The organism is Deinococcus sp. QL22 (genome assembly GCF_023370075.1).
In the GTDB taxonomy this organism is placed as follows: domain Bacteria; phylum Deinococcota; class Deinococci; order Deinococcales; family Deinococcaceae; genus Deinococcus.
This window is the reverse complement of record NZ_CP097149.1, coordinates 1,675,475-1,720,000: the sequence shown is the minus strand read 5'-3', so window position 1 is coordinate 1,720,000 and position 44,526 is coordinate 1,675,475. Positions and strand designations below refer to the sequence as shown.

48 protein-coding genes and 1 tRNA gene (2 of these 49 only partly in view) are annotated in these 44,526 nt (G+C 63.0%); 22 read left to right on the top strand and 27 right to left on the bottom strand.

Annotation, left to right across the window (positions count from 1 at the left end):
• Positions 1-266: the beginning of a menaquinone biosynthesis decarboxylase gene (locus M1R55_RS08545; protein ID WP_249391393.1), read on the bottom strand. It extends 1,588 nt beyond the left edge of the window; only the first 266 of its 1,854 coding nucleotides appear in the window; the start codon lies at positions 264-266; its stop codon lies beyond the left edge, outside the window.
• A 164-nt stretch (positions 267-430) separates the two neighbouring features.
• On the opposite strand from M1R55_RS08545, the gene M1R55_RS08540 reads away from it, so the two are divergent.
• Positions 431-1,993 carry a DUF4153 domain-containing protein gene (locus M1R55_RS08540; protein ID WP_249391392.1) on the top strand — a complete coding sequence of 521 codons (1,563 nt, stop codon included), beginning with the start codon at positions 431-433 and terminating at the stop codon, positions 1,991-1,993.
• Positions 1,994-2,062: 69 nt separating this feature from the next.
• Here the strand turns inward: M1R55_RS08540 and M1R55_RS08535 are convergent, their stop codons facing one another.
• Positions 2,063-2,935 (bottom strand): DUF1266 domain-containing protein, encoded by an 873-nt coding sequence (locus tag M1R55_RS08535; RefSeq protein WP_249391391.1) that lies wholly within the window; start codon positions 2,933-2,935, stop codon positions 2,063-2,065.
• 61 nt (positions 2,936-2,996) lie between these two features.
• On the opposite strand from M1R55_RS08535, the gene M1R55_RS08530 reads away from it, so the two are divergent.
• Positions 2,997-4,235 (top strand): Xaa-Pro peptidase family protein, encoded by a 1,239-nt coding sequence (locus tag M1R55_RS08530; RefSeq protein WP_249391390.1) that lies wholly within the window; start codon positions 2,997-2,999, stop codon positions 4,233-4,235.
• 184 nt (positions 4,236-4,419) lie between these two features.
• Positions 4,420-5,097 (top strand): SDR family oxidoreductase, encoded by a 678-nt coding sequence (locus M1R55_RS08525; protein WP_249391389.1) that lies wholly within the window; start codon positions 4,420-4,422, stop codon positions 5,095-5,097.
• A gap of 443 nt (positions 5,098-5,540) precedes the next feature.
• On the opposite strand, the gene M1R55_RS08520 is transcribed toward M1R55_RS08525, so the two are convergent.
• Positions 5,541-6,230, bottom strand: coding sequence for an HAD-IA family hydrolase (locus tag M1R55_RS08520; RefSeq protein WP_249391388.1), 690 nt, complete (start codon positions 6,228-6,230; stop codon positions 5,541-5,543).
• Positions 6,231-6,331: 101 nt separating this feature from the next.
• Between M1R55_RS08520 and M1R55_RS08515 the strand changes: the two genes are divergently transcribed.
• Positions 6,332-6,946, top strand: coding sequence for a DedA family protein (locus tag M1R55_RS08515; protein WP_249391387.1), 615 nt, complete (start codon positions 6,332-6,334; stop codon positions 6,944-6,946).
• A 210-nt stretch (positions 6,947-7,156) separates the two neighbouring features.
• Here the strand turns inward: M1R55_RS08515 and M1R55_RS08510 are convergent, their stop codons facing one another.
• The 5 genes from M1R55_RS08510 to M1R55_RS08490 all read right to left on the bottom strand — a co-directional run bounded on the left by M1R55_RS08510 (position 7,157) and on the right by M1R55_RS08490 (position 11,131).
• Positions 7,157-8,113: an asparaginase gene (locus tag M1R55_RS08510; protein WP_249394176.1), complete on the bottom strand. Its 957-nt coding sequence runs from the start codon at positions 8,111-8,113 to the stop codon at positions 7,157-7,159.
• Between the two features lie 23 nt (positions 8,114-8,136).
• Entirely contained in the window at positions 8,137-8,322 is a 186-nt protein-coding gene (locus M1R55_RS08505) for a hypothetical protein (RefSeq protein ID WP_249391386.1), read from the bottom strand.
• A gap of 42 nt (positions 8,323-8,364) precedes the next feature.
• Entirely contained in the window at positions 8,365-9,294 is a 930-nt protein-coding gene (hemC, locus tag M1R55_RS08500; protein WP_249391385.1) for a hydroxymethylbilane synthase, read from the bottom strand.
• A gap of 151 nt (positions 9,295-9,445) precedes the next feature.
• Positions 9,446-10,027 (bottom strand): DinB family protein, encoded by a 582-nt coding sequence (locus M1R55_RS08495; protein ID WP_249391384.1) that lies wholly within the window; start codon positions 10,025-10,027, stop codon positions 9,446-9,448.
• A 21-nt stretch (positions 10,028-10,048) separates the two neighbouring features.
• On the bottom strand, positions 10,049-11,131 hold the full coding sequence (locus M1R55_RS08490; RefSeq protein WP_249391383.1) for a tRNA-dihydrouridine synthase: 1,083 nt from the start codon (positions 11,129-11,131) through the stop codon (positions 10,049-10,051).
• Positions 11,132-11,319: 188 nt separating this feature from the next.
• Between M1R55_RS08490 and M1R55_RS08485 the strand changes: the two genes are divergently transcribed.
• A complete protein-coding gene (locus M1R55_RS08485; protein WP_249391382.1) occupies positions 11,320-11,826 on the top strand; it encodes a GNAT family N-acetyltransferase in 507 nt (168 codons plus the stop codon).
• 141 nt (positions 11,827-11,967) lie between these two features.
• Entirely contained in the window at positions 11,968-12,717 is a 750-nt protein-coding gene (gene argB / locus M1R55_RS08480; RefSeq protein ID WP_249394175.1) for an acetylglutamate kinase, read from the top strand.
• Positions 12,718-12,746: 29 nt separating this feature from the next.
• On the opposite strand, the gene M1R55_RS08475 is transcribed toward argB, so the two are convergent.
• Positions 12,747-13,349 carry a GNAT family N-acetyltransferase gene (locus M1R55_RS08475; protein WP_249391381.1) on the bottom strand — a complete coding sequence of 201 codons (603 nt, stop codon included), beginning with the start codon at positions 13,347-13,349 and terminating at the stop codon, positions 12,747-12,749.
• Positions 13,350-13,402: 53 nt separating this feature from the next.
• Entirely contained in the window at positions 13,403-14,209 is an 807-nt protein-coding gene (locus M1R55_RS08470) for a hypothetical protein (protein ID WP_249391380.1), read from the bottom strand.
• A 52-nt stretch (positions 14,210-14,261) separates the two neighbouring features.
• Between M1R55_RS08470 and murI the strand changes: the two genes are divergently transcribed.
• The 4 genes from murI to M1R55_RS08450 all read left to right on the top strand — a co-directional run bounded on the left by murI (position 14,262) and on the right by M1R55_RS08450 (position 16,669).
• Positions 14,262-15,146, top strand: a complete 885-nt coding sequence (gene murI, locus M1R55_RS08465; protein ID WP_249391379.1) for a glutamate racemase — start codon at positions 14,262-14,264, stop codon at positions 15,144-15,146.
• Positions 15,143-15,901, top strand: coding sequence for a ribonuclease PH (gene rph / locus M1R55_RS08460; protein WP_249391378.1), 759 nt, complete (start codon positions 15,143-15,145; stop codon positions 15,899-15,901). Before murI ends, rph begins: the two co-directional genes overlap by 4 nt.
• A 74-nt stretch (positions 15,902-15,975) precedes the next feature.
• On the top strand, positions 15,976-16,335 hold the full coding sequence (locus M1R55_RS08455) for a DoxX family protein (protein ID WP_064015548.1): 360 nt from the start codon (positions 15,976-15,978) through the stop codon (positions 16,333-16,335).
• 106 nt (positions 16,336-16,441) lie between these two features.
• Complete coding sequence (locus M1R55_RS08450; RefSeq protein WP_249391377.1) at positions 16,442-16,669, top strand: DUF4287 domain-containing protein; 228 nt, start codon at positions 16,442-16,444, stop codon at positions 16,667-16,669.
• Between the two features lie 80 nt (positions 16,670-16,749).
• On the opposite strand, the gene M1R55_RS08445 is transcribed toward M1R55_RS08450, so the two are convergent.
• Positions 16,750-17,961, bottom strand: a complete 1,212-nt coding sequence (locus tag M1R55_RS08445) for a VWA domain-containing protein (protein WP_249391376.1) — start codon at positions 17,959-17,961, stop codon at positions 16,750-16,752.
• A 209-nt stretch (positions 17,962-18,170) separates the two neighbouring features.
• On the opposite strand from M1R55_RS08445, the gene M1R55_RS08440 reads away from it, so the two are divergent.
• The 6 genes from M1R55_RS08440 to M1R55_RS08415 all read left to right on the top strand — a co-directional run bounded on the left by M1R55_RS08440 (position 18,171) and on the right by M1R55_RS08415 (position 25,579).
• Entirely contained in the window at positions 18,171-18,791 is a 621-nt protein-coding gene (locus M1R55_RS08440; protein WP_249391375.1) for a TetR/AcrR family transcriptional regulator, read from the top strand.
• A 120-nt stretch (positions 18,792-18,911) separates the two neighbouring features.
• Positions 18,912-20,411: a 2-phosphoglycerate kinase gene (locus tag M1R55_RS08435; RefSeq protein WP_249394174.1), complete on the top strand. Its 1,500-nt coding sequence runs from the start codon at positions 18,912-18,914 to the stop codon at positions 20,409-20,411.
• Between the two features lie 244 nt (positions 20,412-20,655).
• On the top strand, positions 20,656-21,672 hold the full coding sequence (locus M1R55_RS08430; protein ID WP_249391374.1) for a 4Fe-4S dicluster domain-containing protein: 1,017 nt from the start codon (positions 20,656-20,658) through the stop codon (positions 21,670-21,672).
• A 54-nt stretch (positions 21,673-21,726) separates the two neighbouring features.
• Positions 21,727-24,417 carry a DEAD/DEAH box helicase gene (locus tag M1R55_RS08425; RefSeq protein WP_249391373.1) on the top strand — a complete coding sequence of 897 codons (2,691 nt, stop codon included), beginning with the start codon at positions 21,727-21,729 and terminating at the stop codon, positions 24,415-24,417.
• A 159-nt stretch (positions 24,418-24,576) separates the two neighbouring features.
• Positions 24,577-24,650, top strand: a tRNA-Gln gene (locus tag M1R55_RS08420).
• 320 nt (positions 24,651-24,970) lie between these two features.
• Positions 24,971-25,579, top strand: a complete 609-nt coding sequence (locus M1R55_RS08415) for a DUF4384 domain-containing protein (protein ID WP_249391372.1) — start codon at positions 24,971-24,973, stop codon at positions 25,577-25,579.
• Positions 25,580-25,714: 135 nt separating this feature from the next.
• Here M1R55_RS08415 and M1R55_RS08410 read toward each other — a convergent pair whose 3' ends face one another.
• The 3 genes from M1R55_RS08410 to M1R55_RS08400 form a co-directional block, all read right to left on the bottom strand.
• Positions 25,715-26,455, bottom strand: a complete 741-nt coding sequence (locus M1R55_RS08410) for an acyl-CoA acyltransferase (protein WP_249394173.1) — start codon at positions 26,453-26,455, stop codon at positions 25,715-25,717.
• 110 nt (positions 26,456-26,565) lie between these two features.
• A complete protein-coding gene (gene menC, locus M1R55_RS08405) occupies positions 26,566-27,675 on the bottom strand; it encodes an o-succinylbenzoate synthase (RefSeq protein WP_249391371.1) in 1,110 nt (369 codons plus the stop codon).
• Positions 27,676-27,736: 61 nt separating this feature from the next.
• Positions 27,737-28,828: a M42 family metallopeptidase gene (locus tag M1R55_RS08400; protein WP_249391370.1), complete on the bottom strand. Its 1,092-nt coding sequence runs from the start codon at positions 28,826-28,828 to the stop codon at positions 27,737-27,739.
• 63 nt (positions 28,829-28,891) lie between these two features.
• Between M1R55_RS08400 and apaG the strand changes: the two genes are divergently transcribed.
• Positions 28,892-29,287 carry a Co2+/Mg2+ efflux protein ApaG gene (apaG, locus tag M1R55_RS08395; protein ID WP_249391369.1) on the top strand — a complete coding sequence of 132 codons (396 nt, stop codon included), beginning with the start codon at positions 28,892-28,894 and terminating at the stop codon, positions 29,285-29,287.
• A gap of 60 nt (positions 29,288-29,347) precedes the next feature.
• On the opposite strand, the gene M1R55_RS08390 is transcribed toward apaG, so the two are convergent.
• Positions 29,348-30,103 (bottom strand): PIG-L deacetylase family protein, encoded by a 756-nt coding sequence (locus M1R55_RS08390; RefSeq protein WP_249391368.1) that lies wholly within the window; start codon positions 30,101-30,103, stop codon positions 29,348-29,350.
• A 75-nt stretch (positions 30,104-30,178) separates the two neighbouring features.
• A complete protein-coding gene (locus M1R55_RS08385; protein ID WP_249391367.1) occupies positions 30,179-30,658 on the bottom strand; it encodes a DUF4870 domain-containing protein in 480 nt (159 codons plus the stop codon).
• 142 nt (positions 30,659-30,800) lie between these two features.
• On the opposite strand from M1R55_RS08385, the gene rnhA reads away from it, so the two are divergent.
• Positions 30,801-31,361 (top strand): ribonuclease HI, encoded by a 561-nt coding sequence (gene rnhA, locus M1R55_RS08380; protein WP_249391366.1) that lies wholly within the window; start codon positions 30,801-30,803, stop codon positions 31,359-31,361.
• An 11-nt stretch (positions 31,362-31,372) separates the two neighbouring features.
• On the opposite strand, the gene M1R55_RS08375 is transcribed toward rnhA, so the two are convergent.
• A complete protein-coding gene (locus tag M1R55_RS08375) occupies positions 31,373-31,777 on the bottom strand; it encodes a GNAT family N-acetyltransferase (protein WP_249391365.1) in 405 nt (134 codons plus the stop codon).
• A 78-nt stretch (positions 31,778-31,855) separates the two neighbouring features.
• Between M1R55_RS08375 and M1R55_RS08370 the strand changes: the two genes are divergently transcribed.
• A complete protein-coding gene (locus M1R55_RS08370; protein ID WP_249391364.1) occupies positions 31,856-33,244 on the top strand; it encodes an MFS transporter in 1,389 nt (462 codons plus the stop codon).
• A gap of 152 nt (positions 33,245-33,396) precedes the next feature.
• Positions 33,397-34,770 carry an MFS transporter gene (locus tag M1R55_RS08365; protein WP_249391363.1) on the top strand — a complete coding sequence of 458 codons (1,374 nt, stop codon included), beginning with the start codon at positions 33,397-33,399 and terminating at the stop codon, positions 34,768-34,770.
• A gap of 130 nt (positions 34,771-34,900) precedes the next feature.
• On the opposite strand, the gene M1R55_RS08360 is transcribed toward M1R55_RS08365, so the two are convergent.
• A complete protein-coding gene (locus tag M1R55_RS08360) occupies positions 34,901-35,647 on the bottom strand; it encodes an SDR family oxidoreductase (protein ID WP_249391362.1) in 747 nt (248 codons plus the stop codon).
• Positions 35,648-35,738: 91 nt separating this feature from the next.
• On the opposite strand from M1R55_RS08360, the gene M1R55_RS08355 reads away from it, so the two are divergent.
• Positions 35,739-36,176 (top strand): helix-turn-helix domain-containing protein, encoded by a 438-nt coding sequence (locus M1R55_RS08355; RefSeq protein WP_249391361.1) that lies wholly within the window; start codon positions 35,739-35,741, stop codon positions 36,174-36,176.
• Positions 36,177-36,345: 169 nt separating this feature from the next.
• Here the strand turns inward: M1R55_RS08355 and glmU are convergent, their stop codons facing one another.
• From glmU to M1R55_RS08310, 9 genes are all read right to left on the bottom strand, one after another.
• Positions 36,346-37,806, bottom strand: a complete 1,461-nt coding sequence (gene glmU / locus M1R55_RS08350) for a bifunctional UDP-N-acetylglucosamine diphosphorylase/glucosamine-1-phosphate N-acetyltransferase GlmU (RefSeq protein ID WP_249391360.1) — start codon at positions 37,804-37,806, stop codon at positions 36,346-36,348.
• Positions 37,807-37,941: 135 nt separating this feature from the next.
• Positions 37,942-38,874, bottom strand: coding sequence for a prolipoprotein diacylglyceryl transferase (gene lgt, locus M1R55_RS08345; RefSeq protein ID WP_249391359.1), 933 nt, complete (start codon positions 38,872-38,874; stop codon positions 37,942-37,944).
• A 144-nt stretch (positions 38,875-39,018) separates the two neighbouring features.
• Entirely contained in the window at positions 39,019-39,786 is a 768-nt protein-coding gene (tatC, locus tag M1R55_RS08340; RefSeq protein ID WP_249391358.1) for a twin-arginine translocase subunit TatC, read from the bottom strand.
• Between the two features lie 18 nt (positions 39,787-39,804).
• Positions 39,805-40,044: a twin-arginine translocase TatA/TatE family subunit gene (locus M1R55_RS08335; RefSeq protein ID WP_249391357.1), complete on the bottom strand. Its 240-nt coding sequence runs from the start codon at positions 40,042-40,044 to the stop codon at positions 39,805-39,807.
• A 366-nt stretch (positions 40,045-40,410) separates the two neighbouring features.
• A complete protein-coding gene (locus tag M1R55_RS08330; protein WP_249391356.1) occupies positions 40,411-41,139 on the bottom strand; it encodes an SDR family oxidoreductase in 729 nt (242 codons plus the stop codon).
• 220 nt (positions 41,140-41,359) lie between these two features.
• Positions 41,360-41,776, bottom strand: a complete 417-nt coding sequence (locus tag M1R55_RS08325) for an organic hydroperoxide resistance protein (protein ID WP_249391355.1) — start codon at positions 41,774-41,776, stop codon at positions 41,360-41,362.
• Between the two features lie 64 nt (positions 41,777-41,840).
• Positions 41,841-42,719 (bottom strand): hypothetical protein, encoded by an 879-nt coding sequence (locus M1R55_RS08320; protein WP_249391354.1) that lies wholly within the window; start codon positions 42,717-42,719, stop codon positions 41,841-41,843.
• A gap of 110 nt (positions 42,720-42,829) precedes the next feature.
• Complete coding sequence (gene pdxH / locus M1R55_RS08315) at positions 42,830-43,489, bottom strand: pyridoxamine 5'-phosphate oxidase (RefSeq protein WP_249391353.1); 660 nt, start codon at positions 43,487-43,489, stop codon at positions 42,830-42,832.
• Entirely contained in the window at positions 43,486-44,331 is an 846-nt protein-coding gene (locus M1R55_RS08310; protein ID WP_249394172.1) for a DNA-formamidopyrimidine glycosylase, read from the bottom strand. Before M1R55_RS08310 ends, pdxH begins: the two co-directional genes overlap by 4 nt.
• A 156-nt stretch (positions 44,332-44,487) precedes the next feature.
• Here M1R55_RS08310 and M1R55_RS08305 point away from each other — a divergent pair, with 156 nt between their 5' ends.
• Positions 44,488-44,526 carry the 5' portion of a pyroglutamyl-peptidase I gene (locus tag M1R55_RS08305; protein ID WP_249391352.1) on the top strand. The gene runs 600 nt beyond the window's last position, so 39 of the gene's 639 nt are visible here — the first part of the coding sequence; its start codon is at positions 44,488-44,490; its stop codon lies beyond the right edge, outside the window.

Genomic DNA, 44,526 nt, shown 5'->3' with positions numbered 1-44,526 from the left:
AGGGCGCGGACTTTGGCAGCCAGATCAGCCAGATCAGATACACCCAGCGACAGGGCCGTGCGTTCCCGCGTTCCCATCAGCCCGATTACCAGCGGAAAAGGGCTGCCTTTGACATTTTCGAACAGTACGGCGGGGCCGCCTGCCTTGACCAAACGGTCTGCGATTTCAGTGATTTCCAGTTCTCGGTCTACCGGAAAAGGCACGCGCACGAGTTCGCCCCGGTCTTCGAGCAGCCGCATAAAGGTTCTCAGGTCAGGAAATGCCATGACGCGAGTGTAGAGGCCAGGGGCCGGGTCAACCGTACCGGAGAAGGCAAAACTGGGCAGATTGGTTAAAGCGGCTCATCCCACTTTTGGCCGACGCCCCGCGCCTACTGCGCCGCTACGGTACGGGCATGACACAACCAGAGCCAGCGCCGCACCCTCCATCTGTGTCCACTGAGCTGCATCCCCTGACTCCCGCGCCGACCTGGGACGCGACATCCCGGCCCCGGCCAGAGCGGGCGGCGTGGCCTCTGGGGGTGGCGGCAGTGGCTGGGATAGCGGCCTACGTTTTGACCATTAGCACGGACGGACAATCGGGCCTGAATGTAGCGATCTGGGTGGCGATCTGGGTCGGTTTGCTGCTGTGGAGTACGCGGCGGCGCAGCCAAACTCCGACCCGTGAAGGACTGACGCTGCTGGGCGTGGCGCTGGCCTTTGCCCTGACCTTTGCTCTGTGGGACGCTCCGGGCGAGTTCCAATTTTTGAACGCGCTGGCCTTAGTACTGGCGCTGGTGCTGGGGGCGGCGGTCTGGCGGCACGCGGGGCTGGCAACCACCGCCACTGGGCGCATGACAGGCATGATCTTCACGGGCGGATCGCGGCTGTTCTACGGCCCCTTTGCCTTGCTGGAACGCTTTCCGTGGGGGAAATTGCGCGGAGCCAAGGCCGGACGGGCCACGCCTTGGCTGACTGGCCTGCTGCTGACCGTGCCGGTGCTGCTGGTCTTCGGCGGGCTGCTGGCCGGGGCCGACAGCGGTTTTGCCGACCTGATTTCGGGCCTGTGGCGCTGGAATCCAGAGAACCTGATTCAAAGCTCGTTTACGGTGCTGCTGTGGGTGGCCTTCGCGGGCGGCCTCGCGTACCCGGCGCTGATGGCGCTCTCCCCTACCCTGCTGGGAACCGCCACCGACACGCCAGAAGAACGCGGCGGGCGCTTGGGTCTGATCGAAACAGGAATGCCTCTGCTGGCGCTGGGAGCTTTATTTCTGGTTTTCCTGTTTACACAACTGCCCTATTTCCTCAGCGGCATCACACTGCCCGACGGCTTTACTTTTGCCGAATACGTGCGGCGCGGCTTTTCGGAGTTGCTGTGGGTGGCGTTCCTGACGCTGGGGCTGCTGCTGGCTGCCTACGGCCTGACCCGGCCCAATGTGCGGGCACAGGCCACTTACCGCCTACTGAATTTGGCCGTGTTGCTGCCGCTGGCGCTGGTGCTGGTCAGTGCGGCCAACCGTTGGCGACTGTACACGCTGGCTTACGGCCTGAGTGAAATCCGCGTGCTGGGGGCGGCCCTGTTGGTGTGGCTGGTGCTGGCACTGGCATGGCTCGGCGTATGTCTTTGGCGCGGCACGTTGCGGCGCTTTGCTTATCCGGCGTTGCTGGCAGGCTTTGGCACGTTGCTCCTCGCCACCCTGATCAATCCCGGCGCACTCATTGCCCGCGTAAATGTGGGGCGTGAACTCGCCGCCGTGACCAACGTGACCCGCAGCACGCCGCAACAGGCCGATTTGTGGAGCTTGATCCAATTGGGAGCCGACGCTGTGCCCACGGTGGTAGCAAATCTGGACACCCTCACCCGTGATTGCCCGCCTGGTGAATGCGGCTACATGGATCACCGGGAGTATGTGATTTTAAAACTCAAAGAGGAATTCGGCGCGGCGCGTGATCCGCGAGTTTGGAATCTCAGTCAGGAGCGGGCGCGGCGGGCGGTGCTTGGGCTTCGGGAGTGATGGCGGGGCCGTCAAGGGTCTAAGAAAAGCTATTGCGGGCGCTGAGTTTATGGCCCAGTCCCCAGCGCTTCAGTTCATCGCCTTCAACCGTTCCTGACGTTCCAGCGACACGGGCCACGGATCGCGCAGCCACGGACTCTGCGGGTCTTCCCGTAGCCAGCGAATGCTCCCCGCGTAGCGTTTGTTGCGTGTGCCGTCCATCAAGCCGCCCGATTTCCAGAACTCTGCGCCTGCCAAAAAGCTTTGACCGTATGTGTCCCAACTGTCGAACAAGTCCTGGGCAATGATCCGGCACTGACGCAGAATCCGCCCGCATTCGGCTTCCGAGAGGTAGCCCAGCGCGTGGGCCATAGCCGCCACATCCACGGCGCGGGCCAGATCGAAGGCCGCGCCGCCCGCCTCTCCTACTTGGTCTTCCCATTTTTTCACCACGCCCGCCTCACGCGCCCTGCCCTTCGTGTCCTCACCCTCAGCGACGGCTTGGCGCACCTGCGCGTAGGGCAAGCGGTGGCCGCTGTCTATCAGCCACGCGAGGCTGTGCAGGGCCGATGTGTGGTCAGTGATGTCCCAGCCCTCTTCCAGCACCTTTCGCAACTCGTCTTCCTGACCGGGCGGCGGCGTCAGGCGGTAGAAGTATTCCAACTCGCGGGCACCTTCCTCGTGCGGAAAGATTTCCAGCCAGATTTCGGTAAACGGGGCGCGGAGGTTGAGGGCGAAACGGTCAGCGGGAGAAAGTGCGGCGGCAGCGGCTTCAAACCGCGCTAAGCGGGCCTTGGCCTTGGCCTGCTTCTCGGCGGTCTGCACAGCTTTGGCTGCCACTTTTTCCTCTTTGGCTTCTGCTATGCCTTCGCGTGCGCCTTCCAACATGGCCCGCCCTGCCCAAATGAGGAGCATGACCACCAACACCACAGCAACAGGCACCAGCAACCGAAAAACGTCCATAAGCCCCAAGCTATCCCAGCCAATAGAACGGCCCCTACACGTTTCCGATAGTCTTTGGGGTATGACCGCCAATGCTGCTGCCAACCCGATTGACGCTAATCCGATTGAACAGATGCGGGCCGCCCTGCAAGCCACCGACCTCGACGGCTGGCTGATCTACGACTTTCAGGGCCTGAATCCGCACGCGGCGAAAGTGCTGGGATTGCCCAAAGAGGCTTTCCTGACGCGCCGATTTTTTGTGTGGGTGCCGCGTGAAGGGCAGGCGGTGCTGCTGCACAACCACATCGAGGGCGGCACCTGGGCCAACCTGTCGGCGGGCTGGGGCGTGGAGCGGCGGGCCTTCGGATCGCATGACCAACTGGACAGTGCCCTGCGCGACATGGTGGCCGGAAAGCGCGTGGCGATGGAATACAGCTCACTGGGGGCCGTGCCGTATGTAAGCCGCGTGGACGCCGGAACCGTGGAGCGCGTGCGAGCGGCGGGGGCAGAAATAGTATCGAGCGCCGATCTGTTGCAAGCCTTCCTGACGTGGAGCACCGAAGATTTGGCCGCCCACGAGCGGGCTGTAGCTGTGCTGATGCAGGCCAAAGACGACGCCTACCGCCTGATTCACGAGCGGCTGAAGGCAGGCCAACCCGTGACCGAACTGGACGCGCAGGCCGTCATCGGGCGGGCGATAGAGGCGGCGGGCATGGTCAGCGGCCACGCAGTAAATGTGAGTTTTGGCGTGAATGCCGCCGATTCCCACTACGAACCCAGCCCTGAACAGCACGCGACGCTGGACTGGGGCCAGTGCGTGCTGATCGACCTGTGGGCACAGGAACCGGGCCGCCCGTTTGCCGATGTGACTTGGGTAGGCTACGCGGGCCAACCGTCTGACACATATTTGGATGCGTGGCGGGCAGTGGCGGGGGCGCGGGATGCGGGCATAGCGCAACTGCTGGCGGGCGGCGACCTGAGCGGCTGGCAGATAGACCGCACCGTGCGCGACACGATGGGCGCACCCTGGAGCGAATTCTTCTTTCACCGCACCGGGCATGACCTCGGCGTGCAGATTCACGGCAGCGGCGCAAACTTAGATGACTACGAAACCCGCGATACCCGCCGCCTGACCCCCGGCCTGTGCGTGACCGTGGAACCCGGCACCTATCCGGCAGCTCAGGGGTTCGGCATCAGGACAGAGGTGGACGTGTACCTAGACCCGGCGGGCGCACGAGTGACGACTGATATTCAGCGGCAGCCCTTTGTACTGGGTGCGGGCGACTGGGAAGCGGTGCGGGCGGCGGCTTACGGGGAATAAGGGCGGAGTGTGAGGGCAACCGCTTGAGCTTGAGCTGAAAGCCGTTCTCAGACCCTTCGACCCTAGACCCTTAGACGCCCTTCCCTCCCGCCTGAGCGCAGGCCCTCACCCCAAAGCCCAACATTACGGCAGGCTTCATCCGACTCACCCGGTCAGTTTGCGGCAAATGCTCTAGGCTAGGCGCATGGCGAATCTCGGCTCCTCCACGGTCATGCTTACGGGCGCGGGCGGCGCACTCGCCACCGCGATAGCTCAGGAATTAGAAGATGCAGGCGCACAAATTGTGCTGGTGGGGCGCGGTGAAGCGTTGGCGAAGGCCGCCGACCGCTTTCCCGCCACCGAAGTCATAGATGTAGACCTGACCGACCCAGCCAGCATTGATCTACTCCGCAAGGTCAAGGTAGACACACTGGTGCATACAGCGGGCGCATTTTCTATGCAGGACGCGCAGAAGGCCACCACCACCGATCTGAACGCGATGTTCGGGGCCAATATGCTGACCCTCTTTCATGCCGTACAGGGCGTATTGCCCAGCATGCTGAAACAAAAAGACGGCCTCATCATGGGCGTCAGCGCAGGCCAAGCCGCTCGGCTGAGTGGCCCCCGCGCCGCGCTGTATACAGCCAGCAAAGCCGCTGTCAGCGCCTACATTCTGAGTCTGCACGACGAACTTAAAGCCAAAGGCGTGCGCGGCTGTGTGCTGTACCCGATGGGGGCCATCGACACGCCCACCAACCGGGATGCGGGCATGAGTTGGGACAGCCTGATCGACCCGCGTGGACTGGCAAAAAGTGTGGCCCACGCGCTGACAAGGCCAGACCGCGCGCACGTGACGGAATTGAAGGTGTATCCGGACGTTTGAGGGCAGGAATTTAGAAGGCAAGGTTGAAAGGGGGCCTGGTCTAAGGGTCTAGGGTCTAAGAAGGGCAATCGCTGGCGCTCACTCACCCCCTTTGTTTCGCAGCGATCAGGCGTCTGTTTTGACCAAGAAGCTCTGCGAGTCCCCAACTCTCCCGCCCTCAAGGGAGAGGGAGCGAAAATCCACCACACCGCCACCCCACACCGTTCCCGCCCAATTCAGTGTGAGGCCCCAAGGTGCGTGCAACGCGCGGGCCAATTCCAGTACCAAAGACGACTGGCAATTCCGCTTCAAGTGGGGGACTCAGCCGACTCAAAACGCGACAAGATCAATCCTCCTCAGCGGACTTGTAGAGCTGCGAAGCAAAGTGGCAAAGTCCCCTGACCCCTTTGGGGGCGCAGGTTGGCGTGGGGGAGCCCAACGTGCGGGAAGCCCTGAAATCATTCTTACCCCCCAACTGCCACCCGAATTACCTCTGCCAACCCGCCCTCGTACCCGCCGATACGAGGCCAGGTCGCGGGAAACGGCTGAGTGCGCGTCACATCGTTGGGCACGACCAGCACGCGGGTTCCGGCGGCGACGGCAGCGGTGGCCCCGTTCAGGCTATCTTCCACAGCAATGCATTCTTCAGGCCTTAGCCCCAGCCGTTGTGCGGCCAGCAGGTACAGTTCTGGATCGGGTTTGACGCGGGCCACATCATCGCGGGTGGCGAGGACTTCAAACAGGTGAATCATGCCGTGATGCTCCAGCCAGCGCGTGACCCAGGCCCGGTCACTGCTGGTGGCGAGGGCCAGGTGTAATCCGGCAGGCCGCACCGCTTCCAGCACCGCCCGCACACCAGGGCGCACATCCTGTTCCTGTATGTCGGCCAGGATTCGTCCGTGCAGCGCGGCATGTACCTGCTCCCGGTCGGCCCGCACCGCATCGGGCAACCCCGCCCAGGGGTCGAAGGCATCCCAGGTACCAATACCGCGCTGCCAGTCGGTGAGGGCCAATTCGCGGCCATGCGTGCGGTACAACTCCTGCCAGTGCCAGAATTCTCGGCTCTCGGTGTCCAGAATCGTGCCGTCAAAGTCAAAAATCAGAGCGCGAACGCCGTGCGCCTGGGCGTCCAGCAGAGGTTCGGGGGCAGTCATGGACGCAGTTTAGGCGGGCCGCCGCCGCAACATGACAAGCAGTCCTCGCCAAGCCTTTAGGTGGACGTGTGCCCAGTCCAGAGCCGCTATGCTGGCCCTCTATGGCCGAATGGGTGCAAAACGTGATGGACACTTTGGGTTACGCAGGCATTTTGCTGCTGATGATCGTGGAAAACCTCTTTCCACCTATTCCCAGTGAGGTGATATTGCCCTCTGCGGGATTCGCAGCCTCTCGCGGGAGCCTGAATGTCGCGCTGGTGGTTGTCGTGGCGACCATCGGCAGCGTGCTGGGGACTTTGCCGCTGTATTACATCGGGCGGGCATTTGGCGAAGAAAAGCTGGTGGCGTGGGCCGACAAGCACGGCAAATGGCTGACCCTGCGCGGTAAGGACATTCGCAAGGCCGACGATTGGTTCGACAAGCACGGAACCAAAGCCGTCCTGTTTGGCCGCATGATTCCCGGCATCCGCAGCCTGCTGAGCCTGCCTGCGGGCATGAGCGAAATGCCGCTGCCCAAATTCCTAATTTACAGTGCCATCGGCTCGGCACTCTGGGCCTCGCTGTTGGTGGGCGCTGGCTACGTGCTGGGCGAAAATTACGACCGAGTAGAGCAGTACATCAGCCCCGTTTCGCGCATCATTTTGGTGCTGCTGGTGCTGGGCGCGGCGGTGTGGTTCATGCGGCGCAAGCAGGCGCAGAGGGCCGAAACGACGTAGAGCATTTGTCATAATACTGACCGAGCGGAGCGAGTGAATTTTATCGAGCAGGACGGAGAATGGAGCCGCTGAAAGTCTCTTTTCTCGGTGGCGTAATTCGGAGAACTGCTTTAAGTGGCGAGTAGTCAGTGTTGAATAGGGAAAGAGCGGGCCTGTCAGCGAATTTCGTTGAAGGCCCGCTCTTTTGTCTGGTTCCACTCCCCACCACCCTTAAAACACTCCGCCCTCGAACACTCCCCGAATCTCTGCCCTCTTCATGCCCAGGCTCAGCAGAACCATCAGCAGCAGGCGGGCTTTGTGGGCGTTGAGGAAACTGGCCGGAATAGCCCCAGCGGCCACCAACGTCGCGCCGCCGCCCGCGTAGCCGTACACCGGAATAACGGGGCCAGCGTGCGTTCGGGTGGCGATAATCACGGGTGTGGTGGTCGCGGCAATCAGCGGCAGGAGTTCGGCGGGCAGGTTGCCTGTACCCAGCGCGGCAATGACCAATCCATCGGCGCGGGCCTGCGCTTCGGCGTAGCCTTCGCCCGTCCAGCCAGCGGCGGCATACAGAATTTCCACGCGGGCGGTCAGGGCAACAGGGGCGTAGGTGGGACGCGGTTCGGGGGTGGCAAAGTAGCGCAAATGCGCCCCATCTGCCGCCCGGTCTATCCGTCCAATCGGGCCGGGATAGCCACCAAAGGCGTCTACGGCGGTGGTATGCACCTTGGTCACAGTGCGGGCATCAAAAATATCTCCGCTGAATACCGCCAACGGGCCACGTCCAGTGGTCTGAGGGTGCAGCGCCGTATAAGCCGCGTCCAGCACGTTGCCGGGGCCGTCCCAGGAGACTTCTTCGGCGTGCCTCATGCTGCCCGTCAGTACCACCGGCGTCCGGGCCGACAGCGTGAGATGCAGCAAGAAGGCCGTTTCTTCCAGCGTATCGGTGCCGTGCGTGACCACGATGCCGTCAGCGTCGGGGGCCAGCCGCTCTATCAGGTGCGCCAGCTGCAACATATGCGCGGGCGTGACATGCGGGCTGGGCAGGTTGAAGGGTTGGTGGTGCGTGACCTGCACCCCCGGCAACCCCGGCACACTGGGCGGCGTCTGGGGCGTGACTCCGCGTCCATCGGGGCTGGGGCGGCTGGCAATGGTGCCCCCGGTATGAATGACGGCGAGGCGTTTCAGAGGGGGCCCCACCTGTTGCGGCCTCATTTGCCCCGACTCTGACGAAGAAGTGTCCAGATGACGGCGATGCCGAATACCGCCAAGGTGAGGGGCAATTCGGCCAGCGCCGCGTCAGCCAAGGCCGCGCCTCCACGGGTGCGCTGCACGAGGCCGATAACGAACCAGAGGGCCGCAGCCAGAGCCGCGAGGCCCCAGACTCTAGCCGTCATTTCCACACATCAACCTGACATCTCCGAATCTGACGGGCGGGCCTACTCGTGGGCCGCGTCTATGAGGGCCTGTGCGCCCCGGTCGAGCAAGTCGGCGGCCAATTCAGCGCCTATATCGGCGCATTCGCCCGCGTCACCGATGCTGGTGGCCCGAATGACTTTGGTGCCGTCCAGCGCAGCGACCCAGCCCTCCAGGGTCAGCACGCCACCCTTGATGGTGGCGTGTGCGCCCACCGGGGCCATGCACCCAGCCCCCAATCCCGCCAAAAACTCGCGTTCGGCGGTAATGCGGTCATCGGTGGTGTGGTCGTGAATGGCGTAGGCGACTTCTACGTTCAGGTCGTCGTCGGCGCGGGTCTCCAGGGCCAATGCGCCCTGACCGGGGGCGGGGAGCATGATGTCGGGTTCCAGAAACTCATCGATACGGTTGCGCATTTCGGTGCGAATCAGGCCCGCTGCAGCCAGAATAATGGCATCGTAGTCGGGCGTCGCCAGTACCCCAAGGCGCGTGTCGATGTTGCCCCGCAGATCGATGACCTGAAGATCGGGGCGGTACGCCATCAGGAAGGCTTTGCGCCGCACACTGCTCGTGCCGATGCGTGCGCCTTTGGGCAAATCGGCCAACTTTTTCATGCCTTCCTTGCCGATCAGCACGTCGCGTGCATCGACCCGCTTGGGAATAGAAGACACTTCTAGACCTTCGGGCTGCACGGTGGGCAAATCCTTGAGGGAATGCACCGCGATGTCGATCCGCTTGGCTATCAAAGCGTCTTCGATTTCCTTGACCCAAAAGCCTTTATCGCCTTTCTGAGCCATCTCTGAAAGGCTTCCCCGGTTCTTGTCGCCGCCCGTAGAAATGGTTTGAATCCGGAAATCCGTTTCAGGCCATTCTTCCTTGAGCCGGGCGACTACCCACCGGGTTTGCGCGAGTGCAAGCGTGCTCCCACGCGTCCCTACCGTGACCGTCCGCATAACCCTCTCAGTATAGACGGCTTTTGGCATGGGCGCGGCTTATGGGCCGCAAGTGCAAAGGCTTGATGCACGCTCGCCGTAAAGAAGATGGCAACAACGCCGCCGAATCCAGTACATTTGGCGGCGTTGCAAAGGAGTGGGTGGGACGGGGTTAGAGGTCGTCTTCCAGATCGGTATCGGTGTCTGCTTCTTGATCTGCGCCGCTGTTCTGGGCCGCCGTGACCTGCGGGCGCACAAAGCGCATGTAATCCAGCCAAGGGGCCACGTGCCCGAGTTGACGGATCAGCAGCGCAATCTGGGCAGTGTGGCGCACCTCGTGGGTCATCACATGCCACATCAACTGATCGAGCGTGACCGTATCGCTGGCGGGGTCGTCTTGCACCAGTTTGACGCTCTGGTTCAGGTCAGGTTCGCTGTCGAGGAACGCCTGCGTCTGCTGACTGACCTCACGGCCATATTCGATGATCCAGCCGAGTTCGTACTGTGCGGCGTCAGGTTTAATCCAGTCGTGGCGGTAGTTGCCCGACTGCTGCACGCCCCCTCCGCGTGCAATGGCATGAACCCAATGATCCTCCACGTCAGTGACGTGTAACAGCAGGTCTTTGATGGTGTGAAAGCGATCCCCATTTTCGATCAAGTTGCGGTTAAGTTCCTCTGCAGGCAAAGCACGGAGGAAATTCCACAACTGCTCGCGGGCAGCGGACAGGTAGGTGTAATACTCGCGAACATTCATGGTCGGTTCACAGCATACCCTTTAAGGAGCCCCTGTGGTGTTGACCCTGGCAGCCACAACCCTGTAATCTCCTGCCCGGTCAGTCATTAAAGAGCTTTCTAAATACGGCATCAGGCAATCCCTAAGCTGCTCTAATGTTTCGATCTTTACCAGAGCGCCGCGCAAATCCGGCACATCGGGCAGATATTGGGGCAAGACTTTCCGCAGTGGCAACAGGCTAACGCGGCCTGTGCCGAGTGGCCCCGCGTAAAATTGGATGTGTAGCTCGGCGTGCCGGAGCGCAGTGGCAGCGCGGCCAGACAGGCTGGGCCAAGCATCGTCGCCTGTGGCCAGAGCGCGGAAAATCCACGGATTGCCCACCGCGCCACGCCCGATCATGACGGCGGATACCCCCGATTGGCGGCGTTGGCGGGCCTGCGCGACGCTGCGAATATCGCCGCTGCCGATCACAGGCACGTTTACACTGGCCGCGACCGCTGCAATAGCGTCCCAGTCGGCTTCCCCGGTATACCGCTGGGCACTGGTGCGCCCGTGTACCGTGACAATTGCTGCGCCCGCCTCGGCCAGGCCCTGAGCCACTTCCAGGCTGCGGTTGCTGTCCCAACCGAGGCGAATTTTGGCGCTCACGTCTAATTTGGTCGCGCCGCGCATGGCCCGGATCAGCTCGAAGGCCAGTTCAGGTGTTTGCAGCAGGCACGCCCCGCCTTTGCCGCGCACTTTGGGCACCGGGCAGCCCATATTCAGGTCGATGGCCGCCGGAGCAAACCAACCCTCTGCTTTGGCTACCGCTGCGGCCAACACGTCCGGCTCTGCGCCAAAGAGTTGCACCACGCGCCCAACTTCGCCTGCGTAGGGACGGCCCAGGTTCAGGCTTTCAGTGTCGCTGCCCAAGGCCAGACCCCGTGAACTGATCATCTCGCTGACCGTCCAGAGTGCGCCCTGTTCGGCGGCCAGTTGGCGCATAGGAGCGTCACTGTAACCTGCCATCGGTGCCAACACTGCTCCGCCCTGCCGTGCCGCCGGGGAAGCCAGCCGCGCGGCATAAAAGCCCGGTTGTGCGGCGGGGGGCAGAGAAGTGGAGGCGGAGGCGGGCGCGAACATCATCCCGGCAGGGTAGCGCACCTCCCCCCACCAGACGGTGAATCCAAGATCAACTCAGCCGTTTGCCGAATTCATGTTGTATCTGGCGGTGCGGGGGGTATGCTCTGGGCAGTCCGGCAACCCACCGACCTTCCTCTGGACTTCCCTTGGAATTTCATCTGTACCATGCTGCCGGATCGGAGGCTCTGACCTTGAACGCGACCCGCCTGGCGCTGCATCACGCGCCACTGCTTCACAGCCTATACACCGCCGCCCCCGGCTACTTTGCCTTGCTCGGCAGCCGTGTTCCCAGCCTGACCGAAGTCGAGCGCGACGTAGAATTCGCCCTGCTCGACCCGCGCCGACGCCTGGAACTGCTGCACGACGACGAAGGCAACTTGGTGGGCAGCCTGGACTGCAAACACGATTACCCCCAACCGGGTGACCTGACCATCAATCTGCTCCTCATCCGTGAAGACCGCCAATCCCAACGTCTGGGCGAGCAGGCAATTCGGCATTTAGAGGCCCGTGTACCGAGGGGGACGACCCGTATTCTGGCGAGTGTCTTGGGCGAAAACCCACGCGGCGCACGCTTCTGGGAGCGGCTGGGCTACACCTTTGCCCTTGACGCCCGCCCGGTGATGACGTGGTATGCCAAAGCGTTGGGTGTGCCTGCGAACGCGGGGAAACGTGCGGTGCAGGGTGTCAGAGCGGACTAAGGAAAACCCTGTTCCACAAGCAAATCGTGTCTGGGAAAGGCGTGACTGTGCCGGGCACTTTGGTCACGCCCCAGATCTTTGCCACAATCCACGATCTACCCTCCACAATCTTTGCCTAAACCCATGCCATCATCAGCACCTATGATCGTGAAATACGGCGGCAATGCCATGAAAAGTCTGGAACTTCGCCGCGCGGTGGCGGCTGAAATCGCGGCGCTTCGGGCGCAGATGCCTGTGGTGGTGGTTCATGGCGGCGGCCCGGTCATAGAGCGCGAACTGGCGGCCAGGGGCATGGCCAGCGAGTTCCGGGGCGGGCTGCGCGTGACCTCGCCGGGGGCAATGGATGTGGTGGAAATGGCCCTGTGCCAACTGAACAAGCAACTGGCGCAGGACATCGGCGGCGCGGTGGGCCTGATGGGGCGGGATTGCCAATTGCTGAGGGCCGAACCCTTTGACCCGGAGTTGGGGCGGGTCGGCCGAGTAACCGGAGTGAATGCCAACCTGCTGCGAACCCTGCTGGGGGCCGGAATCACGCCTGTGGTGGGCTGCGTGGCGGTGGGGCCAGACGGCGACGCCCTGAACATCAACGCCGACACTGCCGCCGGAGCCGTGGCCGGGGCGCTGAATGAGGGCATCATCTTCCTGACCGATGTAGACGGCGTGTACCGCAATTACCCCGACCCCGCCAGCCGCACCCCAGCCCTGACCCGCGCAGAGGTCGAGGAAGGCATAGGCGCAGGCTGGATCGCGGGCGGCATGATTCCCAAAGTCCGGGCCGCGCTGGACGCCCTAGATCGGGGCGCACCCCACGCCACGATTGCCAGCGGAATGGTCGCCGGGGTGCTGGGGGCGGCGACGCGGGGGGAAGCGGGAACGGTGATCACGGGGTGAATGAGCGCAGCGATTACCCTTCCATCCTCTCAACAAATCCGGCTAAAAATCAGCGTATCCCGCAGTTGGCCCGGATCGTTGGCCGCCACTGTGTCATTCACCAGATGGGCGTCCAGCCTGTAGCCTAACGCGGGCGGAATGCGGGCGCTGCGGTGGTTGGTGGGATCGCAGCGAATCTCCAGGCGGCGAAAGCCGAGGCCGCCGTCTGCTGCCGGAGTCAGGGCCAATTCGGTCAGGGCGTGCGTGACTTCGGTGGCGTACCCCTGTCCCGCGTGGGCTGTGGCAATCCAGTAGCCGATTTCACCCTTAGGCACGCGCCAATCAAGGGAGTGATAGCCGCTGCTGCCGATCAGTTCCAGTGGTTCCCCCGCCTGCTCCGGCACGCGCCAGACGTGATACCGCAGATTCTCGCGGGCATCGAACTTGGCCGTCACGTCCTGCAAGTTGTCACGCGTGGCGATCAGATCAGGCGGCGTTTGCGCCCAAATCATCCATGGCTGAAGCTCCGGCAGTGAGGCCTGAACAGCGGCACATAGGGCTTCGGCGTCGGCAGGCTGGGGCCGCCGCAACAGCAGGCGCGGGGTGCGGACTTCCTGGGGAATAGCGGGGGGAATCGGGGGCGGCGTGGGCATAAGCAAGAGTAGCGGTCAGCAACAAGGATCGGCCAAGAGTCCTGGCAGAAGGCTCAGGGAGAAGACAACCGAATGGCCAGATTGACGGCGCTTTGGTAGGGATCATCCGCCGTTTTCGCGTATCTGGGCGGCGTGGGCAGCAGTTCCTCAACAATCCTGCGAAAAATCAGGGCACGCAGAAGATATTGCGGGAAGTCCGTCACCTCCCTGACAGCCTCTAGTAAGCCCTCGTCTGCTTCCTCCCAGACCAACGCGTCTGCAACGACGATGGCCAGAGACAGCCCGGCAGGCCGCCAGTACGCAGAGAAATCGATGACAGCAGGCGCGTCCGACTCCGAAAACAGGACATTGCCCGTCAGGTCACCGTGAATGAGTTGCGAGGACGCCTCCACAGGCCGGAGCCGCTGGGCCAGCCGCCCGATGTGCGGGGCCGTCAACAGGTTATCCAGCGGCAGTTCGCCCCAGGCCATGCGGTCTGCAGCGGCCCAAGGGTCTGTGCGGGCCTCCAGAAACGCGGGGCGGGGGACTGCGGCAAGAGCTTGGTGGAAGTGCTGCCCCACCTGCAAAATCTCTGTCCAGCGGCCTGGTTCATGGCGACCCTTCAGGTATGCCCACGCCGACCAACCTTCGACCAATACTGCGCCGTTATGGGCATGTAGCAGCCGGGATACCCGCAGCGCAGTCCCACCAACTTGCCCCAGCACCCGCGCTTGCCATTCCAGTTCTTGAGCCGTGTGAGTCTCCGGCTTCAGCACCGCCTCACCCACGCGCCACACCGTCGCCTGCCCACCCGCCAGTGGTTCGGGCGTTCCAGACAGGCCAAACGCCTCCAAAACGCTCACCGGGGGTGGAGGATTCACAGGGCGAGTCTAGGCGCTTGCCCCACTTGCCGCCTCCGCTATCATCCGGGGCGTGAAGCACGCCGACCCATCACATCGTCCTCTGGGCATCTTCGACAGCGGTGTAGGCGGCCTCAGCGTGCTGGCCGAACTTCGCCGCGTGCTGCCGCAGGAATACATCGTCTATCTGGCCGATACCGCGCACCTGCCCTACGGCGCACGCGGCGACGACGACCTGCGCGACCTGACGGCGCGGGCCGTGGCCGCCCTGCACGCACGCGGCGTCAAGGGTGTAGTGGTGGCCTGCAACACGGCCAGCGCCTTCAGCCTGACCCATCTGCGCGAGAGGTACGGCCCCCAGTTTCCGGTCATCGGGCTGGTTCCGGCGGTCAAACCGGCCATTCAGGCGACCCGTTCGGGCGTGGTGGGCGTGCTAGCGACTCCGGGGACATTGCGCGGCACGCTCCTGCAAGACGTGATTCGGCAGTGGGCCGTGCCAGCGGGCGTGCAAGTGCTGATGGCAGTCAGCGCCGCATTGGTGCCGCTGGTAGAAGCAGGCCAGCAGGACAGCCCCGAAACGCGGGCCGAACTGCGGCGGGTGCTGGAGCCTTTGCGCGCTGCGGGCGCTGATCAGCTGGTGCTGGGCTGCACGCATTATCCGTTTTTGGCCCCCGCCATTCGCGCCGAATTTGGCGACACCTTCGCACTGGTAGACAGCGGCGCGGCGGTGGCCCGGCATACCCGCAGCACGCTGGAACGTCTCGGCTTATTGCGGCCAGAAGGTGTGCCGCATACGCCCGAAATCAGCTACTTCGTTACGGGGTCGGTGGAGGCGGCGCGGCCCGTTATGGCGACCCTGCTGGCCGGGGCCATGCACAATACAGATCAGAGTTCAGTTCTCCCCCTTCCTTCTCCCCCCAGAGCCGACGCGCTCCGAATCGAGCCGATACACACATGACTGCACCCAAAATGAATCACCAGACCCGCCTGCCCATCCGCGAGGGCCGCGACAGCCTGACGCCCCGCCCGCTGACCGTGCGCCGCAGCGTGAACCCGCACGCCCCCGGCAGCGCTCACCTGACGATGGGCCGCACCGAAATCTTGGCAACCGTGAGTATTGAAGACAAGGCCGCGCCGCATATGCGCGGGCTGAAAGAAGGCTGGCTGACTGCCGAATACGCGATGTTGCCGCGTGCCACCACAGACCGGCAGGCCCGCGAACGCAGCCTGCAAAATGGCCGCCGCCATGAGATTCAGCGCCTGTTGGGGCGGGCGATGCGGGCCAGCATGGACTTGCGCCCCTTTCGGAACCAGACGCTGTACATAGACTGCGACGTGTTGGTGGCCGATGGCGGAACCCGCGTGGCGAGTATTCTGGCCGCGCACGCTGCCCTGCACGATCTGTGTGACCGGATGGTGCGGGCCGGAAAACTGAGTGAGTGGCCCCTGCTGCACAACGTGGGCGCGATCAGCGTGGGGTTTGTAGGCGATGAACTGCGCGTGGATCTGGACTACGCCGAAGACAAGGTGGCCCGCGCCGACCTGAACGTGGTGGCGACCAGCACCGGCCTCTTGATAGAAACCCAGGGCGGAGCCGAAGCTGGCCCCATGACCACTGAAGAATTCACGCGCCTGATGACCACCGGGGTGACGGCGGTGCAGGGATTGATGGTGGACCTGGGCCAGCAATTGGCGGTGCGTCCGGGCGTCTAGCCTACGGCCTGCCCGCTTCCGGGCCAAACGTCCCGGCCTGCGCTACACTTTTGGGCATCTCAAGGAGGCTTCACATGGGCGTAACAGGATTTATCGGGCGGGCACTGCTCGCAAGCATTTTTATCAAGAATGGCCTGGATCACCTGCAAAACCCTGAGCCTATCGTGCGGGCGGCCAAGGGTGCAGAGGTGCCAGAACCTGAAATTGCTGTGCGGGCCAACAGCGCCGTGATGCTGGGCGCAGGCGCGATGCTGGCCCTCGGCGTGGCTCCCCGCTTTGCCACCACCGCGCTGGCCGCCAGCCTGATTCCCACCACCGTTATCGGCCACCCCTTCTGGGACAAGAGCGGCAAAGAGCGGATGCACCAGCAATCGCAATTTTTGAAGAATCTGGCGTTGTTCGGGGCTTTGTTGGCTGTGGGCAGCAGAAAGTAAGCAGTCAGTCGTAAGTAGGGAAGGATAGAAGAGCGGGCCTGCCAGAGAATTCTCTACGCAAGCCCGCTCTTTTTCTACTGCAGAAACGGTGAATTGGGGGTTCCGAATGGCAAAAACACCCGAACAAATTAAGCAGAGCTATTACACCAACATTGAAGCCAAGACCGGCGTTCTGATTCCGGAGTGGCTGACCCGCATTCGGGCCAAGCTGCAAGCTGGAGAATTGGCCCGCCACAGTGACATCGTGAACTGGCTGAAAACCGAACACACTTTGGGGCACGGCTACGCCACGTTGTTAGCACACGACGCGATGAAGGCGGAGCAGGGAGGCTGAAGTTTCAGCAGGAAAAGTGGATCGTGGTTTACCTTCCCCACGATCTACACTCTTTCCTTCATTACGCCGTCCCGATTTCCCTAGTTCACCATCTTGGTCTTGTTGGTCACAAAATCCATCAGTACATACTGGCCGATATTCTGCGGCGTGGTGAAGTAGGCCTTGCCGCGTGTCATTTCGCTGACGCGGCGCACGAAGCCCACCAGATCGGGGTCGCGGGCCAGCATGAAGGTATTGACCTGAATCCCGCTGCGGCGGCAGTTGGCGACCTCGCGCAGGGTCGCGCCCAGCACGTAGGGATCGAGGCCATACGCATTTTTGTAAATCCGGCCATCGGGCAGCGTGAGGGCACTGGGCTTGCCGTCCGTGATCATCACGATCTGCTTCATGTCCTTGTTTTCGCGCTTCAGCAGTTGCTGGGCCAAACGCAGCCCGCCCGCCGTATTGGTGTGGTACGGCCCGATCTGCGCCTGTGCCAGCTTGCTCACTGTGACTTCTTCAGCACTGTCGTGAAACAACACGAATTTCACAGTATCGCCGGGGTACTGGGTGCGGATCAGGTGGGCCAACGCCAACGCCACCTGCTTGGCGGGTGTAAAGCGGTCTTCGCCATACAGGATCATCGAGTGAGAGCAGTCCAGCAGCACGATGGTGGCTGCGCTGGAGTTGTATTCGGCCTGCCGGATCACCAGATCCGACTCCTCCAGATTCTCCACACCTTTGCCCATCACGTTGCCCAGCGTGGCAGTGGTGTCGAGGTTCAGCGTGTCGCCAAACTCGTAGCTCTTCAGCTCGCCGGTCATTTCTACACCCGACGCATACTCGCGGGTATCGTGTGCGCCCGCGCTGCTGCGGCCCAGCCCGCCCATCAGGTCACGCAGCGACTTGTAACCCAAAAAGTCGATGCTTTTATCCGTCAGTTGAAATTTGGACTCGCCGGACTGACCCTGCCCGCCCTGCCCATCTTCATCGTCAAATTCCTTGCGGATAAAGCCGTCTTGTTGCAGCCTGTCCATCAAGGTCTGAATCTGCTCGCCCAACTTGGTTTCGCGCACGTCCTCAGACTGCATGGCTTCCATCAGCAGGTCTTCGGGAATCATGTTGCGCTCGGCCAGCGCCTCTAAAATGGCGTCGAACAGGTCGTCCATGCTGGGCCGCGTGTTGGGATCGGGGTCGTAGGGATCGTTCATGCCCTGCCCCAACAGCGCTTCCTGAATCATCTGCATCAGTTCCGAAGAATCGAGCTGATCCAGTTCACCCTCAAACTTGCTGTACCGCGTCAGGCGTGCCATACCACAGCATGGCGCTTGTGGGAGGCGGCATTTGTAACGGTAGGGCAGGTTGTTGAGAAGACGTGAGTAGAGAGCGGTGAGTGGGGAGTGGGAAAAGATAACAACCATTGTTGGCTTTTTTGCCTTTCCCACTCACTCCTACCCACTTCCCACTCCCCGTTTTTGTACAGGGTGCAATTTTGAACTCAGGACGCGCTATCTTGCCCGGTATGGATTCGTCGTCGCTGAGGGAGCGCCAGAAGGAACGTCGCCGCGCCCGCATTTACAGCGTGGCTATTGATTTGTTTAAACGGGGCGGTTTTCAAACCACCACGGCCACCGATATTGCCAAAGCCAGCAATGTTTCTCGCGGCACTTTCTTTAACTACTATCCTTACAAAGAAGCCGTGTTGCTAGATTACGGCAGCGAAGTGATGACCCGCCTGCGTGACCATGCCGAGGCACGCCTGAAGGAACATGTGCCGCCCCTGACTGTGCTGTACGAGGTCTGGGATCTGCTGGCCGAGGAGAACTCCCGCGAGCGTGACCTGTTTCCACCGCTGGCCTACGAGGTCATGAACCCCAACCCCGAACGCGCCCGCACCGCGTATCAGGCATTGCCGCTCAGCAAGGTCATCGAACTGATCCTGCGCCCACTGCATCAGGCGGGGCAGATGCGAACCGACCTGAGCCTGCAACGCATCAGCAACCTGATTGCCGATACCTACCTGATGGTGGCCCTGCGCTGGAGTGCCTACGGCACCGAGCGCACCCTGCAAGAAGAAATGCGGCTGGCGCTGACGCTGCTGCTGGAAGGCGCTCTGCGGCGGGAGCCGGTGGCGCGCAACTAGGACACCGGGAACTGCGCCCAACTCCCAACAATGTAGGCATCTTGAAAGACCGGGGCGGGTAGACTGCCCCGGTTGGCCCGTGCCCCTCCCGCTGCTCCTCTCCCTCCGAGGTATTCGCCCTTGACCCTGCCTGAATTGACCGTCGGAACTTCCCGTCACTCCTGGCCCTTTAGCCGGGGGTTGGTGGTGGAATCGCTGATCAATGCGGGGGCGTCGGGCGTGGTGGCGGCAGCAGTGGCGCGGCGGGTCGAGCAGCAACTCCGGGCCGCGCGGCGAATTCTGGTCGGTCCGGATGAATTGCAGGCTCTGGTGGTCGAGGTGGCGCGGGATGTGGCGGGCGAAACTGTGGCAGAAGCTGCCCGGCAGCAGACCCCAGCCTTTGTGGACATCATGGTGATCGCCAAAAAGGGTGAATTGCCTTTTAGCCGGGGCGTGTTGGCCCGCACGCTGGAAGACGCGGGGCTGTCTCAGCGCGACGCCTATGCCACCGCCAGCGCCGTGGACGTGCAGATGCGGCAATCGGGCCTGCGCTCGCTGAGTGCCGACGCCATAGACGACCTGACCGAACGCACCCTGGAAAGGCAATACGGCGCACACATGCGGCTGACCTACCGTTTTTTGCGCCACAACCGGGGCAAATTGGGTGTGGTCAGCGAGGACGGCAGTGCTCCCAGTCCGTTTTCCAAGGGGTTGCTGGTGCAGTCGCTGCTGGCCGCAGGCGTGGCACCCGACGTGGCCCGCAAGGTGGCCCGCATTACCCAGCGCGATTTGCGCGGGGCCGATGACCGGGTAGTGCGCCGCCACGCCATCCGCGAAAAGGTGGAGATGCTGCTGCGCGACGAGGTAGGCCCGGATGTCAGCGCCCGCTACCGCCTGCTGCGCGTAATTCGGCAACCACCACGCCCGCTGGTGGTACTGCTGGGCGGAGTCAGTGGCACGGGCAAAAGCTTTCTGGCCGCTGAAATTGCTTACCGCTTGGGCATTGCGCGGGTCGTCAGCACCGATTCCATCCGGCAGGTCATGCGGGCCATGGTGTCTCCGGCGCTGGTGCCCACGCTGCACGCCAGTACCTTTAATGCCTGGGAAGCCCTGGTGCCGCCCGGACACACGCCGCCCCAGCACCCCACCCGCGACGCACTCCTGGCCGGATTCCGCGAGCAGGTACAGCAGGTTAGCGTGGGCCTGTCGGCGGTGGTGCGCCGAAGCATAGAAGAAGGCACGAGCGTGGTGCTGGAGGGCGTGCATCTGGTGCCCGGCTACCTGCGGGCCGACGCTTTTGCCGGGGCTTTGGTGGTGCCCATGTTGGTCACGCTGCCCAGCGAATCTGAACACCGCCGCCACTTCGAGAGCCGCGATGAGGAAACCGCCGCAAGCCGCCCACTGCACCGCTACATGCGCTACTTTGGCGAGATTCGTACCATGCAGGACTACCTGGAAGGACTGGCCCGCGACCTAGACGTGCCTCTGCTGGACGGTCTGACGCTGGATGAGAGCGCGGAACAGGCTGTAGACGTGGTGCTGAGCCGGGTGATGGTGGCCCTGACGCCGGACGAACGCACGGTGTTGCTGGGAGAATCTGGGCTGGGGGAATCAGGCTTGGGCGAGACTGGGCTAGCTTAGGACTGGACTAGCTTAGTCTGCGCTGGCTGAATCTGGGCGGGCTGAGTCTGGATCAGAATTGACCGTGCTGGACGGCAGGGCAGCCAATCCGTCGGACGAATCCAGCTAGAGCCGTAGCCTCACGCTACTGACCTTCGCAGGTGACGTCCAGGGCAGATGGAGGCGCAAGCTCTCGTCTCTCCCCCATCAGTCCACCCCCACCAACCTCGCAGACTTCCCGCTGGCTGCCCGCTAGACTCCGGCTATGTTGCAAGGGGTACTGTCCCGCCTGGGGGACATGGGAAATTTGACGCCGCGCTATACCGGGCCACGCTGCCTGCTGGAGCGGCAAGCGGTGGGCGGCTGCGACGCGTGCCACACCACCTGCCCGCACGAGGCGATTGCGGTGGGGATGCTGGGCAACTCGATTACCGTGCTGCCCGACCTGTGTACCGGGTGCGGATTGTGCGTGCAGGTGTGCCCGTCCGGGGCGCTGGAATACGACCTTCAGGGGCCGCTGCAAGCCGTGAGCGACCAACGCAGCAGCGTGACAGGCAGGCCGCAGGAAGACGCCACCCTGACCTGCTCGCAAAGTGGGGCGGGCGGGCCACAGCTTCCGTGCCTGGGCCGGGTCACGCCAGCACTGGTGGCGGCGTCGGGCGTGTGGGACTTGCCTCTGCACCTGATTCACGGCGACTGTGCGGCCTGCCCCGTCGGTGCGCCCGATGTGCCCGAACGCCTGAATCGCGTGGTAGACGAGGCGCAACGCCTGCGGGCAAGCACGGGACAGCCTGCCCGCGTGACGGTGCGGCCCGCCACCGAAGACGACAAGGGCCGCGACGTGCAGATGTCGCGCCGGGGTGCCTTTGCCAGCCTGTTCCGGGCCGGAAAGCAGCAACTGGTGCAGGCCATTCCCGACCAACCCCTGCCCTTTGTGGACTGGAGCGTGCCCGCCGAACGCACTCCAGAAGAGTGGCGCTGGCGAGAGCGCACGCTGAAACCTGCCCCACCCGAAGACGCGGGCGTGTACTGGCCTGCCCCGCTGGTGGACGACAAGTGCATCAACTGCCCGGTGTGCGCCAACGTATGCCCCACGAGCGCCATTACCCGCGAGCTTCAGCCTGAAGGTGGCGTGCAATTGCTGCTGAACCTGAGCGCCTGCACCGGCTGTATGGCCTGCGTGCATTCCTGCCCGCCCGACGCCATGCAGCCGCAGGAAGAATGGCTGCCTGCCGCCTTCCGTGCGCCGATTTTGCTGCGTGAGAGCGAGGGGATGCTGTAACCACCGTAACCCGTCCCCCTGCGCCCTGCTGACCCTTCGGCCTACACTGATGGGGTGCTGTCTGCCCGCTCCCTTCTCGATCAGCTTGGGCCTGATCCTTTTGCCACACAGTCCACGCGCTACGCCCGCCTAGAGGGCTTCCTGCGCGAGATTCTGGGCGGGGGCGTGGCCTTGTTGCATGAGGATGAGGCCGTACCTGCCAACACGGTGAAAGCTGCCGATCTGGGCTGGACAGAAGCCGTGCGGCGCGGCTTCGGCTTTGCTGACGTGTACCGCCATCAGGCCGACACCTACCGCCTGATGCACGCAGGCGAGCATGTGATCGTGACCACACCCACCGCCAGCGGCAAAACGGGCGCGTTTTTCCCGGCGGTGTTCGAGCGGCTAGAGGCCAATCCAGAGGCCACTGCACTGTTCATCTATCCACTGGTGGCCTTGGGCCAGGATCAGCGCGACAAGCTGAACGCCTTCCGCGATGGGGGAAAGTTCGATTGGCAGATTGAGGCGTTTCAGGGAGGCGCACAGCCCGCCGACGTGTTTAAGGACGGCGTGCGGATGGTCACGGCCACGCCCGACAAGCTGCATTGGTCGCTGACGCATCCCAAAGTGCGGGCCTTCCTGTCCAAACTGGCTTTCGTGGTGCTGGACGAGGCTCACACCTACCGGGGCGGCTTTGGCTCCGAGGTAGCCGGGATGCTGCGCCGCCTGCTGGATTTGGCGCGGGCGCTGGGAGCTACTCCGCAGGTCATTCTGAGCACCGCCACCATCGGCAACCCCGCCGAATTTGCCCGCGAATTAGTGGGCATAGACGCCGTGGAGGTCTGCGAATCGGGCGCGGCGCGGCACGGCAAACGCTACTATCTGGCCGACCACAGAGGGCAGCCGCGCCGCTTCTGGGACGCTGTGATGAATGCCAGTACGGCGCACGGCCTGAAGGTGCTGGCCTTTTTTCGGGGCCGTTCCCGCGCCGCACGGCTCTATTCTACCTACCGCGCCCAACCGCGCTACGCCCGCGCCGCGCACCTGTATATGGCGGGCACCAGCGACCGCGAAGGCCGCCTGTCAGAGTTCCGGCGGGCCTCCAGCGGCGTCATGTTTGCCACCAACGCGCTCGAAGCAGGCGTGGACATCGGGGATCTGGAAATCGTGATCATCGACGGCTACCCCGGCTCACGCATGGCCTTTCGGCAGATGGCGGGCCGGGCCGGGCGGGTAGCTCCGGGGCTGGTGCTGTACCTCCCCGCGCTGAACGATCAGGGCGTGCCGCAGCCTGTAGACGCCTTTTACAGCAACACTGGTAACTTTCATGAACTGGTGAAGGGCCAGATTGAAAAGGCTGTGGTGGAGGCAGGCAATCCTTATCTGTCGCCTCGGCATCGGCAGCGTGGGCAGGAGGAATTCCGGGCGGCGGGCCTGCCCTCCGAGAACCTGCCCTCGCCGCGCTACTGGAACCTGCGCGGCGAGGGCAGTGCCAAATTTGCCGTCATAGAGGTCGCCGATTGGGCCACGCGGGGCATGCGCTGCTTCGACTCGCCGCTGGAATCGCCCAGCCAGCACTACGCGCTCACCGAAAAGCATGAGGGGGCGGTGTTTTCGCTGGACGGGCAGGGCTACAAGGTGCTGCGCTGGGAGGAACATTCGCCCGGAACGGCCATCATCGTCGAAAAGTTCGAGGCGGCCAATCTGTTCACGCGGGGGCTGTACAGCATAGACGTGCAGCCCGCCAAAATGGGCGATTGGGTGCGGCGCGGGCCGCTGGCCTACCGACACGGAGAGGTCATTATTCGCCGCCGCTACACCGGATTTTCCATGATGCGCCAGGTCTTCGAGCGCGTGTGCAGCGGGTGTGACCGCGATCCCGGCCCCAGCGAACGCACCTGCCGCGCCTGTGGGGGCCGCATTCAGGACCGCATGCAGGATCACAAACTCAGCGAACACCTGTACGACAAACCGCTGGAACTCCCGCCCTTCCGTACCAGTGCGCTGGAAGTGGGGCTAGATCCGGCAGCCACCGAGCGCCCCACCGCCGTAGCCCATACGCTGAAGCACCTGCTGCAAAAAGTGACGCCGGAGCGGGTGGCCTGCGATGAGGGCGACCTCGCCGGGGCTTTCCGTGAGGGCCGGGATACCTACTTTTTCCTCTACGACGATTGGTTGGGGGGCCTAGGCGTGTCGCGCCGCGCCTTTGAGGGCATGGATGATCTGCTGGCCCGCGCCTACCAACTGACCGCCAAAACCTGTTGCACTGGCCCCAAAGGGTGCTACGAGTGCATCGCGGTCAGCCGTTGTTTCGCGCCCTTTTTGCCCAGCGGGGAGCGCCGCCCCACCGACAAGGCCGCCACCCACGCGCTGCTGCAAGGATTGTTTGGCCTGGAATCCACCGCACACGTGCAGGACGCCGCCCCCCTACCTGACACCGCGCCCGCTCTGCCCGCCGCCTGGCCCCTGCAAGCCCGCGAATTGCTGGATCTGCACGGCCTATCTCTGCCCGAAGTCAGCGCCCGTCTCGGCATTCCCAGCCGCGAATTGCAGCGGGCCGTCAGCAGCACCGATCCGTTGCGGGTGAATCATCCCAAGTTCGGTGAGGGCGTGTTTATGGGCGGCTCGCATGCGGGAGACCGGCGCGAAGTCTTGATCTATTTTCCCGGCGTGGGCCAAAAACGCCTGCTGCTGGCCTACGCAGGGCTGACGGTGGTGCCGGGGCCAGCAGCGCGTGCAGGACGGGGCGGACGAACTTCTCAATAACTCCCACAGGGCAGAAACCGGGCAGATGTGCGCTCCCCTGTTGACCCCCTGCGCCTTTCATGTCTATACTCTGGTTCGCCGTTCGGTTTAAGGCGGCGTGGGTCATGTGTTTCGGGGTGGCGACATCCCTAAAAACCAGACACAGGGCAGTTAAGGTTTAGGGATATGGTGTAATGGCAGCACAACAGATTTTGGATCTGTTAGTTTAGGTTCGAATCCTAGTATCCCTGCCACAAACAGGCGGCTCTCCAAGTGGGGGCCGCCTCTTCTCATGCCTGATTGCTCCCTTGTCTTTGTTCGGCATGCACCCACCGTACGTACCCATTGTGCCGCCACGATCATTAACTCGGTCACATTTCTGACGCGGCCTTTAGTGTTAGGCGGTTTGCACTCTTACATGAGACCGAATGCGCTGCGTCTCATCTTGAGTCAGCGTGGCTTCACGGTGAGTCAGGTATGCGGGCCTACTGTAAGGGCACAAAGAACGCACCGAAAAGACGCGCTGGGACAGACCCGACGCTAAAGGTGCACCCCCAACCCCGGAGGTTGCCTCATGTCTACCCTCAAAACCTTATCCAAAAAAATTGCCCTGCTGACTGCCGTGAGCGCCCTCGCCCTGAGCAGCGTGTCAGCCCCCGCCTTTGCTACGCCGCGCCTGAGCGCCCAGAGCATCATCGTGAACCCGGTGCAGACCAACCTGACGGCCCGCGTGTGGGTAGACCGCGACACCAGCGGCACCCGCGTGCCCAACTACAGCGTCGGTGACCGCATTACGCTGTACACCACCGTTAACGAAAACGCCTACGTGTACCTGTTCAACGTGAACCCCGACGGCACCACCGACCAGATTTTGCCCAACCGCATCAGCGCCAGCAACTATGTGCGGGCCGGAACCACCCGCGCTTTCCCGGCCACAGGCGACCAGTTTACTTTTGATATCACTGGCCCCAGCGGACAAAACCGGGTGCTGGTCATTGCCAGCCGCCGCGCCCTGAACCTCTCGGAACTGAGCAGCTACCAGCAGGGTCAGAGCTTTGCCACCGTGAAGCCCCAGACCCCCGAACGCCTGGCGCAGGCGCTGAGCATCGTGGTCAATCCCATTGCCCAGCCCGTCCCTCAGCAGGATTGGGTCAGCGATACGGCGTTTTACAACGTCTACTGAGCCGCTTTGCGTCCTGTGTAGGTTGTAGGACGTGGAAACTGAGGGAAGGAACGCCATTTAAGCTGCGTTCCTTCCCTTTTGGTTTCTTCTTTTAACCTTTCCACTGACAACTCATCACTTCCGATGGCTCAGCGCCTATTCCTTGCTCAGAACGTAATAGGCCCTATGCCCCGACCGTGCCAAATCCGTGACTGTGTAGCCGCGTGCAAGGTAGGAACTGAGCACGTCCCTGAGTGCGTGCCGCCACATCAGGCGCACGGGTTCAGGTAGGGTTTCGGCGCGTGTAGGGACCTCGGCCAGCAGACGGTTTCCGGCCAAATACAGCCGGGTTGCGCCGGGTTCCTGGCTGTGCTCGCGTGCTTCGAGCGCCACTTGCCCGCGTGCTGGCGGAGCGGGACGGTCGGCGTGGGGCTGTGTCAAGTCCCATTCGGCCATCAGGCGGTCGGCGGGAAAAGCCGCAGCACGGTCATCTTCCAGGGCGTACCAGTCAGCGTGGTAACTGGTCACAGTTGCGCCCAACTTGCCCAAATTCAGGCGGGCGTTGCGGGCCACCAACGGGTCGAATGTCCAGGTCATACGGGTTAATCCTTGCCGCACAGCGCGTTCTCGCTGGGCCAGTTTCAGGGCCACTGCCATGCCAGAGCCGCGCCACTCAGGGTGCACGGCCAGCAGATGCGAATGGTGCCAGATGCGCTCGCCCGACAACGCCGGAAAACCGAACGCAAAGCCCACTGGGGCGGGGTTGCCTTCGTCTACCGGGTAAGCGGCCACTACGATTCCGCCTGTCATGGCACTGATTCGGAACAGGGTTCCCGGTGTCAACTCGCGGTCAGAGTAGCCCCAAGCGTCCACCTGCACGTCTTCTAGCGCACGCATAGCCCAGGGATCGGTCACGTCGCGGATGGCGTAGGGGCGCGTGGGGGTGCGCGGCTCAGTGTTGGTGTGGGCAGTGTTGCTGACATCAGTGGTGAGGGGCGATTCCTGGGTCAAGCGGTGCGCTCCTCATGCAGTTCCGCGATGCTGGCGACGAATTCGCGGTTCAGGGTCACGCCGATGCCGGGGCCAGTAGGCACAGGCATCAGGCCGTCCACCGCTTCCAGCGGTTCATTGATCACGTCGGTGGCCCAGTAGCGGCTGGCACTGCTGGTATCGCCGGGCAGGGTGAAATTGGGGAGGGTAGACAGGTGGATGTTGTGGGCGCGGCCCACGCCACTTTCCAGCATGCCGCCGCACCACACGGGCGCACCGAACGCCTGCGAGATGTCGTGAACGCGCCGCGCTTCGGCATGTCCACCCACCCGCGCTACCTTTACATTAATCACGCCGCCCGCCCCCAGCGCGAGGCCTTTGCGGGCGTCCTGCGCGGTGGTAATGGATTCATCCAGGCACAGCGGCGTGGTCAGGCGGGCCTGCAAGGTGGCGTGGTCGATCAGGTCATCCCACGCCAACGGCTGCTCGATATAGGTCAGGCCGAATTCATCCAGCGCCCTTAGGCGGCCCGTATCTGCCAGCGTGTAGGCGCTGTTGGCGTCCACCGTCAGGCGAATGTCGGGGAAGGCTTCGCGGGTGGCCCGTACCGGCTGAATGTCCCAGCCTGGCTTGATCTTGAGCTTGATGCGGCGGTAGCCCTGCTCCACATGCCGCCGCACCACGTCCACCGTCGCGGCTTCATCGGGCTGAATGCCGAGGCTGACGCCCACTTCGACCTCTGTTTTGCGGCCCCCGAGCAGCGTGCCCAGCGGCACGTCCAGCATGCGTGCCCACAAGTCCCACGCGGCCATTTCCACCATCGCCCGCGCCATCTTGTTGCCCCGGAACCCGCCCAGCGCGGCCTCCAAGTCTTCCGGGTTGGCAAAGGTTTTGCCCAGAATGCGCGGCAGGAACACTTCTTTGAGCAGATGAAGGCCGCCCGCAATGGTTTCTTCGCGGTACATGGGCGCAAATTCCATCGTGCCTTCCGACAATCCTTGCAGGCCGCCGCCATGCAACACCAACAGCGGCACCACTTTTTCCGTTTGCACCCCAAAACTCGTTTCGAACCGGAATTTCAGGGGCAAACGTACAACGATGATTTCGGCGGCCTCGATACGCAGCATAGATATCAGTATGCCCGCTCAGCGGCGCTTGATAGCCTTAACTCCTGAGTGGGGGCAGCCATTACCGCCCCCAGTTCTCGTCGGTGCCCACACGCCGCAGCCACGCCGCAATGATGTCGGTGCAGGCTTTCACGTCGCGGGCGTCTACCATTTCGCTGGGCGAATGCATGTAGCGGTTGGGAATACTGACCACCGCCGTCGGCACGCCCGAACGCACCAACGTCAGGGTATCGGCGTCGGTGCCGCTGTAGCGTCCAGCGGCGCTGAGAGTGTAGGGGATATGTTCCGCGCCCGCCGCGTCAATCAGGGCGCGGTTCAGGGCCGGGCTGCTGAGGGGATTGACACTCAGGTTTGCCCCCGATCCGAACGGCACCACGCCGTATTTCTTCTCGCTGACGCCGGGCTGCTTGGTTTCGTGGGTCACGTCTACGGCGATGCCCGCCACCGGGTTCAGCAGGTAGCCGCCCACCTGTGCCCCAAACGCGCCGATCTCTTCCTGACTGGTTCCTACGGCCACCACGCGGTGCTTCAGGTCGTGGCCCGCCACCGCCCGCAGCGCCTCCAGCACGATGAATGCGCCCACGCGGTTATCGAGTGCGCGGCTCACGATCTTGTCTCCGATCATCACGGGCATCTGCTCGATCACGGCCACCGTACCAATCGGAATGCGGGCCTTCACGGTGTCTTTGTCCAGGCCCACATCGATCCAGAGGTCTTCCAGCTTGCTGGCTTTGGTGCGTTCCTCGGCCTCCATGACATGAATGGCCTTTTTGCCGATGACGCCCAGCAGGTCCCCGCCCGGCGCAAGCAGACGCACCCGCTGGCCCACCAACACTTGCGGATCCCAGCCGCCCACACCCAGCACGCTCAGGAAGCCCTCGTCGCTGACGTGCGACACGATCAGGCCGATTTCGTCCAAGTGCCCCATCAGCGCAATCGTGGGCGCACCTTCCGGCCCGACTTCGGCGTACACGTTGCCGAAATGGTCTTCGGAGACGCGGGCAAAGGCGGTGGCCTCACGCTTCCACACGTCGGCGGCGCGGCGCTCGGAACCGCTGGGGGCAGCTACAGACAGCAGCTTGAACAGGAACTCCAGGTTGATGATCGGGCCGGACTGCTGATCTGCGGACTGTCCATCTGCGGGTTGACTCATGCGCCTGAGTCTAAACGTGTTTGTGCATTCTTCGTCCAGGCTGTGGCCCGGTATTCTGGCCGGATGACCGACTCCCCGCTCCTTCCAGCCGACCCAGACGTCCGCGTGCGCGTGGAAGTCCAGTATCTGGCCGCGCACAGCCAACCCGGACGGCACGCCTTTTCGTATGTCATTACCATAGAGAATCACTCTGATCAGACGTGGCAACTGCTGACCCGGCACTGGAAAATAGTGGATGCAGGCGGGCGTGAAACCACCGTGGACGGCGACGGCGTGGTCGGACAGCAACCTCACCTGGCCCCCGGAGCCGTGTATGTCTACGATTCCTTCGTGACCGTGCAGGACACCCCCGGCGTCATGCAGGGCCATTACGGACTGCGGGACGCCTGGGGTGCGGCGGGCAAGGCTATTATTCCGCCGTTCGTGCTGGATGTGCCGGGGCAGCGGGTGCTGAACTAGGGTGCTTCGTTGCCTGGTGCTTTGTTTAAGGCTCGGAGGAAGGGCTAAGAGCAACCCCCGCTAATCCAGATAGGGCCGCGCCCGCAAATGCGACGCCCGCAGATTGAAGCGCTCGGCGTACTTGACGCCTGCCATGCGGCCCAACTGGGCGCGGCCTTCGCGGAACTGCTCTGCTGTCCAGGCCCACTTGTAAAAGTCGTGGTAGAAGGACATCACTTCGGCGGCCACTTCTATGCTGTCGCTGACATCGGTCAGGACTTCGGGGTAGGGGCTGGCAGGCGCGTAGTACTGGTAAAACCGGATGGGATCGCGCCACGCCTGCAACCGCGACACATCCTCGCCGCTTTCTATGCTGCCGCCGCCCCCGCCCAGATGGGGAGCCGGTGGGCTGGACGCGCCGCCTGCCCCGGTCACGATTTTGGGAATGCGGGCCAGCGTAATGGCGTCGAAGGCGATTTTGGCGGTCATACGGTGGTCGGGGTGCGGGTGGTCGTCGCTCCAGGTAATCACCGCATTGGGCCGGAAACGGGCGTACAGGCGGGCCAGTTGCAGGGCTTCGGCGCGGTTTCCGGTCATGCGGCTGTCGCCCATATCGAAAAAGTGGTGCTGCGCCCCGATGCGCCCGGCCACCCAAGCGCCGTGTTCGCGCCGAATCCGCGTCACCTCCTCGTGCGAGGCGTCGCCAAATTGCGAGGCCAACTCACCCAGGGTCGTCCAGACCAACATGACTTCATCGCCCCGCGCCGCGTGCTGTGCCAACGTGCCCATGCAGCCGATCTCGTCATCCGGGTGGGCAAAAACCGCCATGATTCGCATGAGGTAAGGATAGGGCAGTGGTGGGCAGGAAGGAGAGAATGGGGCGTTGGCTGAGGCATTGGCGCTCCTTGCCGACTACCGAATAAACCGAATCGTCAGCGGATACCTATAAGCCCGCCCACTGCTGACGCGCACCACCGCGACCAGCATCAGCACCAGTGGCAGCAAAAACAACACCAACATGATGGGCAGATAGAAGGCGAAAAACCCGGCGAAGGCCCCGAAAAAGGCAAAAGCTCCGGCGTCAGGGCTGCCCACCGCCGCGCCGACTGCGCCGCCCACCAGACCCACACTGAACAGGCCGAACGCCAGCACGGTAATGATGACGCCGTATAGCCACAGACTCAGTTGAAAATTCAGGGCTTCTTTGCCCTGCGCGTCTAGCGTGCGGCTGCGGTCTCGGTACACCAGCCACGCCAGCAGCGGCCCCAGCAGATTGCCGATGGTGGGTAGCAGCAGGCCGGCCAGCGGCGACAGGTGAATCAGGATGGCGGGTGTGCGCTCCGGCTCGGGCAGAGTGGTAGGGGCAGAAAAGGACGAGGGCGGCAGGCTCATAGTTGACGTTACGCGGCGCAGGTGTCTACAGTTCCGGGGTTATGACAAGAAATTGCGAGGAGTCGTGGGCGTTTCCGGCTTGCAAAGCTGCCCAGCCGAGTAGCAAACCCTTCTGGATGATTGGGAATCGGAGCCAGTCCGTATGACCAGACCAAGCAGCAAAGCCCCCTTCAAGAAATCCGCCGCTAAAAAGGCAGAGAGCGCGGCGCGTGACCGGATGCCGATCAAAGCAGGCATTCAGCCCGCCGTGCCGATTGCGGGCGAACAGATTGACCTGTTCAGCGACGGCGCGTGCGATACGCAGGCCGGACACGGCGGCTGGGCCTGCATTCTGCGTTTTGGCGAGCGCGAACTGGAACTCAGCGGCAACGAGGAGAACACCACCAACAACCGCATGGAGTTGCGCGGCCTGCTGGAAGGCCTGAAAAGCCTGAAACGTCCCTGCCAGGTTCGCGTGATCACCGACAGCCAGTACCTCCGCAAGGCCTTCACCGACGGCTGGATTCTGAACTGGCAGCGCAACGGCTGGAAAACCGCCAGCAAAGAACCGGTGAAAAATCAGGAGTTGTGGGAAGAACTGATTGAGCAGGCCAAAATCCACACGCTGACGTTTGTGTGGGTCAAGGGCCACGCCGGACACGGCGAGAACGAGCGGGTAGACGTGCTGGCCGTACAGGAACGCAAAAAGTTGCGGGCGGGGTGAACAGAAGACGGTCAGCTGCTTAAGGTGCACCGAAAACGCGGCGTGCCCCATGCCGGAGGCAAAGCAACAACCTCAAATCCGCTTTGGCGATAAAAATCTACGGCTTGTCCGTCGGTGTCCGCGCTCAAGGTCATTACCCCGAGGTGCGCCCGAATGCCGTGCAGCAAATCCCGCCCGTAGCCCTGCCCTCTAATGTGTGCCGCTGTACCGATATGCAGCACCTCTGCCGCGTTTCCGCTGACCTGAACGCCCGCCGCACTGACCAGTTGCCCGCGCAGGCTCCAATCGAAGACGAGCCGGGTTGGATCATTCGCATAGGCGGTCAACGCGGCAGCCACCCGCTGTGGATCGGGGAACATGGCGAGCCTCAGCAGGGCCTGTAGTTCCGGCGTGAGTGTGAGATCGGAGAAAAGCACAGTTGAGTTTAGGCGGCTGTGTCCCCACAAGCCATCCGGCCTATCCCATCTCTCCCCTCCCAGCCGTACCCTAAAGCCATGCCCCCCGCCTCCCCCGTTTCGCCCGCGCCCCTAGACCCGAACGGCGGCTGGCGCACCTTCCTCTGGCTGTGGAGTTCTCAAGCTCTCAGTGTGCTGGGCAGCGGCCTCAGCGGGTTTGCCTTCAATATCTACCTGACCCAGACCCGCTTTCCGCTGGAATCTCAGAAACCGGAATTGGCGGCGGCCCTGTCCCTCACGGCGCTGGGCTGGGCGTTGGCCGCCATTGTGGGTGCGCCGCTGGCCGGGGCGTTGGCAGACCGCCTGGATCGCCGCCGCATGATGCTCACCTGTGACCTGCTGAACGCCGTGCTGTCGGCGGGCGCGGTGGCGTTGGTGCTGTCCAGCAGCCCTCCCATCTGGCTGTTTATGCTGTTCACGGCGGCGCTGGGTCTGGTGGGCACCTTTCACGGCTCGGCGTTTGACACCAGTTATTCCACGTTGGTTAGCCGGGAGCGCCTGCCGCGTGCCAACGGCATGATGCAGACCTTGTGGAGCCTGTCGGGGCTGCTGAGTCCGGCGTTGGCGGCGCTGCTGATCGGGCTGCCCGCGCTGGCCCGGAGCGGGGGAGTTGGGCCATCCTGGTTAAGCGGGCTACAAAACGGCGTGCCGCTGGCCTTTGCCATAGACGGCCTGTCTTTTGCGGTGGCGGCGTTGGTGGTGTGGCGGCTCCGTATTCCCAGCCCCGTGCGGGCCGACCTTGCCAAAGGGGCCGCCAACAAACCCAGCCTGTGGGCCGATATGCGCGTGGGCTGGACATTTATCTTGGCCCGCCGTCCGCTGCTGCATCTGCTCCTGACCTTCGCTTCGGTGAATCTGCTGACCAGCGGCGTGGGCGTGTTGCATCCACTGCTGGTCAAATTCACGCTGGCCCCTGACCTCGCCGCACGCGGCCTGACCGTAGAAACCGGGCTGGCGACCCTCTGGACAGCCATGAGTGCGGGCGGTTTAGCGGGCGGCCTCCTCATCAGCGCGTGGGGCGGCCTGAAGCGGCGGCGGGTGCTGGGCGTGCTGGTGCCGATGGTGCTGGCGGGCGCGGCACAGGCCCTCAGTGGTGTGGCCGGAACGGTGGTCTTCACAGCGGCGGCCATTGCCCTATTCGGCATCATGACCCCGATCATGAACGCCCATTCTCAGAGCATCTGGCAGACACAGGTGCCCAGTGAATTGCAGGGCCGCGTGTTCAGTGTGCGGCGGCTGATCGCGCAATTTACCGTGCCAGTCGGTACAGCTATCGTGGGGTTGTTGGCGGCCCGCTTTGCGCCCGGCAGCGTGTTGCTGTGGGCGGGCCTGGCCATGGCAGCGGTATCGGCCATGCAACTGCTGAACCCTGCCATGCGCCGCGTCGAAGACCCCCTGAAGCCTGCTGGCCCGGCGGTCAGGGTGTGATGAAACAACAGCAGTGCCGCTCCTAGAACGGACGTCTCCCTCTCATAAATCAGGACGCTCTGGCACGAATTTTTTCGACTGTTTTAAACTGCAAGGACGTGCAGACGAATCTGCACACAAGGTCACAGTACGCGCACTAAAGTGTCAGGTACATGGCAACTCAATCTTCCCCCGGCGTGCCTCCTAACGGCTGGCGGACATTCCTGGCGCTGTGGGCCTCGCAGTCGGTCAGCCGATTCGGGAGCGCCCTGTCCTGGTTCGCGCTGACCATTTACATGGCCCAAACGTTGTATCCCGCCGCCGACCAAAAGGCCGAATTTGCGTTGGCAACGGGCGCGTTGGCAATTGCCGCTACGCTGCTGGCCGTGCTGGTGGCCCCCATTGCCGGAAGCTTGGCAGACCGCACCGACCGCAAGCGCCTGATGGCCGTCTGCGACACCCTGGGCGGCCTGCTGACGCTGGGCATGGCGGCCCTGATGCTGTTCACGACTGCGCCGTTCTGGGTGCTGCTGCTGTTCGTGGTTGCCACCCAGTCGCTCGATATTTTGCACGAGGCGGCCATGGATGCCAGCCTCGCCATGATCGTGCCCGACGAACAGCTGACGCGGGCCAACGGGCTGCTGAATACCACTCGCCAGATCAGCGGGTTGCTGGGGCCAGCCACCGCCGCGCTGTTGATCGGTGTGCCTGTTCTGCTGAGCAAAAACGGTGCGGGTGGCTGGCTGGCGGGCCTGCGCGACGGCGTGCCGTTTGCGCTGGGTGTAGACGCCCTGAGTTATCTGCTGGCCGCCCTGATCCTGACCCGCCTGAACATTCCCAGCCCGCCGCCCGCCGAGAGTGCCGGGGGCGCAGTGGCTACCGTGAAAGCTGACACCCGCCTCGGCTGGATGTATCTGGTGCGCCGTCCGCCGCTGCTGCAACTGCTGCTCATCGGGGCCGCCGTCAACTTTGCTGCCAGCGCCATTCCGGTGTACCAAACCCTGCTGACCCGCTACACGCTGGAAGATGACTGGACGGCACGCGGCCTCGGCTTTGCGGCGGCTTTGGCGATTATTACGACCATCACCAGTGCGGGTATGGTGCTGGGCGGCGTGGTCATCAGCGCGTGGGGCGGCCTGAAACACAACCGCGTGTTGGGCATTCTGGTGCCCAGCCTCGTCATCGGCCTCGGCATTATCGGCATGGGCCTCAGCCGCAGCTTGCCTCTTACGGCGGCCCTGTTCGGCCTCACCGTGTTTGCCATGCCCTTTGCGATGGCCCACAGCGGCGGCATCTGGCAGGCTCAGGTGCCCCGCGAAATGCAGGGCCGCGTGTTCGCCGTGCGCCGCGTGATCTCGCGCTTTACCGTGCCGCTGGGCATGGCGCTGGTGTCGGCCCTCGCCACCAGGTTTCCCCCCGGCCCGGTCATCGTGGGCATGGGTGTACTGGTCGTTGTGGTGGCCGCCGTGCAACTGCTGAATCCCAGCGTGCGCCGCGTGGATGACCGGGAGTATCTGGACGGCTTGGCGGCGGCAAAGGGCGGGTAGGAGAGCAGCAATTGGAAACGTGGGAAGCCTTGAGACTAATCAAGGCTTCCCACTTTGGTTGTCAGAGAATCGGTTTGAAGCTTTTGCCCTTCCTTCGACCCTGGACCCTTAGACCGCCCCCGACTTGACCCTACTCCCGGTTAATTTGGCCGTACATGAACTCGTAATTGCCCGTCGCTTCGGCCAATCGCAGCGGCTTCACACGCTCGACCAATATTTCTCCACCGTTGGGCAACTGGCCTAGCAACTGCATGGTTTCATCTATAAATTCTTGTAGCGGCATAGCGTGAGGATCGCTGGCCTGCTGCGTCCCCATCAGTTCGGTTTGCACGTAGGGCGGCACGAGTTCGAACACTTCTACCGCCGTGCCCCGCAGTTGATGGCGCAGCGATTGGGTGTAGGAATGGAGTGCGGCTTTAGTGGCGCTGTAGGTGGGGGTCAGGGCCATAGGCACGAAGGCCAGCCCCGACGAGACGGTCATGATGGCAGCGGTGGGCTGAGCTAGCAGATGCGGCAACAGCGCGGCGGTGAGCCGGATCGGGCCAAGCAAGTTGGTGGCGATGGTGGCTTCGGCATCGTCTAGCGCGGCGGCCTGCAACTGTTCGGGCCGCATGATTCCGGCGTTGTGAATGACCACGTTCAGGGCCGGAAAGTCGGCAGTCAGGCGGGCGGCAAAGCGGCGAATATCGTCGGCGTCAGCGATATCCAACAGGGCCGATTTCATGTTGGGATTGGCGGCCACCGTTTCGTCCAGCACCTCCTGGCGGCGGCCCGCGATGATGATCTGGTTGCCCGCCTGAAAAGAAGCTTCGGCCAGAGCGCGGCCAATGCCCGATCCGCCGCCTGTAATCAAGATGGTATTGCCTGTGTGATTCATGGTGATTCTCCTTGCCATGTATCGTAGACTTCGCACGAACCAACGGGAAGTAGGCACCGCAAAGTTCCATACTTATCCAAAGGAGAGTGATGTGCTAGACGACCAGAACAAGACCCGCGCAATCTTAATGCCTGTGCGGGATTATTCAGAACACACCCAACAGGAAGACCCAGAGCTAGACGCCCTCGTGCGCGAAATCATTGGCCGGGTGGCCGACAAATGGACGATGCTGGCCCTGGAAACCCTGACCGAACACGGCCCGCTGCGCTTTACCCGGCTGGGCGAACTGATCGGCGGCGTGAGCCAGAAGATGCTGACCAAAACGGTGCGCCAGATGGAAGCCGATGGCCTGGTCACGCGCACCGTGTTTCCGGTAATTCCGCCCAAAGTGGAGTATCAACTGACCGAACTGGGCCTCAGCCTCAGCGAAGCTTTTTGCGGCGTGTGGATCTGGGCCGAGCAGCACCGGGACACCATCGAACAAGCCCGCCGAGCTTTTCAGGAGCGGCGGACGGGAGTACAAGGATAGGGTTGGGAGAGGAGTTGATGACGCTGGGGGCTTGGTCTAAGGTGCTGGAGCGGATTCGCTGCTGAATTGCCTGTCAGGAGCGAGGGCGACAGCTGGCTGTAGGGTTTCAAGCAATTCTTAGACCCTTCGACCCTCGACCCTTAGACCGCCCTTCCCCCGCTCATTCCGCTTACTGCCGCTCCAACCACGCCGCCAGCCAAGGCAATTTCTGGCCCACTTTTTCGCGCATACCGCCCCAGTAGCGCCGCGACCAGCCTTCCATGGTGTGCTGTTTGCCGCGTGCAACAGCCAGTGCGCCTTCAGGAATATCGTCGTGAATGGCGCTTCCGGCAGCGATAAAGGCCGCGTCGCCCACCGTGCGCGGGGCGATCAGGGTGGAATTGGAACCGATAAACACGCCCGCGCCGACGCTGGTCTGGTGTTTGTTCACACCGTCGAAATTGGCGATGATCGTGCCCGCGCCGATGTTGGTTTCTGCGCCCACCGTCACGTCTCCGAGGTAGGCGAGATGTCCGGCCTTCACTCCGTCCGATAGGCGGGCATTTTTGGTTTCCACAAAGTTGCCGATATGCACGCCCGCACCCAGCACCGAGCCGGGGCGCAGGCGGGCAAATGGCCCCACGTCGCTGCCCGCACCCACCACCGCGCCGTCCAGCACGCTATGGGGCCGCACCACCACGCCCGGTTCCAGCACGCTGTCGGTAATCACGCTGTAGGCTCCCAGCGTCACGCCGTCGGCCACCCGCGTGTTGCCGCGCAGGATTACGCCGGGCTCTACAGTCACGTCCTGTCCCAGCGTCACGGTGTCTTCAATCGTGTTGGTGTCGGGATTGATCAATGTGACGCCCCCACGCATATGGCCCGTGTTGATGCGCCGCCGCAAGATCGCTTCGGCTTCGGCCAGCCCGGTGCGGTCATTGGCTCCCATCACCTCGTCTATATCGTCCAGCTTAAAGGCCTGAGCGGCGGCTCCGGCGGCATGGTACAGGGCCAGCAGGTCGGTCAGGTAATACTCGCCTGTCACATTGTTGGGCACGATTTGGCGGGCCAGTTGGGGAGCGCGGGCGTCCATCACATACACGCCGGAATTGAATTCGCGCACCGCCTTTTCGGCATCGGTGGCTCCCTTTTGCTCCACGATCCGGGTCACGTTGCCAGTCTCGTCGCGGATAATTCGGCCATAGCCGGTGGCGTCGGGCAGTTCTCCGGTCAGGATGGTAAAGGCACTCGCGCTGGCCTGATGACTGTGCAGCAAGGCCTGCAGGGTGCTGGGCCGCAGCAGCGGCGTATCGCCGTATAGCACCAGAATATCGGCGTCGCCCGCCTGCGCCGAGCCGGACAGGGGCAGCGCGGCGGCCCCGCTGAGGAAGGCGTCGCCTGTGCCGCGTTGCTGCGCCTGCCGGGCAAAAGTCACGCCTGTGGCTGCCAGCGCCGCTTCGACCTGTGCAGCCCCATGCCCCGTCACCACGACAACATTGCGTGCGCCAAGTTCCTGCGCGGCCTTCACGGCCCACGCCACCATCGGGCGGCCCCCCACCGGGTGAAGCACTTTGGGCAACGCCGACCTCATGCGGGTTCCCTGACCCGCTGCCAATATCACGACGTCCAGTGGACGGTTACTGTTCTTCATTGCTCAGTCAGTCTACGGGTCTGGGACAACAGGATGCCTAGACATCCACCTGAGCAACTACAGCAAGGCGGGCAAGGGAAACTATCTTCCACTCGCCCGCCGCCCCGCACTGGTTTTCATCTTGCCGACAAGACTTTACGCCGTTTTGGGCGGAACCACAGACACCACCGGATCAACCCGCGTATCCGGCTGTTTGCGAAGTTGAAGCAGGAACCAGATACTGGCGATGATCAGAGGAACAGAAATCAGGTGCGTATCTGTCCAGAGGCCGATGCCGGGGCGGTCGAGACCCTGATCGAGGAAGCTTTTGACGCTGAGGGGATTGAGGCGGAAGGTTTCCTCTAAGCCCGCCCGCAGGATGGAGTACCACAGCCAGAACTGCCAGAATGCCCAGCCCGGCTTGCGCGAACGCAGCCAAAAATACGCGGCGATGCTGAGGACGATGCCGATAAAGACGCCGTAGAGCTGCGTGAAATGCACGGGCGCGGTCATAACAACCTGCCCGCCGATCTGCTGGCAATACTGAGACAGATCCATGTCGGGGTTGGCGGCCTTGACGCACATGCCGTCGTGAAAGGAGCGGGCCGAGTCGGGCCAGCGGTAGCCGATGGGCCACCCCGTCACGCGGCCCACCGTATCGGTGCCGTTCATGATGTTGCCGATGCGCCCGCCGATGATGCCGAACGCCACGCCGGGAACGCACAGGTCAGCGTACTGGTAAAAATTGAGCTTGTAGCGGCGGGTGTAGTAGATCAGTACCAGAATCCCGCCGATCAGGCCGCCGTGAATAGAAATGCCGCCCTGGCGCAAGTTGATGATGTCGAGGAGGATACGGGGGAATGGAATGTTCTCGAACTGGTTCCACGAGGTCGCCACAAAGACGATGCGTGCGCCCACCAGTCCCCAGATGATCATCCAGAGAATGATGTCGTTGAAAAGGTCGACGTTGAGGCCACGTTGCCGGGCCATGCGTGTGCCCACCCACACGCCCGCGACGATGCCCAGCGTGATCAGCACGCCGTACCAGGCAATGGTGAAACTGCCGATTTGCAAGAAAACAGGATCCATAAGTTGGGGTCAGTGTATGCCGGATGTGGGCGGGCTGGGTATGAAAGGCCGCCTATAGGTCGCCCACCCCGCTGGATCAAAGATGGAAACCAATAAAAATGGCCCATCTTCTGGAGGGAAGACAGGCCGATTGGGAAGGGAAATTTACAACTCTAACGCTGGGGTTTCTTCGGCGGGCGGCTGAATGCGGAACACACGAGACAGGACAACGCCGAGTTCGAACAAGAGGTACAGCGGGCCAGCCACCAGCAACATGCTGCCGGGGTCAGGAGTCGGCGTGATGATGGCAGCGGCCACCATGATGCCCACGAGGGCAAAGCGCCAGCCCTTGCGGAGCATGGTGTGGTTCACGATGCCGATACGGGTGAGGATCACAGCCAGAATGGGCATCTCGAAGGCCAGACCGAACGACACGAGGAAGGTGATGATCATGCCCATGTAACTGGCGAGGTTCAGCAGAGGCTCTACCGTACCGCCCAAGAAATCGACGAAAAAGCGCACCATCGTGGGCAGCACCAACTGAAAGCCGAAGACTACGCCGCCTGCAAAGGCCAGCCCTGCACCGGCGATAAACGGCACGGCCCACTTGCGCTCGTTGGCGTACAGGCCGGGCGCAACGAAGGCCCATACCTGCCACAAGATGAACGGCAAAGCGAGAGCAAGACCCGCCCAGAGCGAAATATTGAAGCTCAGCAAAAATTGGTCGGTGAGCTGCGTGACGATCAGCTTGACCTTGCCTTCCTGATACAACTCGGAATACTTCAGCGGTTCCTTCAGCAGTTCGATCAGGGGGATGCGGTAATTCCACGCCACGCCCATGCCGAGCACCAGAAAGATGACGCTGTAAATCAGGCGCTTGCGGAGTTCGTCGAGGTGGTCGAACAGCGGCGCACTTTTCAGGTCTTGCATCATGACCGCTTGCCCCTGTCCTTAACGCCGCTCGACTTCGGTAACCGTCGTTTCTACGATTCGGCCATCTGCGGTACGCACGGGGTCGAGGGTATGAGAATGCACGTCGGTGACAACGGGGGCCACGGGGTCATGAATTTCTTTCTTGAAGCTCTTAATGCCCTGCCCGAGGCCTTTGCCCAGTTCGGGGAGCTTGCGTGCGCCAAAGATCAGGGCGATAACGACAACGATCAGAATAATTTCCAGTGGCCCGAATGACATGTTGACTCCTTTGTGCTTGCGATGATGGGTTGCCCGGAGTGGGCCAAGCGGTTGAGTGTAGGGTAGCGCGTGCCTATGAAGGGCTGTGTGGGCTTGCTTTCTGTGGTTCTTCGGTGGTTCACCCGTGCGGGCTGGCCCCAGCTTGTCCCGCCCCTCTGCGGCCTTCTTATCCTGAATGTATGCGGGGCAGGTCAAATTGGATCACTGGTGGGTTAACTGGCTGTCAACATGAAGGCTTGATCTGGGGTGGGTGCGGCTGAGGTTATGGGTGCGTTGTCTAAGGGTCGAGGGTTCAAGAAAGGGCAACAGCTTGAAGCTGAGTTCCAGCTTTTTCTTAGACCCTTAGACGCTTTTACGCCCCCAACTTCAGATGCTCCAGCCACCATCCACCAGGATTTCTTGCCCGGTGATGTACCCAGCCTCGCGGGTCGCCAGGAACGCCACGGCGGCTCCTACCTCGTTCGGTTCACCAAAGCGGCGGGCGGGAATCTTGGCGGTCAGTTTGTCGGCGTCGGCGGGGTCGGCGTGCAGGGCGCGGAGACGGTCTGTGGCGGTGTAGCCGGGGGCCACCGTGTTGCAGGTCACGCCGTCGGCAGCCACTTCGAGGGCCAGTGTTTTCAGGTGATTGGTCACGGCGGCCCGCATCGCGTTGCTGACGGGCAGATTCAGGGCAGGCCGTCCCACCGTCAGGCTGGTCACAGCGATAATGCGCCCCCAACGCCGCTCCCGCATTCCGGGCACCGCCGCCGCCGCCAGCCGCACCGTACTCAGAAAGGTGGTGTTCAGGCCCGCTTGCCACGCGTCCTCGGTCACGGCGCTGGGCAGGGCTGGGGGCGGGCCGCCCGCGTTGCTGACCAGAATGTCGATTTGCCCGGCGGCGGCCACAGCAGTCTGCACACCTTCCGGTGTACTCACATCGGCCACCACCCAGCGTGCGCCGAGCGCGTCTGCCGCCGCTTTCAGGGCGTCTTCGCCCCGCGCGGCCAGCGTCACTTGTGCGCCCAGCCTCATCAGATCATGCGCCGCCGCGAGGCCGATCCCCCGGCTGCCGCCCGTCACCAACGCCCGCTTGCCATCTAATCTGAACAAGGTCATAGGGTTACGGTACACCGGGGAAAGTCACAGGGCAGAGAAGAAAAGATCTTCCACTCTTTGTTCACACTTGCGGGTACAGTCCAAAAAAATCCAGAAACACGGCGGGCATGTTTCTGGAACAGGAGACTCTGAGGAGAGTTTTTAACCAGTTCTGTGGTTGTTGTTCAAAGCGCAGATCAGTCGACCACCACGCTTGTCCCACTGACCACTCACGACTTTTTTACACCACGCTCAGGCGGACATCCGCATTGCCCTGCGTGGCCGTGCTATAGGGGCAAACGGCGTGTGCGGCGTGCATCAGGCCTTCTGCCTGTTCGGTGCTCAGGCCAGGAAAGTGGCCCACCAGTTCAATGTCCAGCCCAAAGCCCAGTCCCTTTTTCTCCAGTCCCACACGGGCAGTAATGGTGCTGTCGTCGGTGAGTTCTATCTTTTGGCGGCGGGCGACCACGCCCAGTGCGCCCTGAAAGCAGGCCGCGTAGCCCAGCGCAAACAATTGCTCCGGGTTGGTACCGGGGCCGCCGTCGCCGCCCATCTCTGTGGGCACGCTGAGGTTGAGGGTCATGCGCCCGTCGCTGCTGGTAGTGGTACCGCTGCGTCCGCCGGTGGCGACTGCTTGTGCCGTGTAGAGATTGCTCATGGGGTCAGAATGCGCCGGAGAAGTGGGCCAGGGCAAGGGATAGAGGCGGGCGTTACCCGTGGGGTTACCTGACCCGCACCCGTACATACGCCCGGTCTGCGTAGCCCTCATGGTCGGGGCGGTGCGCCCGGATGTACGGATGCCGCTCTATTAGCAGGGGATCGGCCCGCAACAGTTCGGTCAGATGCCGCTCGGTGACGGCCAGGGTGGGGCCGGGTTGAGGGTAGCCCGCCGTGGCGAACACCACCTCATGCTTGCCCACACCCAGCGTTTGGAGGTGCAGCAACCTGTCGGGCACGGGGCGGCCATTGATCAGGCCGTATCCCAGCGGGCCGCAATCGTTGGCGAGGGCGGCGTGGGCGGCCAAGAGCGGGGCCAAGAGGGGCAAACTGGGGTCATGCATCCGTAGGTTATGGGCCAGCTCTCCGGCCACCACGGTTTCACCATTCTGTTGACTGGCCTGGCGTTCGCGTTCTCCGGCCAACAGGGCATGCAGAATCAGGGCGCGGCCCGCTGCCACTGCCGCCAATGAGGGCGGAAGCGCCGCCGCGCCGCTGGGGTCTTCGTGCAGCACGCTGATCGGCCCCACGCGCCACACCTCGCGCCGGGCATTGCTGATGGCGGCAAAGGCAAAGCCCACATTCAGGGGCAAGCTGCCCGGTTGCACGCGGGCCAAGGCTCCGGCCAGCCCCGCAGTCAGCGCGTCTACTGCCCCGCGCAACGTAGCCCTTTCGGGCAGGGCACGCAGGCCCGCCGCGCCCACCGTCGCAGCAAACCGGGCAGGCGTCAGGCCATGCGGCAGGCTCACGCTTTGGCGGCCGCTGCTGAGATCCAGACCGCTGAGGACGGCGACGATCTGCGGTGTGACCAACAGAACATCGGCGCTGAATGCAGGATCGCCCATGCGTGAACGCACGCTGGACTCCACGACACTCAGACTCATGCCCGCAGTTTAGACGCGGCTGCCCGCACTCTGCTCAGGCTAATTTCTCGGCAGCTTCCCCGTTGACCTTTATACGCTGGGGGCAGGCCACTCGGCACATCAGGAAAAACTCAGGGCATCAGCCGCTCTATGTTCCAGCCGCCCCTCTGCTGTGCGTACCGGAAGCGGTCATGCATGCGGTTGGGCCGGCCCTGCCAGAATTCCCATTCCTGCACCGATACGCGGAATCCGCCCCAGAATTCGGGTTTGGGCACGGGCAGAGCTTCGGGAAAACGGGCCTCCAGATCGGCCAGCTTTTGCTCCAACGCCGTACGGTTAGGAGTAGGCGCACTCTGCGGGTCGCTGGCATGGGCGGCCAACTGGCTCTCACGGGGGCGGGCATGAAAATAGGCGGTGCTTTCCTCGTCGCTTACACGCACCACCGGGCCATACGCCCGCACCTGCCGCTCGTGATCGGCCCAGTGAAACAGCAGTTCTGCCTGCGGATTGGCTGCCAAGTCGTGCCCCTTATGGGAATCGTAATTGGTGTAGAAGGTCAGGCCGCGTGCATCGGCCCCACGCAGCAGCACCGTTCGCACCGAGGGACGGCCCGCGCTGTCGGCGGTAGCGAGGCTCAGGGCATACGGTTCGCGCAGGCCGTCAGCAATCGCTTCGTCCAGCCAGCCCTGAAACTGGGCCAACGGGTCAGCGTTCAGGTCGGCACGGCGCAGTTCGGCACGGGTATAGCTCAGGCGCAGCGCCGTCAAATCATGTTCGGGGAGCTTGGTCATACCGCCCCCACCTTCTGACGCTGTACCTTCTGACACTGTGGGCAAAAGTGGGTGCCACGCTGGGCCAGCACGATTTTTTCGATGGTGGTGCCGCAGCGGTCACAGGGCTTTCCGGCCCGGTCATACACATGGTGGCGGTGCTGGTAGGCTCCTGCCTCGCCGTCGTGCTGGGCGTAGGTGCCGTCGCTGAGGGTGCTGCCGCCCGCCTCTACCGCCGCGCCCATCACCTCGCGGACGGCGTGATACAGGCGCGTGGCTTCTTCTGCGTTCAGGCGGGTCTGGGCTGGGTGAATCTGGGCCGTCCAGAGGCTCTCGTCGGCGTAGATATTGCCCACCCCGCTGACTGGTTTTTGAGACAGCAGCCAGGGCTTCACGGCCCCGCAAGTGACTGCCCGCGCCACAAAATCGGCCACCTCGAAGTCGTCGGTGAGGGGTTCTGGCCCCATTCCGGCCAGCGTGGGCATCGTGGCGTACTGGCCGGGGCGCACCACCGCCATCTTGCCAAAGCGCCGCGCATCGTCAAAATGCAGCGTGCCGCCGTCGGTGGTCAGGGTCACGCGGGTGTGCTTGCCCGCCTCCAGCCGGAAGCCGCCCGTCATGCCCAGATGCACGATCAGTTCCAGGTCGTGTAGAGCGTCCGGCTCGCCGTCTGCTTCGGCGGCGGCCAGTTGCAGCATCAGGTATTTGCCGCGCCGGGAGAGTCCGGTCACGCGGCGGCCCACCGCCAGATGGGTGTCGCGGTACCTGTGCGGCGCGTCGTGTTCTATGCGCTCTATCACGCGGCCCCGCAGCAGCGGCTCTATTTTGCGGCGCGTCGTTTCCACTTCCGGCAGTTCGGGCATGGGGCGAGCATAGGACGCGGCGGGCCGGGGCAGTGCGTGCTGGAACATCATTTGCAAAGACTGTGGGTCTTCACGGTTCACAGTTCACGGCCCAGAGCCACCACACATCGGGAGATTTTGACCCCGACATGAGCCTGCATTCCGTATCTTGCACCCATGACTTTCCGCGCTGGCCGTACTCTCCTGCTGACGGGC

Excerpts from the sequence above, each read along its gene's own strand:
- M1R55_RS08535 (WP_249391391.1), bottom strand. The coding sequence starts at position 2,935 with ATGGACGTTTTTCGGTTGCTGGTGCCTGTTGCTGTGGTGTTGGTGGTC.
- M1R55_RS08530 (WP_249391390.1), top strand. The coding sequence starts at position 2,997 with ATGACCGCCAATGCTGCTGCCAACCCGATTGACGCTAATCCGATTGAA.
- M1R55_RS08525 (WP_249391389.1), top strand. The coding sequence starts at position 4,420 with ATGGCGAATCTCGGCTCCTCCACGGTCATGCTTACGGGCGCGGGCGGC.
- M1R55_RS08520 (WP_249391388.1), bottom strand. The coding sequence starts at position 6,230 with ATGACTGCCCCCGAACCTCTGCTGGACGCCCAGGCGCACGGCGTTCGC.
- M1R55_RS08515 (WP_249391387.1), top strand. The coding sequence starts at position 6,332 with ATGGCCGAATGGGTGCAAAACGTGATGGACACTTTGGGTTACGCAGGC.
- M1R55_RS08505 (WP_249391386.1), bottom strand. The coding sequence starts at position 8,322 with ATGACGGCTAGAGTCTGGGGCCTCGCGGCTCTGGCTGCGGCCCTCTGG.
- hemC (WP_249391385.1), bottom strand. The coding sequence starts at position 9,294 with ATGCGGACGGTCACGGTAGGGACGCGTGGGAGCACGCTTGCACTCGCG.
- M1R55_RS08495 (WP_249391384.1), bottom strand. The coding sequence starts at position 10,027 with ATGAATGTTCGCGAGTATTACACCTACCTGTCCGCTGCCCGCGAGCAG.
- M1R55_RS08490 (WP_249391383.1), bottom strand. The coding sequence starts at position 11,131 with ATGATGTTCGCGCCCGCCTCCGCCTCCACTTCTCTGCCCCCCGCCGCA.
- argB (WP_249394175.1), top strand. The coding sequence starts at position 11,968 with ATGATCGTGAAATACGGCGGCAATGCCATGAAAAGTCTGGAACTTCGC.
- M1R55_RS08475 (WP_249391381.1), bottom strand. The coding sequence starts at position 13,349 with ATGCCCACGCCGCCCCCGATTCCCCCCGCTATTCCCCAGGAAGTCCGC.
- rph (WP_249391378.1), top strand. The coding sequence starts at position 15,143 with ATGACTGCACCCAAAATGAATCACCAGACCCGCCTGCCCATCCGCGAG.
- M1R55_RS08455 (WP_064015548.1), top strand. The coding sequence starts at position 15,976 with ATGGGCGTAACAGGATTTATCGGGCGGGCACTGCTCGCAAGCATTTTT.
- M1R55_RS08450 (WP_249391377.1), top strand. The coding sequence starts at position 16,442 with ATGGCAAAAACACCCGAACAAATTAAGCAGAGCTATTACACCAACATT.
- M1R55_RS08445 (WP_249391376.1), bottom strand. The coding sequence starts at position 17,961 with ATGGCACGCCTGACGCGGTACAGCAAGTTTGAGGGTGAACTGGATCAG.
- M1R55_RS08440 (WP_249391375.1), top strand. The coding sequence starts at position 18,171 with ATGGATTCGTCGTCGCTGAGGGAGCGCCAGAAGGAACGTCGCCGCGCC.
- M1R55_RS08430 (WP_249391374.1), top strand. The coding sequence starts at position 20,656 with ATGTTGCAAGGGGTACTGTCCCGCCTGGGGGACATGGGAAATTTGACG.
- M1R55_RS08415 (WP_249391372.1), top strand. The coding sequence starts at position 24,971 with ATGTCTACCCTCAAAACCTTATCCAAAAAAATTGCCCTGCTGACTGCC.
- M1R55_RS08410 (WP_249394173.1), bottom strand. The coding sequence starts at position 26,455 with ATGCGTGCGCTAGAAGACGTGCAGGTGGACGCTTGGGGCTACTCTGAC.
- menC (WP_249391371.1), bottom strand. The coding sequence starts at position 27,675 with ATGCTGCGTATCGAGGCCGCCGAAATCATCGTTGTACGTTTGCCCCTG.
- M1R55_RS08400 (WP_249391370.1), bottom strand. The coding sequence starts at position 28,828 with ATGAGTCAACCCGCAGATGGACAGTCCGCAGATCAGCAGTCCGGCCCG.
- apaG (WP_249391369.1), top strand. The coding sequence starts at position 28,892 with ATGACCGACTCCCCGCTCCTTCCAGCCGACCCAGACGTCCGCGTGCGC.
- M1R55_RS08390 (WP_249391368.1), bottom strand. The coding sequence starts at position 30,103 with ATGCGAATCATGGCGGTTTTTGCCCACCCGGATGACGAGATCGGCTGC.
- M1R55_RS08385 (WP_249391367.1), bottom strand. The coding sequence starts at position 30,658 with ATGAGCCTGCCGCCCTCGTCCTTTTCTGCCCCTACCACTCTGCCCGAG.
- rnhA (WP_249391366.1), top strand. The coding sequence starts at position 30,801 with ATGACCAGACCAAGCAGCAAAGCCCCCTTCAAGAAATCCGCCGCTAAA.
- M1R55_RS08370 (WP_249391364.1), top strand. The coding sequence starts at position 31,856 with ATGCCCCCCGCCTCCCCCGTTTCGCCCGCGCCCCTAGACCCGAACGGC.
- M1R55_RS08365 (WP_249391363.1), top strand. The coding sequence starts at position 33,397 with ATGGCAACTCAATCTTCCCCCGGCGTGCCTCCTAACGGCTGGCGGACA.
- M1R55_RS08360 (WP_249391362.1), bottom strand. The coding sequence starts at position 35,647 with ATGAATCACACAGGCAATACCATCTTGATTACAGGCGGCGGATCGGGC.
- glmU (WP_249391360.1), bottom strand. The coding sequence starts at position 37,806 with ATGAAGAACAGTAACCGTCCACTGGACGTCGTGATATTGGCAGCGGGT.
- lgt (WP_249391359.1), bottom strand. The coding sequence starts at position 38,874 with ATGGATCCTGTTTTCTTGCAAATCGGCAGTTTCACCATTGCCTGGTAC.
- tatC (WP_249391358.1), bottom strand. The coding sequence starts at position 39,786 with ATGATGCAAGACCTGAAAAGTGCGCCGCTGTTCGACCACCTCGACGAA.
- M1R55_RS08335 (WP_249391357.1), bottom strand. The coding sequence starts at position 40,044 with ATGTCATTCGGGCCACTGGAAATTATTCTGATCGTTGTCGTTATCGCC.
- M1R55_RS08330 (WP_249391356.1), bottom strand. The coding sequence starts at position 41,139 with ATGACCTTGTTCAGATTAGATGGCAAGCGGGCGTTGGTGACGGGCGGC.
- M1R55_RS08325 (WP_249391355.1), bottom strand. The coding sequence starts at position 41,776 with ATGAGCAATCTCTACACGGCACAAGCAGTCGCCACCGGCGGACGCAGC.
- M1R55_RS08320 (WP_249391354.1), bottom strand. The coding sequence starts at position 42,719 with ATGAGTCTGAGTGTCGTGGAGTCCAGCGTGCGTTCACGCATGGGCGAT.
- pdxH (WP_249391353.1), bottom strand. The coding sequence starts at position 43,489 with ATGACCAAGCTCCCCGAACATGATTTGACGGCGCTGCGCCTGAGCTAT.
- M1R55_RS08310 (WP_249394172.1), bottom strand. The coding sequence starts at position 44,331 with ATGCCCGAACTGCCGGAAGTGGAAACGACGCGCCGCAAAATAGAGCCG.